At 70.1% G+C, this 57,356-nt stretch carries 49 protein-coding genes and 1 pseudogene (1 of these 50 running past the window's edge); 25 read left to right on the top strand and 25 right to left on the bottom strand.

Annotated features, from left to right (window positions below; all coding sequences use genetic code 11):
- The 5 genes from HNQ61_RS20250 to HNQ61_RS20230 form a co-directional block, all read left to right on the top strand.
- On the top strand, positions 1-11 hold the 3' end of the coding sequence (locus HNQ61_RS20250; protein WP_170038243.1) for a sensor histidine kinase. 1,447 nt of this gene lie to the left of the window's left edge; 11 of the gene's 1,458 nt are visible here — the last part of the coding sequence; the start codon falls outside the window, past its left edge; the stop codon is at positions 9-11.
- Positions 8-1,396, top strand: a complete 1,389-nt coding sequence (locus HNQ61_RS20245; RefSeq protein WP_170038245.1) for a sigma-54-dependent transcriptional regulator — start codon at positions 8-10, stop codon at positions 1,394-1,396. The genes HNQ61_RS20250 and HNQ61_RS20245 overlap by 4 nt, the downstream gene beginning before the upstream one ends.
- Positions 1,397-1,718: 322 nt before the next feature.
- Complete coding sequence (locus HNQ61_RS20240; RefSeq protein WP_170038247.1) at positions 1,719-2,822, top strand: flavin-containing monooxygenase; 1,104 nt, start codon at positions 1,719-1,721, stop codon at positions 2,820-2,822.
- Positions 2,819-3,184, top strand: a complete 366-nt coding sequence (locus HNQ61_RS20235; RefSeq protein WP_170038249.1) for an ArsR/SmtB family transcription factor — start codon at positions 2,819-2,821, stop codon at positions 3,182-3,184. The genes HNQ61_RS20240 and HNQ61_RS20235 overlap by 4 nt, the downstream gene beginning before the upstream one ends.
- Positions 3,181-5,343: a TonB-dependent receptor domain-containing protein gene (locus HNQ61_RS20230; RefSeq protein ID WP_170038251.1), complete on the top strand. Its 2,163-nt coding sequence runs from the start codon at positions 3,181-3,183 to the stop codon at positions 5,341-5,343. Before HNQ61_RS20235 ends, HNQ61_RS20230 begins: the two co-directional genes overlap by 4 nt.
- 431 nt (positions 5,344-5,774) lie before the next feature.
- On the opposite strand, the gene HNQ61_RS20225 is transcribed toward HNQ61_RS20230, so the two are convergent.
- Positions 5,775-7,550, bottom strand: a complete 1,776-nt coding sequence (locus HNQ61_RS20225; RefSeq protein ID WP_170038253.1) for a thiamine pyrophosphate-requiring protein — start codon at positions 7,548-7,550, stop codon at positions 5,775-5,777.
- 188 nt (positions 7,551-7,738) lie between these two features.
- Here HNQ61_RS20225 and msrB point away from each other — a divergent pair, with 188 nt between their 5' ends.
- From msrB to HNQ61_RS20210, 3 genes are all read left to right on the top strand, one after another.
- A complete protein-coding gene (gene msrB, locus HNQ61_RS20220) occupies positions 7,739-8,161 on the top strand; it encodes a peptide-methionine (R)-S-oxide reductase MsrB (RefSeq protein WP_170038255.1) in 423 nt (140 codons plus the stop codon).
- Positions 8,162-8,644: 483 nt separating this feature from the next.
- A complete protein-coding gene (locus HNQ61_RS20215; RefSeq protein WP_170038257.1) occupies positions 8,645-9,883 on the top strand; it encodes a Gfo/Idh/MocA family protein in 1,239 nt (412 codons plus the stop codon).
- Between the two features lie 147 nt (positions 9,884-10,030).
- Positions 10,031-10,549 (top strand): hypothetical protein, encoded by a 519-nt coding sequence (locus HNQ61_RS20210; RefSeq protein ID WP_170038259.1) that lies wholly within the window; start codon positions 10,031-10,033, stop codon positions 10,547-10,549.
- A 378-nt stretch (positions 10,550-10,927) separates the two neighbouring features.
- Here HNQ61_RS20210 and HNQ61_RS20205 read toward each other — a convergent pair whose 3' ends face one another.
- Positions 10,928-11,347: an Rrf2 family transcriptional regulator gene (locus HNQ61_RS20205; RefSeq protein WP_170038261.1), complete on the bottom strand. Its 420-nt coding sequence runs from the start codon at positions 11,345-11,347 to the stop codon at positions 10,928-10,930.
- A gap of 131 nt (positions 11,348-11,478) precedes the next feature.
- Here HNQ61_RS20205 and HNQ61_RS20200 point away from each other — a divergent pair, with 131 nt between their 5' ends.
- On the top strand, positions 11,479-12,459 hold the full coding sequence (locus HNQ61_RS20200; RefSeq protein ID WP_170038263.1) for an alpha/beta fold hydrolase: 981 nt from the start codon (positions 11,479-11,481) through the stop codon (positions 12,457-12,459).
- A gap of 231 nt (positions 12,460-12,690) precedes the next feature.
- Complete coding sequence (locus tag HNQ61_RS20195; protein WP_170038265.1) at positions 12,691-12,927, top strand: DUF2171 domain-containing protein; 237 nt, start codon at positions 12,691-12,693, stop codon at positions 12,925-12,927.
- 176 nt (positions 12,928-13,103) lie between these two features.
- Here HNQ61_RS20195 and HNQ61_RS20190 read toward each other — a convergent pair whose 3' ends face one another.
- The 3 genes from HNQ61_RS20190 to HNQ61_RS20180 all read right to left on the bottom strand — a co-directional run bounded on the left by HNQ61_RS20190 (position 13,104) and on the right by HNQ61_RS20180 (position 16,850).
- The gene (locus tag HNQ61_RS20190; protein WP_170038267.1) at positions 13,104-13,940 is read right to left on the bottom strand and encodes a hypothetical protein; all 837 of its coding nucleotides are present in this window, start codon (positions 13,938-13,940) and stop codon (positions 13,104-13,106) included.
- Positions 13,941-14,087: 147 nt separating this feature from the next.
- Positions 14,088-15,053: a PAS domain S-box protein gene (locus HNQ61_RS29675; protein WP_170038269.1), complete on the bottom strand. Its 966-nt coding sequence runs from the start codon at positions 15,051-15,053 to the stop codon at positions 14,088-14,090.
- 192 nt (positions 15,054-15,245) lie between these two features.
- Positions 15,246-16,850, bottom strand: a complete 1,605-nt coding sequence (locus HNQ61_RS20180) for a sulfatase-like hydrolase/transferase (RefSeq protein ID WP_170038271.1) — start codon at positions 16,848-16,850, stop codon at positions 15,246-15,248.
- Positions 16,851-17,089: 239 nt separating this feature from the next.
- On the opposite strand from HNQ61_RS20180, the gene HNQ61_RS20175 reads away from it, so the two are divergent.
- Positions 17,090-17,782, top strand: a complete 693-nt coding sequence (locus HNQ61_RS20175) for a DUF6998 domain-containing protein (protein ID WP_170038273.1) — start codon at positions 17,090-17,092, stop codon at positions 17,780-17,782.
- Positions 17,783-17,931: 149 nt separating this feature from the next.
- Here HNQ61_RS20175 and HNQ61_RS20170 read toward each other — a convergent pair whose 3' ends face one another.
- Positions 17,932-18,399, bottom strand: a complete 468-nt coding sequence (locus HNQ61_RS20170) for an SET domain-containing protein (RefSeq protein WP_205761994.1) — start codon at positions 18,397-18,399, stop codon at positions 17,932-17,934.
- 257 nt (positions 18,400-18,656) lie between these two features.
- Between HNQ61_RS20170 and HNQ61_RS20165 the strand changes: the two genes are divergently transcribed.
- The 6 genes from HNQ61_RS20165 to HNQ61_RS20140 all read left to right on the top strand — a co-directional run bounded on the left by HNQ61_RS20165 (position 18,657) and on the right by HNQ61_RS20140 (position 23,299).
- A complete protein-coding gene (locus tag HNQ61_RS20165) occupies positions 18,657-19,334 on the top strand; it encodes an NADPH-dependent F420 reductase (RefSeq protein WP_276510393.1) in 678 nt (225 codons plus the stop codon).
- A gap of 382 nt (positions 19,335-19,716) precedes the next feature.
- Positions 19,717-19,863: a hypothetical protein gene (locus tag HNQ61_RS20160; RefSeq protein WP_170038277.1), complete on the top strand. Its 147-nt coding sequence runs from the start codon at positions 19,717-19,719 to the stop codon at positions 19,861-19,863.
- Between the two features lie 5 nt (positions 19,864-19,868).
- Positions 19,869-20,774: an ABC transporter ATP-binding protein gene (locus HNQ61_RS20155; protein ID WP_170038279.1), complete on the top strand. Its 906-nt coding sequence runs from the start codon at positions 19,869-19,871 to the stop codon at positions 20,772-20,774.
- Positions 20,775-20,778: 4 nt separating this feature from the next.
- The gene (locus tag HNQ61_RS20150; protein WP_170038281.1) at positions 20,779-21,567 is read left to right on the top strand and encodes an ABC transporter permease; all 789 of its coding nucleotides are present in this window, start codon (positions 20,779-20,781) and stop codon (positions 21,565-21,567) included.
- Positions 21,564-22,604, top strand: a complete 1,041-nt coding sequence (locus HNQ61_RS29670) for a histidine kinase (protein WP_170038283.1) — start codon at positions 21,564-21,566, stop codon at positions 22,602-22,604. The genes HNQ61_RS20150 and HNQ61_RS29670 overlap by 4 nt, the downstream gene beginning before the upstream one ends.
- Positions 22,601-23,299: a LytR/AlgR family response regulator transcription factor gene (locus tag HNQ61_RS20140; RefSeq protein ID WP_170038285.1), complete on the top strand. Its 699-nt coding sequence runs from the start codon at positions 22,601-22,603 to the stop codon at positions 23,297-23,299. The genes HNQ61_RS29670 and HNQ61_RS20140 overlap by 4 nt, the downstream gene beginning before the upstream one ends.
- Positions 23,300-23,518: 219 nt before the next feature.
- On the opposite strand, the gene HNQ61_RS20135 is transcribed toward HNQ61_RS20140, so the two are convergent.
- The 6 genes and pseudogenes from HNQ61_RS20135 to HNQ61_RS20105 form a co-directional block, all read right to left on the bottom strand.
- Positions 23,519-24,619 (bottom strand): LLM class flavin-dependent oxidoreductase, encoded by a 1,101-nt coding sequence (locus tag HNQ61_RS20135; protein ID WP_170038287.1) that lies wholly within the window; start codon positions 24,617-24,619, stop codon positions 23,519-23,521.
- A 76-nt stretch (positions 24,620-24,695) separates the two neighbouring features.
- The gene (locus HNQ61_RS20130) at positions 24,696-25,103 is read right to left on the bottom strand and encodes a DoxX family protein (RefSeq protein WP_170038289.1); all 408 of its coding nucleotides are present in this window, start codon (positions 25,101-25,103) and stop codon (positions 24,696-24,698) included.
- A 114-nt stretch (positions 25,104-25,217) separates the two neighbouring features.
- Positions 25,218-25,694, bottom strand: a complete 477-nt coding sequence (locus tag HNQ61_RS20125) for a MarR family winged helix-turn-helix transcriptional regulator (protein WP_170038291.1) — start codon at positions 25,692-25,694, stop codon at positions 25,218-25,220.
- 187 nt (positions 25,695-25,881) lie between these two features.
- Positions 25,882-26,567, bottom strand: a pseudogene (locus tag HNQ61_RS28865) (dienelactone hydrolase family protein).
- Between the two features lie 927 nt (positions 26,568-27,494).
- On the bottom strand, positions 27,495-28,808 hold the full coding sequence (locus HNQ61_RS20110; RefSeq protein WP_170038294.1) for an acetate and sugar kinases/Hsc70/actin family protein: 1,314 nt from the start codon (positions 28,806-28,808) through the stop codon (positions 27,495-27,497).
- Positions 28,809-28,945: 137 nt separating this feature from the next.
- Positions 28,946-29,365, bottom strand: coding sequence for a hypothetical protein (locus HNQ61_RS20105; protein WP_170038295.1), 420 nt, complete (start codon positions 29,363-29,365; stop codon positions 28,946-28,948).
- Positions 29,366-29,683: 318 nt separating this feature from the next.
- Between HNQ61_RS20105 and HNQ61_RS20100 the strand changes: the two genes are divergently transcribed.
- The 3 genes from HNQ61_RS20100 (at position 29,684) to HNQ61_RS20090 (ending at position 33,445) form a co-directional block, all read left to right on the top strand.
- Positions 29,684-30,586: an AraC family transcriptional regulator gene (locus HNQ61_RS20100; protein ID WP_170038296.1), complete on the top strand. Its 903-nt coding sequence runs from the start codon at positions 29,684-29,686 to the stop codon at positions 30,584-30,586.
- A gap of 730 nt (positions 30,587-31,316) precedes the next feature.
- Positions 31,317-32,060: an SDR family oxidoreductase gene (locus HNQ61_RS20095; RefSeq protein ID WP_170040409.1), complete on the top strand. Its 744-nt coding sequence runs from the start codon at positions 31,317-31,319 to the stop codon at positions 32,058-32,060.
- On the top strand, positions 32,057-33,445 hold the full coding sequence (locus HNQ61_RS20090) for an ATP-binding protein (protein WP_170038297.1): 1,389 nt from the start codon (positions 32,057-32,059) through the stop codon (positions 33,443-33,445). The genes HNQ61_RS20095 and HNQ61_RS20090 overlap by 4 nt, the downstream gene beginning before the upstream one ends.
- Before the next feature lie 63 nt (positions 33,446-33,508).
- Here the strand turns inward: HNQ61_RS20090 and HNQ61_RS20085 are convergent, their stop codons facing one another.
- The gene (locus HNQ61_RS20085; protein ID WP_170038298.1) at positions 33,509-33,697 is read right to left on the bottom strand and encodes a hypothetical protein; all 189 of its coding nucleotides are present in this window, start codon (positions 33,695-33,697) and stop codon (positions 33,509-33,511) included.
- Between the two features lie 168 nt (positions 33,698-33,865).
- Between HNQ61_RS20085 and HNQ61_RS20080 the strand changes: the two genes are divergently transcribed.
- Entirely contained in the window at positions 33,866-34,291 is a 426-nt protein-coding gene (locus HNQ61_RS20080) for an organic hydroperoxide resistance protein (protein ID WP_170038300.1), read from the top strand.
- A gap of 230 nt (positions 34,292-34,521) precedes the next feature.
- Here HNQ61_RS20080 and HNQ61_RS20075 read toward each other — a convergent pair whose 3' ends face one another.
- From HNQ61_RS20075 to HNQ61_RS20065, 3 genes are all read right to left on the bottom strand, one after another.
- Positions 34,522-35,502, bottom strand: coding sequence for a cation diffusion facilitator family transporter (locus HNQ61_RS20075; protein WP_205761999.1), 981 nt, complete (start codon positions 35,500-35,502; stop codon positions 34,522-34,524).
- Positions 35,499-36,191, bottom strand: coding sequence for a transporter substrate-binding domain-containing protein (locus HNQ61_RS20070; RefSeq protein ID WP_170038302.1), 693 nt, complete (start codon positions 36,189-36,191; stop codon positions 35,499-35,501). Before HNQ61_RS20070 ends, HNQ61_RS20075 begins: the two co-directional genes overlap by 4 nt.
- A gap of 208 nt (positions 36,192-36,399) precedes the next feature.
- Positions 36,400-37,620, bottom strand: a complete 1,221-nt coding sequence (locus tag HNQ61_RS20065; RefSeq protein WP_170038304.1) for a zinc-dependent alcohol dehydrogenase — start codon at positions 37,618-37,620, stop codon at positions 36,400-36,402.
- Positions 37,621-37,868: 248 nt separating this feature from the next.
- Here HNQ61_RS20065 and HNQ61_RS20060 point away from each other — a divergent pair, with 248 nt between their 5' ends.
- Together HNQ61_RS20060 and HNQ61_RS20055 are read left to right on the top strand one after the other, a co-directional pair.
- Positions 37,869-38,900 (top strand): L-dopachrome tautomerase-related protein, encoded by a 1,032-nt coding sequence (locus HNQ61_RS20060; RefSeq protein WP_170038306.1) that lies wholly within the window; start codon positions 37,869-37,871, stop codon positions 38,898-38,900.
- 37 nt (positions 38,901-38,937) lie between these two features.
- Positions 38,938-40,056 (top strand): NAD(P)-dependent alcohol dehydrogenase, encoded by a 1,119-nt coding sequence (locus HNQ61_RS20055; protein WP_170038308.1) that lies wholly within the window; start codon positions 38,938-38,940, stop codon positions 40,054-40,056.
- A 174-nt stretch (positions 40,057-40,230) separates the two neighbouring features.
- Here HNQ61_RS20055 and HNQ61_RS20050 read toward each other — a convergent pair whose 3' ends face one another.
- The 3 genes from HNQ61_RS20050 to HNQ61_RS20040 form a co-directional block, all read right to left on the bottom strand.
- On the bottom strand, positions 40,231-40,887 hold the full coding sequence (locus HNQ61_RS20050) for an isochorismatase family protein (protein ID WP_205762001.1): 657 nt from the start codon (positions 40,885-40,887) through the stop codon (positions 40,231-40,233).
- A 694-nt stretch (positions 40,888-41,581) separates the two neighbouring features.
- The gene (locus HNQ61_RS20045; RefSeq protein ID WP_170038310.1) at positions 41,582-41,971 is read right to left on the bottom strand and encodes a hypothetical protein; all 390 of its coding nucleotides are present in this window, start codon (positions 41,969-41,971) and stop codon (positions 41,582-41,584) included.
- Between the two features lie 385 nt (positions 41,972-42,356).
- The gene (locus HNQ61_RS20040; protein ID WP_170038312.1) at positions 42,357-43,691 is read right to left on the bottom strand and encodes an RCC1 domain-containing protein; all 1,335 of its coding nucleotides are present in this window, start codon (positions 43,689-43,691) and stop codon (positions 42,357-42,359) included.
- Positions 43,692-44,120: 429 nt separating this feature from the next.
- On the opposite strand from HNQ61_RS20040, the gene HNQ61_RS20035 reads away from it, so the two are divergent.
- Positions 44,121-44,723 (top strand): RNA polymerase sigma-70 factor, encoded by a 603-nt coding sequence (locus tag HNQ61_RS20035; protein ID WP_170038314.1) that lies wholly within the window; start codon positions 44,121-44,123, stop codon positions 44,721-44,723.
- A 591-nt stretch (positions 44,724-45,314) separates the two neighbouring features.
- Here the strand turns inward: HNQ61_RS20035 and HNQ61_RS20030 are convergent.
- From HNQ61_RS20030 to HNQ61_RS20005, 6 genes are all read right to left on the bottom strand, one after another.
- On the bottom strand, positions 45,315-47,234 hold the full coding sequence (locus HNQ61_RS20030; protein WP_170038316.1) for an RCC1 domain-containing protein: 1,920 nt from the start codon (positions 47,232-47,234) through the stop codon (positions 45,315-45,317).
- A 289-nt stretch (positions 47,235-47,523) separates the two neighbouring features.
- Complete coding sequence (locus tag HNQ61_RS20025; RefSeq protein ID WP_170038318.1) at positions 47,524-48,840, bottom strand: hypothetical protein; 1,317 nt, start codon at positions 48,838-48,840, stop codon at positions 47,524-47,526.
- 398 nt (positions 48,841-49,238) lie between these two features.
- On the bottom strand, positions 49,239-49,748 hold the full coding sequence (locus HNQ61_RS20020; protein WP_184430767.1) for a hypothetical protein: 510 nt from the start codon (positions 49,746-49,748) through the stop codon (positions 49,239-49,241).
- A complete protein-coding gene (locus tag HNQ61_RS20015; RefSeq protein ID WP_170038322.1) occupies positions 49,745-52,879 on the bottom strand; it encodes a TonB-dependent receptor in 3,135 nt (1,044 codons plus the stop codon). The genes HNQ61_RS20020 and HNQ61_RS20015 overlap by 4 nt, the downstream gene beginning before the upstream one ends.
- A 39-nt stretch (positions 52,880-52,918) precedes the next feature.
- A complete protein-coding gene (locus tag HNQ61_RS20010) occupies positions 52,919-54,001 on the bottom strand; it encodes a FecR family protein (protein WP_170038324.1) in 1,083 nt (360 codons plus the stop codon).
- Between the two features lie 318 nt (positions 54,002-54,319).
- Positions 54,320-56,266, bottom strand: a complete 1,947-nt coding sequence (locus HNQ61_RS20005) for a Xaa-Pro dipeptidyl-peptidase (RefSeq protein WP_170038326.1) — start codon at positions 56,264-56,266, stop codon at positions 54,320-54,322.
- Positions 56,267-56,755: 489 nt separating this feature from the next.
- Here HNQ61_RS20005 and HNQ61_RS20000 point away from each other — a divergent pair, with 489 nt between their 5' ends.
- Positions 56,756-57,325 carry a hypothetical protein gene (locus HNQ61_RS20000; protein WP_170038328.1) on the top strand — a complete coding sequence of 190 codons (570 nt, stop codon included), beginning with the start codon at positions 56,756-56,758 and terminating at the stop codon, positions 57,323-57,325.
- Positions 57,326-57,356 lie beyond the last annotated feature (31 nt).

The following is a 57,356-nucleotide window of genomic DNA, read 5'->3' as shown; positions in this document are numbered from 1 at the left end:
GGACGGAATGACTGACGAGCGGGGAGCGACGGTTCTGGTGGTGGATGACGATGCGCCCATGCGGCACACCGTCGTCGAGGTGCTGCTGGCCCATGGGTACCGGGCGGTACCCTGCGCCGGCGCGCGCGAGGCGATGGAGCAGATGCAGACGGAGGGCGCGGATCTGGTCGTCACCGATCTGCGCATGCCGGGGATGAAGGGCGATGCGCTTCTGCGGGAGATCCGCGAGGCGTTCCCCGAGGTGCCGGTGATCGCCGTCACCGCGTTCGGCTCGGTGGAAGATGCCATGGCGCTCACCCGGGCCGGCGCGTTCGACTACCTGGAAAAGCCGTTTCGCACGCAGCCGCTGCTGGATTCCATCGAGCGCGGCCTGCGGGAAAGCGCGCCGCGCCGGGAGCAGGCGCGGCTGCAGCGCTCCGGCGGCGATCACCTGGACGAGCTGGTGGGCTCCACGCCGCCCATGCAGTCGCTCTTTTCCCGCATTGCGCGGGTGGCCCTTTCCCCCGCGCCGGTGCTGATCACGGGCGAGAGCGGAACGGGCAAGGAACTGGTGGCGCGGGCGGTTCACAAGGCCAGCCACCGCCGCCCCCTGCTGACCGTAAACTGCGGCGCCATCCCCGACCAGCTGCTGGAATCAGAGCTTTTCGGACACGCGCGGGGCGCGTTCACCGGCGCGGCCACGGACAAGCGCGGGCTGTTTCAGGCGGCGGACGGGGGCACGCTCTTTCTGGACGAGATCGGGGAGATGCCGCTCTCGCTGCAGCCCAAGCTGCTGCGCGTAATCGAGTCCGGCGAGGTGCGGCGCGTGGGCGACGTGAATGCGCGGCAGTACAACGTGCGCATCATTGCCGCCACCAACCGCGACCTTGCGGCGGAGGTGGAAGAAGGGCGTTTTCGCGAGGATCTGTACTGGCGGCTGCGCGTGCTGCACCTGGAGCTGCCGCCCCTGCGCGAGCGCGCCGGCGACATTCCGCTCATCGTCGACCGCTTTCTGCGCGATTCCGCCGCGCGCAGCGGGATGCGCAAGACGCTGACGCCCGCGGCTGTGCACCTGCTGGCGGAATTTCACTGGCCCGGCAACGTGCGGCAGCTGCGCAACACGCTGGAATCGGCGTTGGTCTTCGCCCCCGGCGACGAGGTGGGCGCGGAGGATTTTCCGGACGAGATCCGCCGCGCGCTGGGCAACCGCGAGGTCGTTCGCTCCGCCGCGGAACGGGGTTTGTCGCTCGCGGAGTTGGAGCGCGACTACATCTTTGAGACGCTGCGGCGCCTGGGCGGCAACAAGAGCCGCGCCGCCGAACAGCTGGGCATCCCCCGGCGCACGCTCTATCGCCGACTGGACGAATACGCCGCAGAAGGCGGCAAGGGCCCGTCCGGCGCCTCGTCTGGAGGCTGAGAGCTCCCGCCTACCCGACTACGCCCGACACGTCGCTTCCAGCCATCCCCCGAACACGCGCACCTCTTCCAAAGAGGCGCGCGTGTTCTCGTTTCGGCAGATCTTGATGGCTCGCGAGACCACGATCTGAACCGATTGCTTCCGTCCGTCGAATCATCCTCTCACGATCCACGGAATCCGCCGGTCCGCACCCAAACCAACCCGCCCAGTCCGCGCAGGCGGACTTCGCGCCGTTGTTGCCGCGACTTGAGTCGCCCCAGCCTCCCTCCCGCCTCCGACCTCCACCTTGCCCCGCGACACCGCCACGCCGTATCATCGGATGATGATACGTGATACGAGTGCGCCGCCCGCGGTGCTGGTCATCGGCGGGGGGCAGGCGGGGCTGGCGATGGGCTACCACCTCCGCCAAGCCGCCCTGCCCTTCCGCATTCTAGATTCCGCGAGCCGCACGGGCGCGAGTTGGCGCGAGCGGTGGGATGGACTGCGCCTGTTCACCCCGGCGCGATACAGCAGCCTTCCCGGCTTCCCCTTTCCCGCCGCGCCCGAGCACTATCCCGGCAAGGACGAGGTCGCCGCGTACCTGGAAGCGTACGCCGCGCACTTCGCGCTTCCCGTCATCCCGCACGACCCGGTGGTCAGCCTGGCGCGCGCGGATGGCGGCTACCGTGCGACCACGCGCGCTGGCCGCGTGCACGAGGCGCCGCAGGTGGTGGTCGCCACCGGGCCTTTCCAGACGCCGTGGATCCCGCCCTGCGCGGCCGGGCTGTCGCCGGACATCCAGCAGATGCACAGCGCGGAGTACCGGCGGCCCGAGGACGTGGCGGGCGACGACGTGCTCGTGGTGGGCGGCGGCAACTCCGGCGTGCAGATCGCGGAGGAGCTGGCCGCCACGCGCCGCGTCACTCTTTCCGTCGGCGCGCGCATGCCGCGGCTGCCGGAGCGGATGCTGGGGCGCAGCATCTTCTGGTGGCTGGAACGGATGGGGATGCTGGACGTGCCGGTGGATTCCGCGCTCGGCCGCCGCATGAGCCGCACGGAAACGCTGATCGGCACCAGCCCGCGCACCCTCGCCCGCGACGGCGTTCTGCGTGTGATCGGACGCGTGCAAGAGGCGCGCGGCGGCGAGATCCGTACGGCGGACGGCGTCGTCATCCACCCGGATGCCGTCATCTGGGCGACGGGCTACCGCCCCGATCACGGATGGATCGATCCAGACCTTTTCCGCCCCGCCGGGCACGTCGGCCAGCACCGCGGCGTGACCACCGCGCCGGGGCTGTACTTTCTGGGCCTGCCCTGGATGCACACGCGTGGCTCCGCCCTTATCGGCTGGGTGGGGCGCGACGCGGAGTATCTGCTGCGCCACATCGTCCAGCGCGCCACGGGGCGCGCGGCCACCGATCAACCTCCTCTTCCGGAACGCTCATGACCGTCGCCGCACCACCCCTTTCCGCCAAGGCCAAGCTCTTTCGCGGGCTGGCGGATCCGTCGCGGCTGTCGCTGCTGGAGGCGCTGCGGGACGGCGCGCGAAACGTGGCTGACCTCGTCTCCGCGACGGGGCTGTCGCAGCCGGGCGTCTCCAACCACCTGGCCTGCCTGCTGGAATGCGGCCTCGTGCAGCGCCAGCCGCGTGGCCGCTTTGTCTACTATGCGCTTTCCGACGAGCGCGTGGAGGTGTTGCTGCAGAGCGCGGAACTGCTTCTGGAAGGCTCCGCCGCCGGGGTTTCCACCTGCTCCCGATGCGCGTCGCGCGAACTCGACAACTCACTCATCCCGACATCCGCATCGTGATCCGTCCCGTGATCCGCCCGCTCATCTGCGCCGCCGTCCTGCTGCTCTGCACCGCCTTTCCCGCCACGCTCGTGGCGCAGGACAGCGTGCGCGTGACCGTCGTCGTCCGTGCGGAGGGCGAGCCCGTGGCGGATGCGACGGTTCGCGCGGATTCCGTCATCGTCCGCACCACCGATGCGAGCGGGACCGCGGTGCTGGGCCTCGCGCCGGGACGCTGGACGATCCGAGTGGGGAAGATGCCCTTCATGCTGGGAATCGTTACGCTGACCGCCGCGCGCGACACGACGGTGACGGTCGACCTGCAAGGCGAAACATTGGAACTGGAGGAGATCATCGTGACCTCCACCCGCACCGGGCGGCGGCTGGAAGACGAGCCGACGCGCGTGGAAGTGCTTTCGCGCGAGGAGGTTGAGGAAAAGATGATGATGACGCCCGGCGATGTCTCCATGATGCTGAACGAGACGTCCGGGCTGCGCGTGCAGACCACCAGCCCGTCGCTGGGCGGCGCCAACGTGCGCGTGCAGGGGCTGCGCGGCCGCTACACGCAGATCCTCTCGGACGGACTGCCGCTGTACGGCGGCCAGTCCGGCGCGCTGGGGCTGCTGCAGATTCCGCCGATGGACCTGGGCCAAGTGGAGGTGATCAAGGGCGCCGCGTCCGCGCTGTACGGATCATCCGCGCTGGGCGGTGTCGTAAACCTCATTTCCCGCCGCCCGGGCGACGAGGCCGGGCGCGAGCTCCTGCTGAACCAGACCACGCGCAACGGCACGGACGTCGTGGGATTCGCCTCCGCGCCGCTCTCCGAACAGTGGGGCTACACGCTGCTGGCCAGTGCGCACCGGCAATCAGAAGCCGACGTCGATGGTGATCGATGGACGGACATGCCCGGCTACGAACGCGCCGTGGTGCGGCCGCGCCTGTTCTGGGACGACGGCGAGGGACGCTCCCTTTTTCTGACAGCGGGCGCGACGGCGGAGAACCGCGAGGGTGGCGGCCGCGTGCCCGGTGGCGACTTCGCCGAAACGCTGCGGACGCGCCGCGGCGACGTGGGCGCGCTGGGCCGTTTTCTTTTCAGCGGAGACCGCCTGCTGACGGTACGCGCATCCGGCATGGCGCAGCGGCACGCGCACGGCTTCGGTGACGTGACGGAAGATGACCTGCACTCCACCGGCTTCGCGGAAGCCGCGTGGTCCGGCACGGCGCGCCAGCACACGTGGGTGGCCGGCGCGGCGCTGCAGACGGAGAGCTACCGCGCGGACGACGTGGCGGGCTTCGATTACACCTACACCACGCCGTCCCTCTTCGGACAGGAGGAGTACGCGCCGGCGGAGTGGATCACCTTCTCGCTCGCCGGCCGGGCGGACTGGCACAGCGAGTACGGCGCGTTCTTCAACCCTCGCCTTTCGCTTCTCCTTCGCCCCGCGGGATGGACGGTGCGGGGCTCCGTGGGCACCGGCTACTTTGCGCCTACGCCGTTCACGGAAGAAACGGAGGCGATCGGGCTGACGCGCGTCCTTCCCCTTTCCGACGCGCTCGAGCCGGAGCGCGCGCGGACGGCGTCGCTGGACGTGGGCCGCACCGTGGGCGCGCTGGAGATGAACGCTACTCTCTTCGGGTCGCGGACGGAGCACGCTCTGCAACTGGTGCAGAGCGACGCTGAGGCAGGAATGCTGGCGCTGGTGAACGCGGACGGCCCGACGCGCACGTGGGGCACGGAGCTGCTGGCGCGGTGGCACCGGGAGCCGTTTCACGTCACGGCCACGCACACGTGGCTGCGCTCGCGCGAACACGATCCAGAGGGCGCGGGCCGGCGCGAAGTGTCGCTCACGCCGCGGCACGCGCTCGGCCTTGTCGGGATGTGGGAGGCGGAAGAGACGGGACGGCTGGGCGGGGAGTTCTACTACACGGGCCGTCAGACGCTGGAAGACAATCCGTTTCGCGACGCCAGCCGCCCGTACCTGATCGTGGGCCTGCTGGCGGAGCGGCGGATCGGGCCGGCGCGGGCGTTCATCAACCTCGAGAACCTGCTGGATGTGCGGCAGACGCGCTGGGACCCGCTCGTGCTCCCCGCCCGCTCCCGCGAGGGCCGCTGGACCACGGACGCGTGGGGCCCGCTGGAGGGCCGCGTCATCAACGCCGGCGTGCGGCTGGATCTGTAGACCGGCTCGTTCAGCCGGTTTGAGCACTGGCGGCGGTGACTGAACGAGAAAATCCGCGCGCGGCCCAGGCACGGGTCCGGCGGTTGAAACCGCGCCTCGGAAGACACGAAGTCCGCCTCCGCGGACTGTGACTTCGGGTTCAATCCGTCGCGAACCGTTGCGGAGCAAGTCGATTCGCCGCAACACGATGAAAACCTCACGTTGCTGCCGTGAGCCTTCAACCGCCTGGAACCACGCCACCTGAGCCACAGCGTGCCGTCGCGCTGAGGTCTCCCCCTCTCCCGCTTGCGGGAGAGGGGGCCGGGGGGTGAGGGCTGCCTGCCGCCGCGCCACATCATCCGGAGCGCGCTGAGTTTTTGTTCTCCCCTTCTCCGTGCGTCTGTGGTGATGAGCAACGACACGCCCCCCCGCCCCGTCCCGCTTCCGCGATCCTACAGATCGTACCCCTGCGCGCGCATCTGCTCGCGCACGCCTTTGGCCTCCTCATCCCCCGCGTCCAGCGCCTTGCGGATGGTCTTGCGCTGCTCGGGCTCCAGTTCCGGAGGCAGCGTGGGCACGTCCGCATCGACCACGGCGTCGATCACGAACGGGCCGTTTGCCGCCAGCGCCTGCTCCCACGCCGCGTCTACCTGGTCCGGATGGTCGATGCGCACACCCTGCAGTCCCATCGCCTCCGCGATCCGCGCGTACGGCAGGTCCGACAGGTCCTGCGTGGCGGGAAAGCGCGGAAAGCCCTCCATGGCCCGCTGCTCCCACGTCACGAAGTTCAGGTCGCGGTTGTTCAGCACCAGGATGATGAGCCGCGGGTCGCTCCACCGGTCGCGGTAGCGCGCGGCAGTGATCAGCGCGTTGATGCCGATCATCTGCATCGCACCGTCTCCAACCAGGGCGATCACGGGGCGGTCCGGATGCGCGAACTTGGCGGCAATCGCGTAGGGCACGGCGCATCCCATGGTCGCCAGCGTGCCGGAAACGGAGGCCATCATCCCCTCGCGAATGCGGATGTTTCGCGCCATCCATACGGCCGCCGTCCCCGAATCCGCCGTGATGATCGCGCCGTCCGGCAGCCGGTCGGAAAGCGAGCGGACGACGGCCTGCGGGTTGAGCGGATTGGCCGGCGCGTCGGCACGCTCGTCCAGCGTCTGCTCCCAATCCGCCTTCCATCCCTCCACCGTTTTACGCCACGCACGGTCCTCCTTGCGCTCCAGCAGCGGCGCAAGGGCGGCCAGCGTCAGCGCGGCGTCGCCCACGAGCGCGGCTTCCATCGGGTAGCGCATCCCCAGCATGGACGCGTCCGTGTCGATCTGAACGCCGCGCGCCTGCCCCTCTTCCGGCAGGAATTCCGTATACGGAAAGCCGGAGCCCACCATCAGCAGCGTGTCGCATTCGCGCATCATGCGATTGCTGGCGCTGGTGCCCAGCCAGCCGACGGAGCCGGTGACCCAGGGCAGGTCATCCGGCAGAACCGCCTTGCCCAGCAACGCCTTGGCCACGCCCGCGCCCAGCCGCTCGGCCACGTCGCGCACCTGCTCCCCCGCCGCCAGCGCGCCCGCGCCCACGAGGATGGCGACCTTCTGTCCCGCGTTCAGCACGTCGGCGGCGCGGCGCAGATCGTCGTCCGTGGGCACCACGCGCGGCGCGGAATACCCGACGGAAGAGTGATGATGGCCGTGCTCGTGCGGCGGACTTTCCACCGCGGGCTCGTCCTGCACGTCGTGGGGGATGATGACGCAGGTGACGGTGCGCCGCGCGTGCGCCACCCGGAACGCGCGGTCGATGACGTGCCGCACCTGCTCGGGGCTGCTCACCATCTGCACGTACGCGCTCGCCACGTCCTTGAAGAGGGTGACGAGGTCCACCTCCTGCTGCGTGCCGCCGCCCAGCCCCGTGGTGGGCTGCTGGCCCACGATGGCCACCACGGGTTGATGGTCGAGCTTGGCGTCGTACAACCCGTTGAGCAGGTGGATGGCGCCCGGCCCGCTGGTGGCCATGCAGACCGCGACCTCGCCGCTGAACCGCGCGTAGCCGCTGGCCATGAGCGCAGCCAGTTCCTCGTGCGGAGGCTGGATGAACTCGATGGATTCGTCCGCGCGCTGCAGGGCGCCCAGGATGCCGTTGATGCCGTCGCCGGAATAGCCGAACATTCGCCGCACGCCCCACGCGCGCAGCCGCTCGATCAGAAAATCCGAAACTTTCTTTTCGCCCATTGTCCCGTCCTCGCGGTTCACGTCACTCCCGGCGCAGGGCGGCGGCGGCGGCAAGAAGCAATCCGCATCCACCGCGGGTTGCGGGCGGTTCACGACTTGCTGAAACGGCCGGCAGCGAACGCACTGCCGGGTGACCGGGTACAAGGGTCGTACTCCGGCGGGAAAACACACAGAGGATTGAGGTTACGATGGCGGACAAGCTGCGGCTGAGCGACGACGAGTGGAGAAAGCGGCTTACGGCGGAGGAGTTTCAGGTGCTGCGGCAGCACGGTACCGAGCGGCCGTGGGACGGGTGCTTTCTGGGGACCAAGGACCCCGGAACGTACGTGTGCGCGGCGTGTGGAAATCCGCTTTTCAAGTCGGGGGAAAAGTTCGAGTCGGGCACGGGATGGCCGTCGTTCACCAGCCCCGTTTCCGCCGACGCGGTGACGGAATACGAGGATCGCTCGTTCGGCACCATCCGCACGGAAGTGCGCTGCGCGCGCTGCGACGGGCACCTGGGCCACGTGTTTCCCGACGGCCCGCCGCCCACCGGGCTGCGGTACTGCATCAACTCGGTGAGCATGAAGCACGTGCCGGAAGGTTCGCCCATCACGCTGGTTACGGCGTAGCGGCACGGATTACTGACGTCCCGTTTACAAACCGCTCGAGTTCCTGAAAAAAGGATCGGGTGAACTGGCGGTGTGAGGCATCTCCAATCTTGTCTCGCCCGAGGCTGTCCTGAGCGAATGAATCCGCCGCTCGAACAGCGGGAAGCCCCGACACGACGCCCACAGGCGTCGTTCGGGGCTTCAACTACATGGGGGAGAAACGAACGCGCGTACCCTCCATTTGTCATCCTGAGCGAGCGGCGACGCCGCACGCTCAGCCGCACTGTTGATTGCAGCGAGTCGAAGGTGATCTTGCCACATCGCCGGCCACGAGCACCACGGCTCGAGTCTGATCCGTTGCCACCTCCGGTCCGCACCCATCGGCTATCCGTCCCGTGTTCCAGGCAACACCGGCGAGCGCAGGCAATGATCACCCGTGGCCCCCCGCTTGCGAAGCCCCGGCGCGACCGAAACATTCGACAAACCTGCATCGGTGAGCGTGGGATGTTCCTGAACGATGATTCATTTTCACGCCGCAAGTTCGTGCTCGCCAGCGCCGGCGGGCTGATCGGCGCGGCGGTGGGCGCGGGAGCCGGCGAGGCGGGCGCGCAGACGACGTCATCCGCCAGCGCTCCCGTGGCGGCATCCGGACCGGCGCAGGAGCCGCGCGCCATCGGCCGTCCCATGCCGGAGCTGGAAAACCCGCTCCCCATGGCGCCGGACCAGCGCATCGGCTGGGCGATCGTGGGGCTCGGCGACTTCGCCATCAACCAGATCCTCCCCACCATCGGCGACACGCGCATGTGCAAGCTGACCGCGGTGGTCAGCGGCAACGCCGAAAAGGCGCGCACCATCGCGCAGGCGTACGGCGTGCCCTCGCGCAGCGTGTACTCGTACGACGACTTCGACCGCATCCGCGACAATCCGGACGTGCAGGTCGTGTACATCATCCTCCCCAACGCGCTGCACCGGGACTGGACGATCCGCGCCGCGCGCGCCGGAAAGCACGTCTTCTGCGAAAAGCCCATGGCGGTGAGCGTGGATGACTGCAAGGCGATGATCGACGCCTGCCGCACCGCGCGCCGCAAGCTGATGGTGGCCTACCGCGCGCAGTTCGAGCCGCACATCATGCTCGCGAAGCAGATGATCGGCGAAGGGAAAATCGGCACCGTCCGTTCGCTCGCCGGCGAGCACGGGCGCATGCTGGAGCTGGACAAGCCACGCGACCAGTGGCGTGCGCGGCAGGAACTGGCCGGCGGCGGAAGTCTGTACGACATCGGCATCTACAACCTGAACACCGCGCGCTTCCTGGCGGGCGAGGAGCCGGTGGAGGTCACCGCCACGCTGCGCAATTCCGACGATCCCCGCGTCACCGTGGAGACCAATGTCGACTGGACGATGCGCTTCGCCAGCGGCATCCGCAGCACCTTCAACTCGTCGTACGGATACCAGAACAACAAGCGCCTCCAGGTGATGGGCACCGAGGGCACCATCGAGCTGGATCCCGCGACGGAGTATTACGGCAACCGGCTTCTGCTCAAGAAGGAGCAGGCGGTGGAGCAGCGCGAAATCCGCCCGACCAACCAGTTCGCGGCAGAGATGGACCACTTCGCCGAATCCATCCTGCAGGACAGACAGCCCAAGACCCCGGGCGAAGAGGGGATGCGCGACGTGCAGATCATGCAGGCGATCTACCAGGCCGCGCGCACCGGCCGCCCCGTCGAGATCCCGCCCAGGGGCTGACCGGCGGCGGGAAAAGGGCGGGCTTGGGCGATGGGCTCCGAGGGGGCACCGCCCTTGCCTGCCCCGTCCGGCCTCTCGCGGAAGCCGGAACGCACACGGTCGCGGCTGGGCGATCCGCGGACGCTGGACCTCAACGGAGACGACGGAATGGCGGAGCGGATGGGGATGGGCGAGGCGGCGGCCAAGGGCGCCGTTGCGGGGCTGGTGGCCGGGATGGCGATCAACCTGGTGTGGCAGGCGGGCGAGCGCTTTGTGCTGGCGCCCGGGGAGCGGGTGGGCTCGCCGACGTCGCGTATGGTGAAGCAGAAGGCGGAGGCGTCCGGGCGGACGGTCTCGGAGGCGCAGGTGCGGACCGCCGCGGGCGCCATCTACGGCGGGACGATGGCGACGTACGGCGTGCTGTATGGCGTGGTGCAGACCCGCCTGAATCCGCCACCGCTCGCGACAGGCATGCTGCTGACGGGGATCATGTATGCGCTCAACTTTCCCCGCTTCGGCGCGCTGCCCAGGAACGACATCATGCCGCCACCGTCCGAGCAGCGGCCCGCGGCGGCGGCGGTGCCCATCGTGGCGCAGCTGGCGTTCGGTGCGGCGCTGCCGGCGGTGTTCGCCGCGCTGTCCGGAGGCGGGGCGGACGCGGCGGATTACGAGTACGATCCGGCCTGACGCGGTACGGTGGATGGGGGGCGGCGGCTCGGGCCGACTGCTGAAGTTCGCTGCGGCAGAGCTTTGCTCGTCGGCGGGCTGTGGAGGCCCCTCCCGTGCAAACAGACGCACGGAGAGGGGAGAACGGCAGCGACTTCACGCTACGGATGGTGTTGCGCGGCCGGAGAGGCCCCCTCTCCCCGGCCCTCTCCCCCGCTCCGCGGGAGAAAGGGAGACCTCAGCGCGGCGGCGGCTGCGGCTCAGGTCGCGCGCTTGGCGTTGGTGGAAGCCTCACAGCAGCACGCTGAGGCTTTGCCTCGTTGTGTGGCAACTTGGATTGCCCACGCAGTCGGATGATCCCGATGCGCGGCGAACTCGATCGATCGTCTCCAGCGGGAATCACTCCCCAGCCGTCACCCGGCGTGCAAGATCTGCGAGCGTGACTTCGCCCAGGCGGGCCAGAAGCACCTCCCGCGCGGCACGCAGCGCATCCTCCACCGCCCCGTTGACAGCGCCTTCCACCGGGCAGTCGGGATGGTCCGTGGACGGGCCCATCGCAAAGATTCCAGGTTCTCCAAGAGCGCGGTGCACGTCCAGCAGCGTAATTTCATCCAGCGCTCGCGCCAGCATCCACCCGCCCCCGTGCCCCCGCTCGGAACGCACATACCCGTGATCCCGCAGCCCCGCCATGGTGCGCCGCACGACGACGGGATTGGTGTTCAGCATGAGCGCGATGACCTCCGAGGTTTCGCTTCCCCCGCGTAACCCCATGTGGATCAATACGTGGCTCATCCGGGCAAGCCGGCTGTCGGGTCTCACGGCACTCCGTTGCGCTTCGAGGCAGGGCGGGACCAGCTCCCGCAACATCAGAGGTTACATAGGATGATTGACGTTCCCAATCAAGTAACTTATGATGTTGCGAAACCGATTTCCTCAACCGGAAGCGCGCGATGAGCAGCCTTAAGCACCTCACCGTCCAGGCGAACGGGATCCGGATGCACGTGGCCGAGCAGGGCGACGGGCCCGTGGTTCTTCTCTGCCACGGCTTTCCCGAAACGTGGTACGCGTGGCGTCATCAACTGCCGGCGCTGGCGGGAAACGGGTTCCGAGCGGTGGCGCCCGACCTGCGCGGCTACGGCGCCACGGAACGCCCCGCGGACGCCGGACAGTATTCGCTGTTCCACCTGGTGGGCGACATGGTGGGGCTTCTGGATGCGCTCGGCGCGGAGACGGCCGTGATTGTGGGCAACGATTGGGGCGCGACCCTGGCGTGGCAGGCGGCGCTGCTGCGGCCGGATCGGTTTCGCGCCGTAGTGGCGTCATCCGTACCGATGATGACGCGGTCGCCGCTCCCGCCCGGCAAGCTGTTTCCCGCCACGGACGATGCGCTCTTCTACACCCTCTACTTTCAGGAGCCGGGCGTTGCCGAGCGCGAGTTCGAGCGGGACGTGCGGCTGACGCTGCGCAAGCTCATCTTTGGCGCCTCGGGTGATGCCGGTGCACGGGTGGATGGAGACGGAACGCCCAACCCGTTCAGGATGGTGACCCGGCGCGACGGGCTGCTGGCCCCGCTCCCCGCGCCCGAATCGCTCCCCGCGTGGATCACCGAAGCTGACCTGGACGTGTACGCGGAAGCCTTTGCCGCCAGCGGGTTTGGCGGCGCGCTGAACTGGTATCGCAACCTGGACCGCAACTGGGAGCTTCAGGCCGCGCTCGACGGGCTGACGGTGCGCGTGCCCGCCCTGTACGTCGTCGGCGAGCGTGACGTTGGGCTCAGCATTCCGGGGATGCGCCAGATCATGGACGGCATGCCGGCGCTGGTGCCGCACCTCCGCGACACCGTTGTGATCCCCGAGGCTGGGCACTGGATTCAGCAGGAAAAGCCGGAGGAGTACAACGCCGCGCTCCTGGCGTTTCTCCGAACCCTGTAGCCCGCGTTCCAAGGCGCCGCGCGGGTCCGTCCCGTGGCGGGATGGGATTGACCGCGCGTGCGATCGGGACGGTGCGGATCGGGATTTTCGGCTCAATGCCCCGGGATCGCGCCTGCCCAGCGACGGCTCGACACAGCGGCACGCCAATCGCCTAGAGGCGGCTCCCGGTACTTGGCGGTTTCGGCGCCGTCGTGTGGGCGGCGCCGTTCGCATCATCAACAGGAGCACGCAATGGCAGACGCATCGCAGATCCGCGAGCACGCGGAAGTCGTGGGTTCGGACGGCCAGCACGTCGGCACGGTGGACCACGTGGACGGCAACTCCATCAAGCTTGCCAAGCGCGACGCGAGCGCGGGCGGAGAGCACCACTGGATCCCGCTTTCCTGGGTGGAATCGGCGGCGGAAACCGTGCGGCTGAACCGCACCGGCGCGCAGGCCCAGGAGGAGTGGAGCGACTCCGCCTCCTGACGCAAAACGATTCCGCCCGCGTCTCTCTGGGGAGCGCGGGCGGAGCGGCGGAGATCATCCAAGCCGGGGCGGCACCGATCATCCGGGGCTGCCCCGCTTGCGTGGGGCGGCGGACGGATTGCGGGGAGATCACGGTGGTCATCAATGGAAGTCACGTCCCGGGCGCGCCCCGTGGATCAGGAGCAGCCGTCCCCGGCCTGATTGTACGTCTGGTACATTCCGGGGCTCACCGGAATGTAAAGGTGGCCCGGCATGTCGGCGAAGCCGGTTTCCGCATAGATCCTGATGGCGCCGTGCCATCCGACTCCCTCCAGCAGATCCGGTTCGATGGAAGAGCGCGGCAGTCCATATTTGAGGTACCGCCGCCCCTCGAACGAGATGAGCTCATTGTTCAGGAACCAGCCCTCCGTTCCCGCGTAGGCGGGCGAGGCCGGCAGGCGAACCCGCCGCGTGCGGGTCACATCTTCGATTTCGGTGCCCAGCACGCGTAGCCCGCCGAACGTTTCGTGTCCCAGGGCCGCGATCACCCATCGGCCCCGCTCCCTGCGCCATTCCACGAACGCGGACGAGACGAACGAATCACCCAGCTCCATGAATTCCGGACGGCCCGCTGGCGCAAACCGGGAGGGTCCGGTGGCGCGCCACGGCGTGGAATCATCGGCCCACAGGCGCAGCGAGCCGATGGTCACGGCCTCCGGACTGAAGCGGAACGCCTTCCAGAGCGGACCGCAGAGCGCCATGGCCGCGGCCGCCTCCGATCCGCGGAACCGCTGGACGCCAACGTCATCTCCCGACGGCCGGTGGATCACGTGCACCAGCGTCCAGTCGCCCTCCGTGGGAAAGTACGAGACGATGCTGTCATCGTTGAAGCCGCGGACCGTGGTGAGGAACGCGTTCAACTGCCTGCGCGCGGAGGCCGTGCTCCGTGCCTCGCGGCGCGGCTGGGCGCCCAGCGCGGGCGGGCATGCGGAGAGCGCGATCAGGAGCAGGGCGAGGCGGGCGACTGTCTGCACGGGATGGAGACGGGAAACGAGGGGGGGCGATGCGAGCGGCGGAACGGAGGTGCACCGTGCCCCCAGGCCTGCCAGCGAGGGGGATCGCGGATGAGCGGCGGACGGAGGGCGTGCCGGCGGATTGCGCGAGGGGAAATCCGGGCGGTGCTACACCGGCTCCTCCGGTCCGAACATCGGCTCCACCTGCGTCGCCATGCAGCTGGGGCAGATGCCGTGGCTGAACCGCGACCGGGTGTGCCTGGAAATGTACGACTCCACCGACTCCCAGTAGTCGTCGTCATCGCGGATTTTTCTGCAGTAGGAGCAGATCGGCAGAATCTCGCGCAGCGACCGCACCTCCGTCAGCGAGGACTGCAGTTCGCCCACCAGGCGCTCCCGCTCGTCATCCGCCAGCTTGCGCGCGGTAATGTCGCGGGCGACGGCGTAGATGGTACGCTCTTCCACCGCCGGCGCCGAATTCCACAGCAGCCAGCGGTACGTGCCGTCCTTGCAGAGATAGCGGTTGGAGAACCCCCGTGCCTGTCCGCCGCCGCGCACGTCCCGGTTCTGGACCAGCGTGCGCTCCCGGTCGTCGGGATGAACGAACTCGATGAACGGCTTCGCCATCATCTCGGCCGGCGTAAAGCCCAGCGTGCGCTCCCACGCCGGGTTCAGGCGCCGGAAGTAGCCGTTGTAGTCCAGAAAACAGAACATGTCGATGGACACCGAGAAGAACCCGTCCAGCTCGTGAACCGTGCGGGCCACCCGGTTGCGGCAGATCATCAGGTCGATGGTGGTGCGCAGCTCCCTCTGGGTGTACGGCGCGCGCAGCGACGCAGACCGGTCCGGCGCGGGTTCGCCCGGCTCGCTCTCGGCCTCGTTCAGCAGCCGCAGAACCGGGATGTCGTCGTACCCGGCTCCCAGGTCACGCCTCGCGGCGGGCTCAGCCCCGGGCGCGCCGCTGATCACCACCAGTTCCGCGCACCCTTCCACGGACGGCGGCACGCCCTCGCCGGGGCGCGAAACGGCGGCCACGTCGTACCCGCACGCCCGCAGAAACCGGGCGAGTTCCGCCGCGCCGTCCGTTGCGCTCACCAGCAGAATGCGGTCTGGCACGATGTCCTGAAAGCTCACGGCGGTACGACCAACGGTGCACGGCACCGTCGCGGTCCCCGAACATGGCTCCCCGCGGCCCCCGTGAACAGGTGCGCCGCCCGCGGACGCCTTCCGCCGCTCCGCCGCTTTCCCGCAATCCCTCGCTTTTCCGGGCCGTGGACGACCGGGCGGGGCGAATGCGCGGCGGAGGACGACCGCGCGGGACGGACTTCAGGACCCGGAAGCGAGCCGGTCCAGCCGCGGCGTTTCGGCGCTGGTGATGACGGGCGTGTCCGGAAGCGGCGCCAGGCGCGTCTGCTCCACCTCCGCCATCAGCCGCTGAAGCCGCAGGAACGCCAACTCCTCGCGCTCCGTCCGCTGGTAGCCGCGCCACGCCAGGTTGGTCTTTTCCAGCGGATCGGCGTTCAGGTCGTACATCTCCCACTGCTCGGGGACGTTGCCGTTGGCGTCGTAGTAGCGGGCCAGCTTCCACCCGGCCTTGCGGACGCACACGATGTGGTTGGGCGGAGGGAGGTACGGCGGATTGGGCTGCCCCGCCTGCCAGTCGTCCCAAGTGAACACCACGTACGACTGCGGCGGCAGCGCGTGCGACGGGTTCAGCACCACGGCGGAGTAGTCCACGCCCTGCCACGGCGCGCGCGCCTCGGCCGGCGTGTGGAGAAGCGAGGCGATCGTGGGCAGAAAGTCCACGTGCGAAACCAGCGCACCCGACTCCAGCGGGCCGTCGTACAGCGCGGGGGACGAAAAGATCAGCGGGACGCGCAACGATTCCTCGTACGCGTTGAAGTTCTTCTGCCGCAGCCCGCCGTGCGCCAGCCCCATCTCGCCGTGGTCCGCCGTGCGGATGACGACGGTGCTGCCGCGCAGCCCCGTGCGGTCCAGCGTGTCCAGTACGTCCACCAGATACTGGTCCGACGCCTTGATCAGATTCCCGTAGAAATTCAGGTAATCCAGCTTCATCTGATGATTGTCCAGCGAGCCCGTCTGGTTGAACATGGCCAGAAACTCCCGCTGCACCACGGGCTTGGTGGACAGGTCCTCATCCACCGTTTCCGGAAGTCCGATGTCGCCCTTGAGCCACGCATCCTCGTATCCCGCTTCGATGTACGTGTCGGGGTAGAAGAGCACGTCGTGCGGATTGACCAGCGACACCACCAGAAAGAACGGCTGCTGCCCCGCGGCCGCGGATTCCAGGTACTCCAGCGCGCCCTCGTAGCTGCCATCCGCGTCCGCCCGCGACAGCATGAAGCGGCCGTCGTTGTCCGGCTCGCCACCGCCCGCCTCGGGAATGCTCTGGTTGGCGCCCGCGTCCGGCGGATCCCACCGGCCGAATCCGTACTTCTCCACGTCCCGCGGCTCCCACTGGCCGCGCGGCGGATACTTGCTCAGGTGCCACTTGCCCTTGTAGACGGGGGTGTACCCGGCCGCGGCCGCCACCGTGGCCAGGTTGGCGAAATCCACCGGCATCTCCACCTGGTCGTACAGCAGGGGATCGTCCATGCTGGTTTCCAGCGTGTAGCGCACGCCGTGCTGGGCGGGAAAGTAGCCCGTCATGAGCGTGGCGCGCGCCGGCGAGCACATGCACGAGTTGGTGAACGCGTTCTGAAACCTCACTCCGCGGCTCTGCAGACGCGTCAGCCCGGGCAGGTTCTGCTCCGCCCAGCCCGGCGGAAAGTGCTGAATCCGGCGGTCCTGATCGGTGATGAACATCACCACGTTCATCCCGGCCATCCCGCTGCGCCCGCCGTCCGTGCCGGATGATGCGGGATTGGAAGCGTGCTCGCCGGGACCGTCGGCGGCGTCAGACGTCTGCATGGGCGGATGGATGGGCGGGAGAGGAGGAGGACGACAGGAAGGAGCCAGCCCGGCGAATATTGTCCGGAGACATATGGCGGGCAAGTACGACAACTACGGACTCGTCCCCGTCCCCCACGGCACGGCTGCGAATCAGCAGCGCATGCGAGCTCGATACCGCGCGTGAGCGATTCTTGCCAGACGATGGCGCCACTCGGCTGACGATGAATCGTGGCTAACCTGCTCAATCTGGCATCTTCATGGCACTTACACAGATGCAGCTCATTCAGTCACTGGGTGAGGCGATGGCGTGGTTTGAACGGGAAATCAACTGGGACGTTCCCGCAACCGAGTTGCGGCATCTGTGCGGCCGCATCGGCGAGTTGTACGTGGCCATGATCACGAACGGGCAGATGGCCCCGTTGGTGAATCAGAAGGGCTATGCCGTCGTCAGCGCGCTCGGTGAGCGGATCTCGGTCAAGACCACCGCCATTGCGGATTCGGGTGGGCACGTCACGTTCAATGCCAAGTCGCTGGCGTTTGTAGACCGTGTGATCGTGCTGCGGATCAACACCGAAGAGATGCAGGTAGAGACGCTGCTGGACCTTCCCGTCGCCGATGCAGTCGCCCGGATGAGTCCTGAAAGCCGCGGAAAGCGCACAATCTCGCTGAGCCGCCTCGTGAAGAAGCCGGTGCACGCCGCACCGGTCAAAGCGGTCATGGACGTTGAATTTGAAGGACACCGCATCCGCGAACTGGAGACCGGCACCATCGAAGTCTTCAAAGGCGGAACCGCCATCACGCCCGTGAAGCCGGTGCTGCGCGAACTGGCGGTGCGTCTCAACGTCGGCCTGTTGAACGGGAGCGGTAACCCGATGAACACGCGCCAGCTCGGAACGCAGGTGATCAAGAGCATTCTGGAGCTTGGCGAACCCAGGATCGGGCGTCTCTGATGCACGCCGCGTCCGCAGCACCGTCGCGAACCGGTGCCTCGCTGGCCGTTGACGGCATCGGGACATGGTACCAGGCTAGAAGCTGTGCAGAACGACGCCCCGCACGTACTCCGCGTGCGGGGCGTTCTTCATCGTCTTACTTCCGCACGTCAGCGCTTGTTGCCCAGGATGGTGCCGCGGCAGGCCGGGGCGCCGCAGTGGCAGGGAAAGCGGCGCTTCATTTTGGCCGTGTGGCGCTGGGGGAGGATGTAGTTGTAGTCGTACGCCAGTTCCTCACCCGGCTCGATGTCGCGGATACTTTCGATGAACAGGCGCCCGTCCTCCTCCACCACCTCGCAGTTGGGGTCGCAGGAGTGGTTGATCCACCGCGCCAGGTTTCCGCCGAACGCCGCGTCGATCATGGTGTCGTCATCCACCGCGAACAGAAAGGTGTGATGGACGCCGGTGAAGTCGTCGGGGTAGCGGCGCTCGGCCTCGGCGGTGGTGATGCGCTCGCCGCGGTACTCCACGATGCGCGTTTCTTCAGGGATGGGCGCGCGCGCGTACACGCCGCGGCCATGAATGCCGGAGCGGCGCACGGACAGAAAGCGCCGGACGGGGAGAACAGGTCTTCGCATCCCGCGATTCTATCACCCGGCGCGCCGTGGCGGGAGGGGGATGTTCCCCGGTGGATGCGGCAGATTCGTCCGCTTCCGCCGCGGAAGCCCGTACTCGGCACACGCAGCCCCCCATCACGCGGACGTCGTGGCCTCCGGCATGCCTGCTGTGCGGTGGGATCACACCGTCGCCGCCGCCGCCGAGCACGCTCGCGGATACTGCGCGCGACGGTACGGTTGATGACGACGGCATCGAGCCGGAACCGGCTCGGCACGCACTGGACAGTGGAGCAGAGATGAAGATCGGGATCATTGGCGCGGGGCAGATCGGCGGCACGCTGGCGCACCGCCTGAGCGCGATCGGGCACGACGTATCCGTAGCGAACTCGCGCGGGCCGGCCACGCTGGCGGACCTGGCCGCGGCGACCGGCGCCACGGCGGTCACGGTGCACGAGGCGGCGCGCGGGGCGGAGATCGTGGTGGTGACCATTCCGGAGGCGCGCGTCCCGGAGCTGCCGGACGACCTGTTTGCCGGAGTACCGGACGAGGTGGTCGTCATCGACACCGGCAACTACTATCCGCGTGAGCGCGACGGCCGCATCGACGAGATCGAGTCGGGGATGACGGAGAGCCGCTGGGTGGAGCGGCAGCTGGGCCGGCCGGTGGTCAAGGCGTTCAACAACATCGCCGCGGAAAGCCTGATGGAGCGCGGCAGCCCCGCCGGACGCCCCGGACGCATCGCTCTCCCCATCGCGGGCGACCGCCCCGCCGACGTGGACGCGGTGATCCGCCTGGTGGACCAGCTGGGGTTCGACGGCGTGAACGCGGGCGGGCTGGACGAGTCGTGGCGGCAGCAGCCCGGCACGCCCGTGTACGGCACGGACCTGAACGCCGAGGCCCTGCGCCGCGCCCTGGCCGAAGCGAGCCCGGACCGCCCGGCTGGCTTCCGCGCCTGACACCGGCCAGCGCCGCGGCGGGTCCAAGCGCCGGGCCGGCCCCCGCCGACGCGCGAGAGATGCCACGCGCCTCTGGATGAGGCCGATCCGGACATCCGCGGCCCTCACGAACACAGGACGCCACCGCTTTCCCGAGCGGTGGCGTTCCGCATTCGTCTTCAAGGCAACCCGGGATTCGCGCCAGATTCCACGCACCGGCCCGTCTCCGACAGGAGAGAGGCGTCCCATCCGCCCCATAGACCCTCGCCCCCGCCCGATCCACACACCGGGCTCGCGGAACCCCGGAGCCGGTTCATCGGCCGAAACGGGAGTTTGGCAGAGTTCTTTTGACCCGGAGACACGCAAGCCGCCATCGTTGCCGCACTCACTTACGGGAGATGCGATGACGATCACACGATTCGGGTGCGCGGTCCGGCGGGTTCTCACCCCCGCAGCGGACCGGTTCGCGGGCGGGCGGACAAGGATGGAGAACGATGCGGGCGTGCGCTCCAGCCAGCGGGAGCGCGCCCTTCCCCACGGGGAGCGCTGACCCGCATGTACGCCATGGAAACGTGCGGGCTGACACACCGTTTCGGGGGCGGCGATCCCGTCCTGCGCAACGTGGAACTGCGGGTTCCGGAGGGGAGCATCTACGGGTTCCTGGGCCCCAACGGCGCGGGAAAGACCACCACCCTGCGCCTGGTGCTGGGACTGCTGGGCCAGCAGGAGGGCACCATCCACCTCTTCGGCCGGCCGCTCACCGGCAACCGTGGCGAACTGCTGCGGCAGGTGGGCTCATCCATCGAAAGCCCCTCGCTGTACGCCCACCTGACCGCCCGCGAAAACCTGCGCATCTGGCAGCTGGTGTTCCGCTGCCCCGAGCGCCGCATCGGCGAGGTGCTGTCCCTGGTGGGGCTGAGCGGCACCGGGAGCAAGCGGGCGGGACAGTTTTCCCTGGGGATGAAGCAGCGGCTGAGCCTGGCCGTGGCCCTGCTGCACGAGCCGCGGATGCTGGTGCTGGACGAGCCCACCAACGGACTGGATCCGCACGGCATTCTGGAGATGCGCGACCTGCTCCTTTCGCTCAACCGCGCGCACGGCACCACCATCGTCGTGTCCAGCCACCTGCTGGCCGAGGTGGAGCGGCTGGTCACGGACGTGGCCATCATCAGCCGGGGAACGCTGCGGTTCCAGGGACCGCTGGCGGAACTGATGGCGCGCCGCGAGGCCACATCCTTCATCACCTTTGATTCGGGAGACAACACGCGCGCGCTGGAGATCATCGCGGCGGGCGGCTGGACGGCCGTGCCGCACGAGGGAAAGGTGCGCGTTCCGGCGCTGCCGCCCGAAGAGATCGGGCGCATCAACCACCGCCTGGCGCTGGCCGGCGTGTCCGTTCACGAGATCACCGCCGGAGGCACCCGCCTTGAAACCCTCTTCATGGACCTGGTCCAGGACTGACGCCGTGACTGCATCACCGTTGCCCGCGCTGCGGGCGGAATGGCTCAAACAGCGGCGCAGCCTGGCCGGATGGCTCATCCTGGCGGGCGGCCTGTTCACCCCAAGCATCATCTTCGCGCTGCGCCTGTACCAGCGCCGCGCCCTGCCGGCCATGTACGCCGCCCCCACGTTCTGGGAGAAGCACTGGACGCAGTCGTGGGAATCCATCACCATCATGATCCTGCCGATGATGGGCGTGCTGATTACGGCGCTGGTGGCGCAGATCGAATTTCGCAACAATACCTGGAAGCAGGTGCACGCGACGCCGCAGCCGCCGGCCGCCATCTTCTTCGCCAAGCTGGCGGTGGTGCTGGTGCTGATGGCGGAGCTGTTCGTGGTGCTGAACCTGGGGGTGTACGCGTCGGCCATGCTTCCCGCCCTGGTCTTCGGCCACGTGGACGCGCCGTCCACCCCCGTTCCCGCCGGGCTCTTTCTGGCCCGGAGCGCGCGCTTCTTCGTGGACTGCCTTCCCGTGGTGGCGCTGCAGTTCGGCGTGGCGCTGCACTTCAGAAACTTCATGGTGCCCGTGGGCGTGGGCATGGCCGTGTGGATCCTCACCATCGGCATGTTCAACAGCCGCGTGAGCTACCTGATCCCTTTTTCCTACCCGGGGCTGGACTACATGGTGGATGCGGGATACCGGACGGGATACGGCCTCCCCGTGAGCATTTCCGCCATCGCCCTGGGCGCCGCCGCCGCCTTCACCCTGGCCGGGTACGCGATGTACGCGGGAAAGAAGGACCGGGGATCGTGAAGCGCGGCGTGGTCGCGCTGCTGCACGCCGGCTACTGGGCCGCGTACCTGCTGCTGCTGGCGGTGGTGCTGGCCGCGCTGCGCCTGCCGCTGGCGGATTCCCGGCCCTTTGTCACTTCCCTTCTGGCGGCGCGGCTGGGTGTGCTGGCCGTGGCGCCCAGCCTCGTCGCGTTCTATCTGGCGTACCTGATCCTGTTTCCCCGCCTGCTGGCGCGCCGGCGCATCGGGGCGCTGCTGGCTGCCTGGGCGGCCGCCTCCACGGGCGCCGCGGCGCTGGGCACGCTGGGCACCTGCCTGGCGGGCGCGGGCGGAGCGGCGTGCGCCACGAGCGGGGAGGTGGCGGGGCTGATGGCGCTGCTGGCGCCCGTCGCCGCCCTGCACGCGGGGATGGCGCTGGTGATGCGCGGCTTCGTGGGGTGGTACGGAGACCTGCGCGTCAAGGAAGAGCTGGCGCGCCGGACGCGCGAGGTGGAGACGGCGCTGCTGCGCGCGCGGCTGGACCCGCACTTTCTGTTCAACACGCTGAACAACATCGATGTGCTCATCACCCGCGACGCGGCGGCGGCGTCAGCGTACCTGAACAAGCTGTGCGACATCATGCGCTTCGTGCTGTACGAGGCACGCGCGGAAACCATTCCGCTCACGGCGGAGCTGGCGTACATCGAAAAGTACCTGGACCTGGAACGCATCCGCTCCGCCAATCCCCGCCACGTGCACTACGCGGTGGAGGGGGATCCCGCGGGGCTGCGCATCACCCCCATGATCTTCATCCCCTTCATCGAGAACGCCTTCAAGCACGCCGTGGCCGCGCGCACGGGAAACACGATCGACGTGGCGGTGCGGGTGGACGGCGGCCGCGTGCGGTTCTGCTGCGCCAACCGCCACCGGGGCGCCCACGGCCCCGCGCTCCCCTCCGGCGGGGTGGGCAACGCGGTGATGGCGCGGCGCCTGGCCCTGCTGTACCCGGACCGCCACGCGCTGGACGTTTCGGACCGGGACGACACCTACACCGTCCGGCTCACCGTGGACCTGGCATGACCTCACGCTGCATCATCGTCGAAGACGAGCCGCTGGCCCTGGAACGCCTGGAGGGATACGTGCGGCAGCTCCCCGTCCTTGAGCTGCTTGCCACCTTTCACGACGCGCTGGAGGCGCTGGCGTTTCTGCAGACGAACGCGGTGGAGATCGTCTTTCTGGACATCCAGCTGGGCGGCTGGTCGGGGATCGAACTGCTGGAGACGTCGGCGGTGGCGGGAGAGGTGATCCTGACGACGGCGCATCCCGAGTACGCGCCGAAATCGTACGACCTGAAGGTGGCGGATTACCTGCTGAAGCCGTTCACCTTTCCGCGCTTCGTGCAGGCGGTGGAGCGGGCGCGCGGCAACCTAGCGCGGCGCGAGGAGCCCGGTGCGCGCGACATCCTGTTCGTAAAGACGGAGCTGCGGCTGGAACGGGTGCGGCTGGACGAGGTCCTGTACATCGAGGGCGTGCGGGACTACCGGCGCATTCACACGGTGCACAAGCGCATCATGACACTGCAGACGTTTGGAGAGCTGGAGCGGAAGATCGCCGCGGACGTGGTGTGCCGCGTCCACAAGTCGTACATGGTGGCGCTGGGCCGCATTGAATCGGTGGAGCGCGACCGCATCACCATCGGCGACGTGCTGATCCCCGTCTCCGACACGTATCGCGAGCGCTTCTACGCCCTGATCGGCCACCGGACCCAGGGGTGACGGGGCGAGGATGCGGCGGACCGCAGGATCCTGCGCGCCGGCCAGGAGTCCCGGCGGGCGGCGTCGCGCCTCCAGGGACACGACGTGGCGGCGGAGACCCGGTTCGCCGCGGACAGGTCTGCCTCGATGTCGTTCTCTCCGATGCTGAACGCGGAACGCAGAACGCCGCCACCCCGAGGGAGTAGCGGCGTTCTGTTTTCCTGCGCTCCGGCGTGCGGATCAGCCGGCGTAAGCCCCGACGGCGCCAGCGGTCGCGGGTTCGGCCGCGGTGGCCTTGGTGGCACCCATCATCTCGCGGACGCGGGGGATGACCTCGCGCCCGTAGAGCTCCACGCCGCGCATCAGCACATCATGCCCGAGCGGGCCGGAACTGTACTTCATGTCGAAGCGCGCGACGCCCAGCGCGCCCGCCGTCGCGGCGATCTTGCGCGCCACCGTCTCCGGGGAGCCCACGTACAGCGACCCCGACTCGATCTCGCGGTCGAACTCCGCGCGCGTGGTCGCCGGCCAACCGCGTTCCGCGCCAATGCGGTTGCGCATTTCGCGATAGCCCGGCCACAGCTCCTCGCGCGCCTGCGCGTCCGTCTCCGCCACGTGCCCGGGCGAGTGCACGCCAATCGGCAGGCGCGGCGTGCCCATCTCCTTGAGCGCGCGGTGATACAGATCCACGTACGGCGCAAAACGTCGCGGGTCGCCCCCGATGATGGCCAGCATCAGCGGCAGTCCGTAGCGCGCCGCGCGCACGACCGACTCCGGGCTCCCGCCCACGCCGATCCACGTCTTGAGCCCGCCGTCCGTGGCGGGAAACACGCGCTGGCCCTCCAGTGGTGGACGCGTGGTGCCGCGCCACGTCAGCGGCTCGCCGGTGCGGTCCGCCTCCAGGATGGCGGCGAATAGATCCAGCTTTTCCTCGAACAGCGTGTTGTACTGGTTCAGCTCGTACCCGAACAGCGGAAACGATTCGGTGAACGACCCGCGCCCCAGAATCACCTCCGCGCGGCCGCCGGACGCGGCGTTCAGCGTGGAAAAGCGCTGAAACACGCGCACCGGATCGTCCGAGCTTAGCACGGTGACGGCCGAGCCCAGGTGAATGCGCTCCGTCTGCCCGGCGATGGCGGCCAGCAGCACTTCCGGCGCGGAAACGGCGAAATCCTCACGGTGGTGCTCCCCCACCCCGATGAAGTCCACGCCCACCCGGTCGGCGAGCACGGCCTCGGCGATCACGTCGCGAATCACCTGCGCGTGCGGGACCAAGGCACCGTCCGCGGTGCGGGTGACGTCGCCAAAAGTGTCCAGTCCGAGTTCCAGATGCGTAGTCATGGCCTGCTCATCATCCCAAAGAAAACGTGCGCCCGGCGAACCCCCGTGATCCGCCCGGCATCATTGTCCCGCGTGCTCAGCGCCCCAGCAGGCGCAGCGTGCGCTCGCGCCGCGCCCAGGCGATCGTGGCGACCACCGCCAGCAGCACCAGCGCCATGCCCGGATTTCCGCCGATGACGAACAGGTGCGTGGCCACGGCGCCCAGCATCACCCCCAACAGCAGCAGCGCGCCCGCGCCGGCCAGCGCCGGAACCAGCAGCAGCACCGCGCCCAGCACCTCCAGCGAGCCCGTCAGATAGCGGAACCACTGCCCCGCCCCGAGCGCATCAAACAGACCCACCATGTCCGGCGAGCCGGAGAGCTTGGCGAATCCGGCCATCCCCAGCATGGCGGCCGCGGCGACCTGCAGCACCCAGAGCGCGATGTTGGCGGCCTTGCCGCTGGAGCGCTCGCGGGGCGCGGGGGTCGCGAGAGTTGTGGACATCGGTGTTTCTCCTCAGAAGAACGACTATCCCGGAATCGCCCCGGACGCGGCGCCGGACCGGCGCGTTAACTCACAACCAAGAATCTTGATTTCAAACCATTTGATCAGCCGAAATCACCCCCGCTCCGCCGCGTGCCGCCCCAGGCGCCGCAGGAGCGACGTGGTGATCCGCTTTTCTTCGGTGGTGAGGCCTTCCATGGCGGCGCGGATCACTTCCGCATGCTCAGGAAAGATGCCATCCACCAGTTTCCGCCCGGCGTCGGTCAACTCCGCGTAGCACACGCGCCGGTCCTCGGAGGACATGCGCCGCGCGATCAGGCCGCGCTGCTCCAGCTTGTCGGCCACGGGCGTGACGCTGCCGCTGGTGACCAGAACGCGCTCGCCCACCTGTCCAAGCGTAAGCGGCCCCTTGTGATACAGCGCCTCCAGCACGCCGAACTCCGTGGGGCGAAGACCCTGGCGTTCGATCTCGCGGCGCGCACGATCACCGATGGCGCGCTGGGCGCGGCTGAGCACGACCCACAGCTTCAGCGCGGCGGCGGTGTCTTCGTCCTGTTGCGGATTCGCGAGCGGATCGGCTTCGTCAATCATCTTGATATCAAGATAAATGGATTGTCGATTCCACACAAGGGAAGCGGGTTGACCGGCCGCTGATCGCGCGCGGGTGCCGGGCGTGGAACACGAAACGCCGCCGCTCCGGGGAGCGGCGGCGTTGCGTGGGGCGGATAAGGTGCGTCCGCCCGGCCGTGACGGCTTCCGGATGGAAGCCGTCTCGCGCTCAGCTGCCCAGGTGACGGCGGAACCACTGGATGGTGAGCGGCCAGGCGGCCTGCGCGGCCTGGAGGTTGGCTCCGTTCTGGCCGTCCTGCTGGCGCAGGAATCCGTGTCCGGCGCCGGCAAAGATCTGGTGCTGAAAGGTGCGGCCCAGCGCGCGCATGGCGGAGTCCGCGGGGGCGATGGTGGCGTTCACCCGCGCGTCGTTCTCCCGTACAGGCCCAGCACGGGCGCGCGCACCGTCGCCAAGCTCGCCGCCGGCGGCGACGAGCCGTAGTAGACCACCGATGCGCCCAGCCCCGGCGCGTGCACCGCGTGCGCGAACGAGGCCGATCCGCCCCAGCAGAATCCCACGATTCCGTACTTCGGCAGCGCGGCGGGGAGCGCCATGGCGTAGCGCGCCGTGGCGTCCAGCCGCGTCTGCACCGCCGCCGGGTTCAGGGTGCGGATCGCCGCCGTCGCCGAGTCCCGCACGGGATCACCGTCCGCGCCGGTGGGAACGCCCGTCCCCGAAAGCAGGTCCGGGGCGATGGCCACGTATCCATCCGCGGCAAGCTGGTCGGTCACGCCGCGGATCCAGTTGGTGAGGCCGAAAATCTCGTGCACCACCACGATCACCGGCGCGCGATCCCTGCGCTCCGGGTACACCACCCAGGCGCGCAGGCTGTCGCCGCTTTCCGTGCGCACCATCACCCACTCGCCGTGGCGCGGCGAGGCGGCCAGACGCGCCGGTGCCTCGGCCGCGCCCGGCGCGACCGTGGCCGGGGCTCCGCCGGATCCGGGTGCGACCGCGGCGCATGCCGCCGTCAGGGTGGCGAGGGCGAGAACGAGCGTGGCTGCGATTCGGTTCATCCGTGGTGCTCCGGTGTGAAAGGTGGTTTCCCGCAAGGTCCCGCACATCCCTTCCCTGCCCTGTCCCCCGGCGCGTCCGGTGGAGCCACGCCCGGACTGCCCTCCCCGCACACACATCCGCGAAGCAGCGACGCTGCGCAGCCGCAAACGGGTTGTGCGTCCGTGCCGCCGTGACGCGGCGTTCTGACGCCATGCGGCTCAACCGCAACGGACTTCTCGCCTTTGAACGCCGCGAGGCGTCATCCTGAGGGAGCGTGCGCGACCGAAGGATCTACTGTCCGCCGAGCCAACGTCGCGACACGCACGTCCGTTCTCGCGGGCCGGCCAGATCCTTCGTCGGCGCCAAAGCACGGTGCCGCTGACCCTTCGGCCGGCGCCTCCTCAGGATGACATGTTGTTGTCGCGCGGCTACTTACAGCCCCGACCCTGTCATCCTGAGCGAGCGGCGATGCCGCGCTCTCCCCCGCACCGAACCCGGCAGCGAGTCGAAGGATCTTGCCACATCGCCGGCCACCATCACCGATGTTCGAGTCTGAATCCATCCCCCACCTGGCGGGCACTCCGCATCCACCGTGGCAAGATCCTTCGACTTCGCGCCAGAGTACGGCGGATCGAAAAACCCGCCGCGGCGCTTCGCTCAGGATGACAAATGCGGGGTGCGGCTCACGGATGGGCTCAACAACCTTTTGATGGACCGTGCGCCGTACAGCTCACGCGTCCACGCCCAGAGCGCAAGATCCCCGCTCACCCTCAACCCACCATCTATCACTCAAAGAACACGCTGCTCCCGCCGATGGCGCTGCCGCCGCGCACCAGTTCCTGGTTGCGCCGGGCCCGCGCCGCCACCGCGTCCTCATCCACGTATCCGCCGCGCTGCACCAGCGTCTGCCGGGGCTCGTTCTCATCCAGCAGATCGTAGACGCGCGCGTGCTCGTCCGTCGCCAGCGCCTGCACCACGGCGCGGTGCAGAGGCGCAATCATGGACCCGCCGCCCGTGAGCGTCTGCGCGTTCACCGGCCCGCGCACGTGGTCGCGCAGAAACGTGTCGCGCACCGCGATCACACGATCCGCGAAGTTCCGCAGCGCCTCCACCGTCCGCTCCGCGCCCTCCCCCGCCCCGATCCGCTGGCCGTTGCCCAGCGTAACCGGCGCCCCGCCATACAGATCCACCTTGAGCGCGTCCCACTGGCTGGGAGAAAGCGCCCGGATCTCCCGCTGCGCACCCTCGTCCAGACTGTCGTAGATGGCCTGGTCCAGTTCGCGGATGCCGAGCTCGTAGGACTGCTGGACGATGGTGGGACGATGCCAGTCGTTGGAGCTGAAGCTGGTGTCGAACTGCACGTACCCGAAGTCCGTGGTGAACCCGCCGATGTCGATCACCAGCACGCCGAAGCTCCCCGACATGCGCCGCAGCGCCTGCAGCAGCCCTTCCGGCTCCAGCATCTTCATCAGGTGCAGCGAGCGGCCGGCGCGCGGCGTAAAGCTGGCCGCGGGCGGATACCACGTCGCGTTCCGGCCGCGGGTGAACATGCCGCACGCGTTGGACTCCGGCTCGTACACGGTCACGCGGCCGTGCGCCGGCCGCCACCCCGCCGCGTCCAGAATGCTCCCCACGCGCGCATCCATGTCCGCCACGTCGATCTTGGGAACGCACACGCGAACCGCGCTGGCCGCGATGTCTTCGCCGTACGGAGAGTGCTCCAGGCTCTGCCTCAGGCCGCGAAAGAACTCGGTGGCGACCTCATCATAATTCTCGCCGCCCTCGGCCTCCGCGGTCTGCCCCATCTGGTCGCGGCTCACCTGCGCGCGCGGGCCGGTGGCGAACAGCCGGGCCTTCCAGTAGCGAAAGATCCGCACGCCGTCCCCCGGCGTCTGCGCCGCCGCCGCCGCGCCGATGGTCCACCGCGTGCGCCCGCCCTCGTCCACGCGCGCCACCACCGACGGCACGCAGAAGTCCACCTCGTCCGAGGCCAGGGGCAGATCGCGGAGCAGATCCGATTCGGCGTTCCAGTTCCGGCGGATGGCGACCTTGGTGTACGCGCTGCCCAGGTCGATGGAAACCAGCCTGCTGTTCTTCACTTCACCTCGGTATTCACGTGCGATAATCCTTGGGGACAAAAGGTCTGGACCGGGATGATGAACCGCGCCGCGCCCGGCCGGAAGGCGCCGCGTGTGCGAAATCTCTGCCGCCCGGGCCGCGGATCAGCCCGGACCGATCAATCATCCTTGAACACGGGAGGGGAGACGAACCCGCGCTTCGCAAAGAACGCATCCACCGCCGGCGACCACAGCAGCACGCAGCCGATGCACAGATAAAGCACCGCCACGACGGCCATGACCAGCCGCCCGCCGAGTTCCGACTGCGTCTCGTACAGGTGCATCCCGGTCTGCACGAGCACCAGGACGCAGAGGATCACGGTGAGCCACCGCGCCCCTTCCCTGGCGCGAAGGAGGGCGTAGGCCAGCCAGAGCGTGAGCGCCAGCCGGATCACCTGGTGAAACAGAATGAACGGCCCGATCTGGATGACGTAGAGCAACGTCGCCCACACGCTTGCCGACACGAGCGCAGCCGCGATGATGCGGACGTACCATCGTCCCCGGCGCGCCAGGTCGAAGGCCGATGCGTGCGTGCTCACTGGATCGATACAGGGCGAAGGACGGAGCGAAGGGAGGGCCGCGGCGCGGCTGCGGGGATAATAGCACGGCGCCGCGCCGGGTGCAGCGGTCTTCCGACCGGGATGCATCCGCCGTCTCCCCGGGCCATGCAGAGCACCGTCCGCCCGCCGCCCGGGCCCCGCGCCGCCGGCCTGGACGATGGCGGCGGCCCCTCCGCGCCCCGTATCATCAGCGCCTGCACCCGACGCGCCGGTCGCGGGACGAGCTCGCGCGGTGCCGCGCGGTCCAGGGCCCGCCCGCGACACGCTCCCCAACCGATTCTCCAGCCTCCCGCGCACATGTCGGATCCGCTTTCAGTCATCATCTCCCTGCTCCGCCCCCGGACGGTGCTCTCCAAGATCGTGAGCGGCGCGGGCGAGTGGAGCATCCACAAGGAGCGGTACGCGGACCCGTCGTTCTGCATCCTCCTGGAAGGCTCGTGCTTTCTGCAGCCGGACAGCGCCGGGCCGCTTGAACTGAACCGGGGCGACTTCATCTTCTTTCCCCAGACGCCCGGCTTTACGCTGGCGAGCGACCTGAGCATCACGCCGCGCCCCGAGCCGATCGACCATTCCCCACAGACGCACCACGGGAGCGGTTCCGGCCCCACCATGCGAATGCTGGGGGGATACTTTCGCGTGGATCCCGCGAACGCGGGGCTGCTGGCCCGGCTGCTGCCCCCGGTGGTGCACATCCGGCGCGAAGAGGCGGGCGCGGCGCGGCTCGGGCGGATCGTGGAACTGATCGGCGAGGAGGCGGAGGCGGACCATCCCGGCCGCGAGCTGGTTCTGGAGCGGCTGGTGCAGGTGCTGCTGGTGGAGGCGCTCCGCTTTCGGCCCGCGACCACGGCGCGGGAGGAGCGCGGCCTGCTGGCCGGCCTTTCCGATCCCGCGCTCGCCCGTTCGCTGCGCGAGATTCACGTGGATGTCGCGCGAAAGTGGACGGTCGCGGAACTCGCGCGCACCGGTCACATGTCGCGCGCGGTCTTTGCCGAGCGGTTCGCCCGCAAGGTGGGCATGCCGCCCATGCAGTACCTGCTGGAGTGGAGGATGGCGATCGCCAAGGACATGCTGCGCCGCGAGCGCACGCCGCTGGCCAGGGTGGCGGAGCACATCGGCTACCAGTCCGCGAGCGCGTTCAGCACCGCGTTCACCCGCCTGATCGGCTGCTCTCCCAGCGACTTCGCCCGTTCCGCCGGCTGACCCGCCGCCGCGGTGCGCCGCCGGATGCGGTTCCGCCGGCCCGCGCCCATCCGCTCTCCTCGTTCCCTGCCTCGGCCTGCGCGGGCAAGCGCCGCGAAGCCCGGCGGACGCTCGGAATCAGTTCATCCTCCGAGACTCCCATCAACCGAACACGCCGCGGGGCCCACGGAATCGTGGGCTCCGCGATCGTCGTGTCTGCGGACGCCTTCTACGCTTCAAGGAAAGTTCGTGCATCGCGGGTGCGTCCTCCTGGAGTGCAGGCACGATGGCGGAGGGACCGAACAGAAAGCCTGAGCAGGCGCTGAGTTCATCCGCATTTTTTCAGGAGGACCCATTCTCGATCCGCGAGGCCGACAACGGGGCTCGCGGCGCGAAATGATGATAGATCGGGCGTTTCGTATCCGGTCTGGCGATGAGCGCTGTGTGGCGTTACGCGTGAGAGCGGCCGCCCACGCTGCCTGATCGCGTCTGTTCAGCGGAGCGGCGGCGGCGCGAGACCTGGCTCTTCGACCAGGTGGCAGGTGGTGCGGACTTCTCAGGAACCGTATTCCATGCGCGCGCGTGTCGCCGACGCGATCAAGACGATCGCGAATGGATTACAGACGCCGCGCGATTCGGGGTCCGGCACGACGGCTCTACATTCCAGCCGAGTCGAATGACGGCATCGCCGCCGATCCGCATGCCCGCTCGCGGCGCGCGGCACCACACCCCGGAACGCAAAGGTCACATGATGAAAACCGTGCTCATCACCGGATGCTCGTCTGGCTACGGCCTCGAGACCGCGCACTACTTTCACGCGCAGGGCTGGAACGTGATCGCCACCATGCGCACCCCGCGCCCGGACCTTTTCCCCGCGTCGGACCGGCTTCGCGTGCTGGCGCTGGACGTGACGGACCCGGCGAGCATCGCGGCCGCCGTCCAGGCGAGCGGGCCCATCGACGTGCTCGTCAACAACGCGGGGATCGGGCTTCTGGGCGCGTTCGAGGCCACGCCGCTCAGCACCATCCGCGAGGTCTTTGAGACCAACACCTTCGGCGTGATGGCGATGACGCAGGCGGTGCTGCCGCAGTTCCGCGAGCGGCGGGCGGGCGTGGTGGTGAACGTGACCTCCACCGTGGCGCTGGCGCCCATGCCGCTGGTGGCCGTCTACACCGCGAGCAAGACGGCCACCGAGGGCTTTACGGCGTCGCTGGCGCACGAACTGGAGGACTTCAACATCCGCGTGAAGCTGGTTCAGCCGGGGTACGGCCCCGGCACCGGGTTCGCCAGCAACGGCGCCGCCCGCATGGCCGGGCTCATCCCGCCGCCGTACGAGCCTTTCGCGCAGCGCGTCATGGCCGCGTTCGCCCAGCCCGGCGCGGTCACGACGCCGCGCGACGTGGCCGAAGTGGTGTTCCGCGCCGCGACCGATTCGTCCGGCCAGCTCCGCTTTCCCGCCGGCCCCGACGCGGTGGCGCTGGCGCAGGCCTCGTGAACCGCGTCCCCGGGGCCGCGCCCATGCTTCCGCCCGGGCCGCGTCGGGCGGAGGACGTGCCGGACGGCATCGTGACCCGCGCCGCGACGGAAGCGCCGGATGCGCGGCGCCATCCACGCTCGCCGATCCGCACGCGCGAGGCGCTGCGCTTTCTGATCGAGGCCAGCCAGACGCTCGCCGGCACGCTGGACTACGAACGCGCGATGCAGACGCTGGCCGACCTGGCCGTTCCCCGCTTCGCCTGCATGTGCGGGGTCGACATCCTGCAGCCGGACGGCCGGGTGCGCACGCTGGGGCTGGCGCACGTGGATGCGGACCGCCGCCCGCTGCTGGAGCGGCTCGTGGCCGACACCCGCGGCCCCGCCGACCCGCCGCCGCTCGCGCTGGGGCTGGCGGGAGAGGAGCCGGTGCTGATTTCCCCCATCACCGACGACTGGCTGCGCGAAAACGCGGTGGACGACGAGGATCTGCAGAGCGTGCGGGAACTCGCGCCCACGTCGCTCATCTTTGTTCCCCTCGTGGCGCGGGGCGCGCGGCTGGGCGTGCTGGTGCTGGGCTCCACCCGCACCGACCGGCACTACCAGGCCGCCGACCTGGAACTTGCGCGGGAGCTTGGCCGCATCGCCTCCATCGCCATCGACAACGCGCGGCTGTACCGTGCCGCGCGCGAGGCGGTGCAGGCGCGCGACGAGGTGCTGCGCGTGGTGTCGCACGATCTGCGCAACCCGCTCAGCACCATCGGGATGGGCGCGTCGTACCTGCTGGACGAAGCACCGCGGGAGCTTCGCGACGGCGTGTTCGGGCGCACGCTGGGCACCATCGTGAACTCCACGCGCCGCGCCAACCGCATGATCGACGATCTGCTGGACGTGTCGCGGATCGAGGCGGGGCGGCTGTCCATCGAACGCGCCCCGGAGCCGGTGGAGCCCATCGTACGCGAGGTGATCGAGACGTACCGGTACGCGGCGGACGAGCGGGCCATCGAGCTCGCCTTTCACGTGGAAGACGGGCTGCCCCTGATCCTGGCCGACCGTGACCGCCTGCTTCAGGTGCTGGGAAACCTGCTCACCAACGCCGTCAAGTTTACCCCCGCGGGCGGCAGGGTGGAGGTTGGCGCATCGGCGGAGGGCGGCGAGGTGCGGTGGTGGGTGCGGGACAGCGGGCCCGGGCTGGCGCCGGAGCATCTGCCCCACCTGTTCGACCGGTTCTGGCAGGCGAACCGCTCCGACCGGCGCGGGCTGGGCCTGGGCCTCGCCATCGTCAAGGGACTGGTGGAGGCGCACGGCGGGCGGGTGTGGGTGGAGAGCGTTCCCGGCGGCGGGAGCCGCTTTCAGTTCACGGTCCCGGCCCATCCCCCTCGCACGGTGGATGAGCCGGCGCGGTGAGGAACCCTGCTTCCGGGGATGGGGCGCGTTGGACGCGGCTTGGTCAGGCGCGGGCCTGCGCGGTCAGCGGCGGTTCACGCGGTCTCCGCCGATGCCGATCTTGCGGGCTCCGCGCTTCACCAGTCCCCAGATGATGAACACCACCGCGGCCAGCAGCAGCAGGTGAAAGGCGAAGCCCACCACCTTGAACACGACGACCACGAGCAGCCAGAGCGCGACCAGCGCGATGCCGAGCCAGAGAAACGGGTGCATGTGCTTCCTTTTCGATGAGGGTTGCGCGGCGTCTCTGCAACCTCCCGGCCGCCCCGGAAGCGCACGCGGCCGGCCGGTGGTGTCGTTGATGCAGTGTCCGGCGAGCGGAACGGGGCGGCGACGGATGGCCGTCCCGCGAATCACGATCCACATCGAAAAGGAACGCAGATGCCGGTCAGCAAAGTTCTCTACACGGCCTCAGCCACCGCCACGGGCGGGCGCGACGGCCGCGCGACCTCGTCCGACAACGCGCTGGACGTGAAGCTCGCGACGCCTCGCGAGTTGGGCGGCGCGGGCGGCGAAGGCACCAATCCCGAGCAGCTCTTCGCGGCCGGATACGCGTCGTGCTTCCTGAGCGCGCTTACAATTGTGGCCGCGCACGCCAAAACGCCGCTCCCCGCCGGCACCAGCCTGGAAGCGCGCGTGGGCATCGGCCCCGAGGGCAGCGCATTCGGCCTGCAGGTTGAACTGCGGATCACCGCGCCGGGGATGGAGCGCGCGCAGACGGAGGAACTGGTGCAGAAGGCGCACGCGGTCTGCCCCTACTCCAACGCCACCCGCGGCAACATCGACGTCACGCTCACCGTCGTCTGACGGCACGCGGGAGTCGCGCCGGGGCTCAGGCCAGCGAGCACGGCGCGTCCACGTCGGCATCAGCACGATCGTTGTCTGGTCGATGTACGAACGGGGGACCGGCATGATGCCGGTCCCCCGTTCCTCATCCCGCGCGGCGCGACGGACGACCGGCGCCATGATGCATGCGCGATCACGGACCGTCGCGCCGCCTCATCGAACGTCAAAAAAACGGATCGAATGCGCCGGAATCAACGGCTGGATGCGGCCTTGTCGGGCGCGGGGTCCTGGGCGAGCGAGGTGACGGGGACCAGCGACACGTCGTACAGGCGCCAGTCCATCGCCTGGATCTCCCGCCCGGCCGCCTCCAGCCTGCGCGTCAGCCCCGCCTCTTCGCGCGGAACGATGAACGCCTCGCCGCTGAGCAGGTGCCCCTCCTCCCGCAGGCGCACATCGGCGTCGGCCACCCAGTCCAGCGCCAGCAGCGACTCGCGGATGCGGTCCGGCAGCGGGTCCGGCTCGCTTCCGCCCACCTCGGTCGGGCGCTCGTCCATCAGGTCGCGCACGCTCTGCGTCAGGTTCTTCCATCCATCGCGCAGCACGTCCAGTGAAATGAGCGCCGCGGCCAGCGCATCCGCCCACCACCATCCCAGCCCGATCCCCAGCACGCCGGCGATGGCCGCCAGCCCCGTCATCCAGTCGGCCTTGTTCATGGCCGCGTCCGCGTGCAGCGCCTTGTCGTGCAGCCGCTCCGCCAGGGGAAGCTTCATCCGTCCCAGGATGACGGGCGGAACCACGCTGTACAGCAGCGCGCCCATCATCAGCCACCCCAGCCACACCTGCCGGCCGAACACCACCGTGGTGCCGATGGTGGGGTGCTCGCGCGAGATCAGGCTGGTGCCCGCCTCAAACAGCAGCAGAACGCCAAAGAAGGCCAGCGCCACGGACGCGCACAGAAACGCGATCGCGATGGTGCGGTGAAATCCGTAGGGAAAGCGTTCCGTGGGCCTGCGTCCCTGGTAGCGCGAGGCCACCAGGAACGCGATGGGCGGCACCAGGCTGAGGATGTCCTCAATCCAGGCGGTGCGCATGGCCTGCGACGCGCCCATGGTCAGGTACATCACGAAGATGATGGAAGCCATCCACGCGAGCGTCGCCCACTCCAGCCGGCGGGCGCGGTTCATGTCGCGCTCGCGGGACTCCGGCGGATCGAACCCGTCGCGCGCCCTCACGGCCGCTCCCGCCGCAGCATGGCCGGCACCTCGTCCTCGTGCGCGCGCAGAAACCGCTCGACGGTGACCAGCCAGGCGTTCTCTCCCGGCGGCGCGGCGATGACGCGCGCTTCGGTGGAAAGCACGATGTCCGTACGCTGGCGGCCGGCCTGCTCCAGCCGCCACACCGGCGCGGCCACCAGCCCGGGAAAGCGCTCCAGCGCGTCCGCCGGGATGGGGATCGCGCCCTTGGACGCCAGATCGGCGGCTCCCGTCCGCGAGCGCTCCACACCCACGCGCACGCCGCGCAGATCCGCCCGCGCGGCGCCGTCCGGTGCCGCGCCCACGGCGACGGTGTCGGTGTAGTACGGGCGCGAGAAGCCCAGCTTCACGCCGCGCGGGTCCGTGGCCGCAAGCCCGCCCACCACCAGATCCAGCCGGTGCTCCTCCAGCGAGGCCAGCAGTTCGGTTTCGCTGCCGGCCACCCACTCCACCCGGGCGCCCAGTTCCGCGGCCAGCTTTCGCACCAGCGCCGGCTCCACCCCGCCCGGTTCGCCGGGCGCGGGGAGCGCCGCCCACGGAGGATTGTGCGCCACGCCCACCCGCAGCGTTCCGTCGCGCACGCGGTCGCGCGTCCCCTGGGGATCGCGAGGCAGGTCACACCCGGCGGCCAGGATCAGCAGGGCCGCGATACAGGTTCTCGGTCGCATGCCGATCGAAGCAGGCAAACGCCGAACCAGTACGCATTCCGCCGCCCTCGGCCGGCAGACGGCGCGGGCGGACGCGGCGAACTACCCGCTCCGGACCGGCTTCCAGCGAGACCCTCGCGCGGCATCCATTTCCGCAGCGTGTGAACCGGCGGAGAGCCCTCCCCCGGACCGGGGAAGGGCTCTCCTCTCGATGCGCCGCGGGCGGACGCTACGCGGCGGAACCGGGCTTCAGCTCCACCTTGACCCATCCCGGGCGGCGCAGGTCGAACTGCCGGTACGCGTCGATGACGTCCGTCAGCGGCTCGCGCTTGGTCAGCACCTGCAGCGGATCGAACGCGCCGGAGGAAACCAGCTCCACCAGGTGCGGGATGTACTTGCGGTGATTGCAGTTGCCCATCTGCAGCGTGAGGTTGCGGTTCATCGCCTGTCCAATGGGAAACTGCTTCATCGTCTCGGGATACACGCCGATGATGGACAGCGTCCCCGCCTTGGCCAGCGAGTCCGTGGCCCACGTCAGCACCTGCGACGGCGCGTTCCCCGGCTTCCAGTTGTCGCCGTCCGGGTTCTGCTTGGGGGCGATCTCCTGCACCTGCTGCTCAAACTCCTCCGCCTGCTTCTTCGCCTCCTTTGCCGCCGGCCCGGACTGCGCCGTTTCGGCATCCACCCCCACCGCGTCGATCGCCCGGTCCGCGCCGATGCCGCGGGTGAGCTCCAGGATGGTTTCCACCGGGTGCTCGGCGTTGTAGTCGATCACCTCCGCGCCCTGCGCGCGTGCCATCTCCAGCCGGTCCGGGTGCGTGTCCACGGCCAGAATGCGCCCGGCGCCGAGCAGCTTGGCGCTGGCGATGGCGAACTGCCCCACCGGACCGCAGCCGTACACGACGACGGTGTCGCCCGGCTCGATCTCCGCGATGTCGGCGCCGAAGTAGCCGGTGGGAAAGATGTCGGAAATCATGATCGCCCGGTCGTCATCCACCCCGTCCGGCAGCTTGACGAGGCCGATGTTGGCGTACGGAATGCGCGCGTACTCCGCCTGCAGCCCGTGAAACGAGCCGCTCGCCTCCGGCCCGCCGAAGAACGCGGTGCCTGCGCGGCTGCCGCCCGGGTTGCTCTCGTCGCACTGGCTGTAGTAGCCGCCGCGGCAGTACGAGCACGCGCCGCAGGCGATGGTGGACGGCACCACCACCCGGTCGCCGCGCCGCAGGTTGCGCACGTTCTTTCCCACCTCTTCCACGATCCCCACCGCCTCGTGGCCCAGGATGGTGCCCGGCTTCATGGGCCCCACCGTGCCGCGCACGAAGTGCAGGTCCGTGCCGCAGATGGCGCTGGACGTGATGCGGATGATGGCGTCCGTGGGATCCTTGATCGCGGGATCCTTTACCTCGTCCAGCCGCACGTCGCCGATGCCGTGAAACACCACTGCCTTCATCGTATCCCCCTTCTCTCGCCAAGGAATCTGCGGACCGCGCGTCCGCCCTCCATCCATCCGGCTCCGGCCCGCGCCCGCCTCTGCCGGGCCGGGGACGCTGGCAACCTCCGGGCCGGTGCGCCCGCGGAGCGCGGCACCGGCGTTCAAAGGCCTGTACAACCCGCCCGGCACCCCGCTTGCCAGCACCCCCCGCCGTGATCGCCCGCGGCTTGCCCGGGCACGGACCGCCGCCCGCACGCCATCCGCCCATGAGCAGCCACTCGCTGGAACGCGTCGCCACCTTCGAGCACCAGGTCACCGGCGTCACCGTCTCCGAGACGGGGCGCATCTTCGTATGCTTTCCGCGCTGGTCGGAGGACGCGCCCGTTTCCGTCGCGGAACTCGTGGACGGCGAGCCGCGGCCGTACCCGGACGAGGAGTGGAACCGCTGGCGCAACGCGAACAAGAACGAGGTCTCGCCGGAGGACCACTGGGTGTGCGTGCAGAGCGTGGTGGCGGACGGGCGCGGCGGGCTGTGGGTGCTGGACCCCGCGGCGCCGGCGCAGTCGCAGGTGGTGCCCGGCGGGCCCAAGCTCGTCCGCATCGATCTCGGCTCCGACCGCGTGGCGCGCACGATCACACTTGATGAGGACGTGGCGCCGCAGGGCAGCTACCTGAACGACGTGCGCTTCAGCCCGGACGGGCGGCACGCGTACATCACCGAATCCGGCGCGCGCGGTGCCCTCATCGTGGTGGACCTGCGCAACGGCTCCGCGCGGCGCGTGCTGGACGGGCATCCCAGCACCCAGCTGGAAAAAAACGTCGTGGTGAAGGTGGATGGCGTGCCGCTGCGCCGCACGGACGGCCGCGGCGTGGAGTTCACGGCGGACGGCATAGCCCTGTCGCGCGACGGGCGGCATCTGTACTGGCAGGCGCTCACCGGCCGCACCCTCTACCGCATCGAGACCGCCGCGCTCGTCGACGAATCGCTGTCCGATGACGAACTCGGCGGCAGGGTCGAGCGCGTGGGCGAGAACGGCGTGAGCGACGGGCTGTGGATCGACGAGGAAGGGCGGATGTACATCAGCGCCCTCGAGGAGAACGCGATCAAGATCCGCGAAGGCGATGTCGTGCGCACGCTCCTCTCCGACGAGCGGCTGCGGTGGCCGGACACGTTTTCCGAAGGCCCGGATGGCGTCATCTACGTCACCGCCTCGCACATCATGGACATGCCCTGGTTCAAGGAGGGCAACCCGCTCGCCGTGCGCACCGAGCTGTTCCGCATCACGGGCCAGGGCTGACGCGCGCGGGACGCCATCCATCGACAGGAGAGAGAGGATGCAGATCACCGCGGCCGTGATGGAAAAGGCGGACGGTGCCCTCACCCGGCGCACCATCAAGCTGGAAGAGGTGGAGCTGGAAGGCCCGCGCGAGGACGAGGTGCTGGTGCGCATTCACAGCTGCGGCGTGTGCGGCACCGACCGCGGCTGCATCCACGGACTGGAGCCGTTTCCGACACCCGGCGTGCTGGGCCACGAGGGCGCGGGGATCGTGGAGGAGGTGGGATCGCGCGTCACCGGCGTGCGGCCCGGTGACCGGGTGATGATCGGCTTTCCGTACTGCGGCCGCTGCCGGTGGTGCCGCGGCGGCAACCCGCGCTACTGCGAGCAGGGCAAGGAGCTGATGTTCGGCGGATTCCGCCTGGACGGCTCCACGCCCATGAAGCGGGCAGGTGGCGAACCGCTGGCCGGCCGCTTCTTTCAGCAGTCCTCGTGGGCCACGCACGCCATCGCGCTGGAGCGGCAGCTGGCGAAAGTCCCTGATGGGTTGGACCTGGACCAGGCCGGCCCGTACGGCTGCTCCATCAGCACCGGCGCGGGGGCGGTACTCAACGAACTGCGGCCGCGGCCCGGCTCGTCCATCGCCATCTTCGGCGCGGGCAACGTGGGATTGGCCGCGGTGATGGCCGCACGTCTCACGGGAGCGACCACCATCATCGCCATCGACCGGGTGCCGGAGCGGCTGGCGCTGGCGCGGGAACTGGGCGCCACGCACACGCTGGAGCATGGCGCCGCCACCGTCGCCGAACTCAAGGAGCTCACGAAGGGCGCGCTGGACTACAGCATCGAGGCCACGGACGGCTCAAACCTGGTCGCCGAGGCGGTGGCGGCGCTCGGCATCCTGGGCGTCTGCGCGATGGTGGGCGGGGCGAAGATGACGGCGAGCGTCAAGGTGAATCACCCCGACGTGCTGCTGAACGGCAAGCGGATCATCGGCGTGCTGGGCGGCGGCGGGCACACGCCGGACTTTCTGGTGAGCCTGATGGAGCTGCAGCGCGACGGCCGTTTTCCGCTGGACAAGCTCATCCGCTTCTACGACTTCGCCGATGTCAACCAGGCCATCGACGACAGCGACAGCGGCCGGACGGTAAAGCCGGTGCTGCGGATGGCGGTGTAGCGCCTCCGCCTCGCCGGCGAAAATCCACCGCGATCAGACGGGCTCCCGGATCACCCCCATCCATCGCTCCCCGCGAGGACCCGGCACGATGGCGTGCGGCCCCGGTCCTCGCCGCCGCACCCGCCGCCGGGTTGCATCCTCCCGGGATGGAGGACCGCCATCACCACGACGGCTCTACGACTCTCCGCGCTCGAACGGCTGCGCGGCCGCGAACTTCGCGGTGTCGGTGACGAAGCCCCAGCACTGCCTGGCGTTGAAGATCACGGCGTCCTTGCAGTACGACGGGCTGGACGTGGCGCAGGCGTCGGAAAGCAGGACCGCGTTGTAGTCCCGGAAGTAGGCGTCCTCCATGGTGGTGCTGACGCACTGGTCGATGTTCACGCCGGCCAGGAACAGGGTGCTGATGCCCTGGGTGCGCAGTACCTGGTCCAGGTGGGTGCCGTAGAACCCGCTCATCCGCACCTTTTCCACCAGCACGTCGTCCTCGTGCATCATCTCCGCGAGTTCATCCACCATCCGCGCGCCCCATGAGCGCTCCGTGAGCACGGGCCCGTGCTCCAGTTCCTCACCGATCCCCTTCTGCCCGGGGTCGTGCTTGAACGAGTACAGGGTGGGTGCGCCCAGGTTGCGCAGGTCCGGGCGGTTGTGCCAGAACACCCAGATCACCCACATCCCGTAGCCGCGCGCCGCCTCCACCGCCCGGCGCACCCCGGGAATCGCCTCGCGGCACGCCTTGTAGTCCAGCCCCGATGCGTCCGTCCACCCGCCGGGCGCGCAGAAGTCGTTCTGCATGTCGATGACGACGAGGGCGCCGCGAGCGGGATCATCCACGACCGGCTTCAGTTCCGCGTCCCACCGCAGCAGCCCCCCGCCCGCGTGGTGCGGGGCGAGATGAACGTAGTCATCGTGAAGGTGCCAGCGGTCGTACTGGCGGCGAGCTGAATGCCGCCGTCCGCGGCGCGGCTGTAGATCTCCGTCCTGTCTGGGGACGCCATCGCAAAGCTCCTTGCCGCCTTCAATCGAGGGACGCGCACGTGGGGATGGGGCCGGCCGCGCACGGGAGATTTCCGGGTGCACCGGCACCATCTCCGCGGGCCGGAGCACACTGCTTTCATGCGGCGCGCTGGCGGACGGCCCGCCAGGTACGGGCCGGAACCATCCGGAATCGGGCCGGCGCGCCGTCGCAAGCCGGGGGCCGCGTGAGGCACAGCGTTCCGACGGTCCGGACCTCGTCCTCCTTGGGACGCGCAACGGACAAACCGCGAGAGGCCCGGCCCGGAATGGTTCCGGGCCGGGCCTCTCGCATGTCATCGTCCGTGGTGGTGCAGAACGAAACGGAAGCTGGGCCTCACGCCACCGCTGAAGGTCGGATACCGATCCGAGAAAGTTCGTGCCGGCCGATGGTGCGGGAGCAAATGAATTTCCGCAACAACGGCGGAAAATTCCCCGAACAGACTTCACCTGCAACAGCAGAAAGCCGGTACGAATTCCTGAGATTCCCCGCCTGACTGGCATGCGGAAACGCTCAATCCGCGGCGGAAAATACCCCGAGAGCGGTGTTGCATGCCGCTCCCGCGCAGCGAACCATCACAAGGCGTACGCGGTAGACGCCCGGAATCCCGGCGCGGACCTCGATGAGGGGATCGGGGCCGGCCTCCACATCGCGAACCAGTTCACGTCCGCCCGGATCGAAGAGCCGCAGATCGATGTCCGAGCAGCGCTCCCCGCACACGCCGTGGATCGCGTACCGGCGCCCGGGCACGAGCCTGACGCGGTACTCGGCGGCGCCATCCTCGCCAAGCGTTGCGGTCCGGGGCGCACCCGCGGCCCACATGCCGCCCCGGCCGTGATACGTGAGCGATTCCGCCAGCCGGTATCGTGCCTCGGCGGACCAGCCGGCCTGCGCCGCGGCCATCCGGTGGCGCGCCACGCCGGCCCCCCGCGGCTGCACGGCCGTCCGCGCAATGAACAGGACACTGCAGGTGAAGAGGGCCGCCCGCACCCGGCGGATCATCGAGGAACTCATCGCACGGCGTCACTTGAGGAGGGGCCGGACAAGGCGGCGCGTCCCGGGCGGCGGAGCGGCGAGCGACTTTCCCGCGGAGCGGAAGGGGGCTTGGGACGCGTGTGCGGATGGCGGATACGGGACCTCCCCCGCGGAGCGCCCGCACCGCGCAAGGCCGCGATCCGCCCCGCCACGCCCGGTGTTCCATCCTCCGCGGACGTCTTCGGGGCGATCACAGACCGGTGACGGTGGGACAGACCGGCCCGGCCGGCGGTACCGGCCGGGCCGTCCGTGATCAGGCGCAGATGACCGCGGCGCCGCGGGCCGCCCGGGCCCGGCACCATTCGGCCACACCGTCGCGCGCCTGCGCCCGGCCCGCACCCGCCGCGCGCGAAGCCGCCGGAGTGGACCCGGGGTTCGCGACCCGCACCGGCACGGCCGAGTTGGTGGACTGGCCGTCCCCGAGCTGGCCGGAGAAGCCCTGGCCCCAGCAGTACGCCGCGCCATCCACGCGCCGCGCGCAGCTGTGGTCGGCGCCCGGGTCCATCTGCCCGAAGCCCTGGCTGGCCGTCACGGCCACCGGAGCCGCGGTGAAGCCGCTCGCGGTGCCGTTGCCCAGCTTGCCGCCGTTGGCGTCGCCCCAGCAGTACGCGCCGGACAGGAAGGTGGAGCCGCAGCTGTGGAACCAGCCCGTTTCCACGCTGGCGTAGCGGCGCGTGCTCAGCACGGCGGTGGGCAGCGGCCGGGGAACGGTGGTGCCATCGCCCAGCTGGCCGTTGGAGTTGTCGCCCCAGCAGTACGCCTGCGCCGCCGTGGACACGGCGCACGTGTGGCCCAGCCCGGAGCCAGCCACCGCCGTGAAGCGCACGCCACCCGCGACGCGCACCGGCACCGTGGACGGGGCGCCCGCCGCACCCGTGCCCAGCTGGCCGTAGCTGTTGTCGCCCCAGCACCAGGCCGCTCCGGCCGCGCCGACGGCACAGGTGTGCGCGGCGCCGTCGCCGCTGCGCACGGACCGGAACACGGCGCCGGCCGGCGCCTGCACGCGAACGGGGACGGAGCTGCCGTTCAGCGTGCCGTCACCCAGCTGGCCGGCGGAGTTGTCGCCCCAGCAGTAAGTGGCCCGGTCGGTGGCGAGCCCGCAGCCGTGGACGGCGCCCGTGGTCACCGAAACGAACCGCACACCCGCCGGCCGCCGCACGCGCACCGGCGAGGCCGAACCGGACGTCGTGCCGTCGCCCAGCTGGCCGGCGGAGTTGTCGCCCCAGCAGTACACCTCGCCCGCCGCCGTCAGCGCGCACGCATGCGCGGCGCCCGTGCTGGCCGCCAGCGCCGCCGGCACGCCGGCCACCCGGGCGGGCACCGCGCGGGCGTCGAAGTCCCCGGTGCCCAGCTGCCCGGAGCCGTTCTCGCCCCAGCAGTACGCGGCGCCGTCCAGGGTGGTGCCGCAGGTAAAGCCCAGCCCCGCGCTCACGCTGAGGAACGCGCGCGCAAGGCCGGAGCCCGCGCCGTTCGCATCCACGCCGGCGGCCGCGTCCCGCGGCTCGGGCGCGAGCGCCGAGTCCGAGCACGCGCCCAGCGCCGCCGCCAGCGCGAGCGCAGGAATCACGCGTACAGTCCACTGCTTCATCATGGTGCTCTCCGGTACCAGGGGGGGTGGAACAGGGAAACAATCTCCCCGAAGGAGGATGCCGGGGCCCGGGGCCGTCCCGCTCCATCACGCGGCATCCGGCACAAGAACAACCCGCCAGCCGGCCCTCCCTGACAGCTCTGCTCCGGATTCCGGTACCAATCCCGTCCCGATCTTCACCGGCCCTGGGGAGCTTCCGCGCCGCAACCTCGCGCCGGGCGGCGGCCCCGTCCTGGTCATCCCGCACCGCATCGTCGCGGAAAGACCCCGCCTGCCGGACACCTGTGCCGGACCGCTACAAGATCGTTGCACGCCTTGCCCTTCCTCCGTGCACTTCACGCCTACAATCAGAGAAGCTCACGATTACCGGCCCGGTGGCGAGGAAGACCGCCACGGAGCCGCGCGGACGCCCCGACACGAGAGGAACGGATGTCCGATCTTTGCGCCGGAAGCGGAGTGCCCGAAGCAGGCTGGCCGGCCCCGTCCGCCGAAGCGGACCAGCGGTGGTTTCAGACGGTCTTTCAGGAGCACTACGCCGGTCTGTGCACATACGTGGACCGGCTGGTGGGGTCGCCCGCGGCGTCGGAGGACGTGGTGCAGGACCTGTTCGTCGCCGTGTGGGAGCGGCGCGCGGAGTGGCGCGCCCGCGGAAAGACGCTCGCTCCCGTGCTGTACATCTCCGCACGCAACCGGGCGTTCAACGCGCTCAAGCGGAGGCGGGTGGAGGACCGGTCGCAGCTCCTGCTGGGCGTAGACGACCGCGCTCCCGGCGATACGGACGACGTGCTGCGCTCGGGTGAACTCAAGCTGGCCATCGACCGCGCCGTGGACGCGCTGCCCGAGCAGTGCCGGCGCATCTTCATGCTCAGCCGGCGCGACGGGCTTACATACACGCAGATCGCCAGCACGCTGGGGCTCTCCGTAAAGACGGTGGAAACGCAGATGGGGCGTGCCCTCAAGGCCATGCGTGCGCGCCTGAGCGTGCACATGACGACGCTGGCCGCCCTGTTCATCCTCCGCGTCCTGGGCTGATCCATCCGGCGGTCGCCGGGCCACCATCCATCCGCGCGACGCGTTCGGTCACGTGCCGGGTGCGCCGCCGGCCCATGGAGCGGGTGATCCAAAGGGAAACGCGTCGCGGCGGTTCCTCCCGCCTGCAGCGCACCCCGCCGTCCGCCTCCGCCTGTCCACCAGAGACACCGCCGCGGCGGATACCGGGTCCCGCGACGGCCAGGCCGGTTGCTGCCCCGGATCTCCGTCCCGCCACGCGATGCGCCCGCAGTGACCGCTGCGCAGGCGCTCCCCGCGACGGCCGCTCCCCGCGGGACTGACTCCGCACCGCGCGTCCAGCCACCCTGGGAGCCGGCGGCCTTCCCCCGATCCGGACCCGGACGGCGATGCCACACGCCTCGTCCGCCAATGCGCATTCCCGCACGCGGAGCCCCGGTCCCGAACAGCGTCGCCCCTCCCACAGCCCCCGACAGATCTGCGGAACCGCTCTCGCCTGATTGCGATCCTTCGCGTGCCACACTCACCCACCCTGCTGGCCAAACCGGATCCGCACGAGAAAACCGGCGCCCCGAATACACGGAGCGCCGGTTCTTCCGTTCAGGCAGGGACGGTTCAGCGGCAGCTGGGCAGGCGCCCGCGCGTCCGCCCGGCGATCCGGCCGCACACGGCCGGCCGCGGATGCGCACGGGCCGCCGAACGCGCGCGCGTCGGGGCGGCATGCGCGGCGGCGGCGCGCCGGAGCGCGGGGGCCACCGGAGATGACACGCGCACGGGCTGCAGCGAGGCGCCGCTGGTGAACCCCGTGCCGAGCTCGCCCGCGCTGTTGCGGCCCCAGCAGTACCCCTCGTTGTCCGTGCCCAGCGCGCAGCTGTGCTCGTACCCCGCGTCCACCGACTGAAAGCGGATCTCGCCGGAGCGCACCTCCACCGGCACCGGCGAGTCGGCCTCGTCGCCGCTGCCCAGGCGTCCCGAACCGTTGGCGCCCCAGCAGAAGGCGCGGCCGTCCTCCGCCGTCACGGCGCAGGTGTGGTAGAGCCCGCCAGACACCTGCCGGAAGCGCCCCGGGCCGGAGACCGCGACCGGCGACGCGCTCATCTCCGTGCTGCCGTTGCCCAGCTGGCCGTAGCTGTTGTCGCCCCAGCACGCCGTCGTGCCCGAAGCCCGCACCGCGCAGGTGTGCAGAAAGCCCGCGCCCAGCTGGGTGAACGGCGCCCCCGCCGACTCCACCGCCACCGCGCCCGCCACCGCGTCCACCGTGCCGGTGCCCAGCTGGCCCGTGCTGTTGTCGCCCCAGCACCACGCCGCGCCCTCGGCGGTCAGCGCGCAGGCGTGGACCGCTCCCACGGACAGGCTGGAGAAAACCGCTCCCGGCGCCGCCACCCGTACCGGCTGGGGCGAGGGATCGCCCGGCCCGGCCTCGGCCCCAAGCTGGCCGGCGGAGTTGTCGCCCCAGCACCACACGCCGCCGTCCTCCGCAAGCGCGCAGGTGTGCACGATCCCGACGCCGACCGAGGTGAAGCGGACGCCCGCGGGAGCCGCTACCCGCACCGGCTCCGGCCGGGGATCCTGCGTGCCGTCGCCCAGCTGCCCGACGGAGTTGTCGCCCCAGCACCACACGCCGCCCGCCGCCACCGCGCAGGTGTGGATCTCGCCCAGCGCCAGGTCCTCCACCGCCACGCCGGCCAGCGCGCGGAGCGCCGCGGGGATGGAAAGCGACGGTTCCGCGCCGCCGGTGCCCAGCTGCCCCGCCGCGTTGTCGCCCCAGCAGTGCGCCGCGCCGGGCAGGGTGGTTCCGCAGCTGTAGTACGCGCCCGCGCGCACCACGCGGAACGATCCCGGGGCGATGAACCGGCGGACGGTGATGGCCACCGTGTCGGCCCGCGAGCCCACCCGGGCAATCACCCGTCCCACCCCCGCCGCGCGCGCCGTCACCACGGCGGCAAGCCCGCTCGGGCTCACGTCCAGCACCGCGGTGTCGGGCGTGCTGAACGACACAGCCGGAAGTCCCCCGCCCGTCAGGTTGTATGCATTCCCGAACCGGTCGGCCACCCGCTCCAGCGACACCCGCTGCGTTTCCCCCGCGACCATCGTGTCCGCGTCGGCGCGCAGGTCCACGGATCCCACCACCGTGTCCGGGGCCACGTCCACCTCCAGGGTGTCGGCCATCCCCGTCCCCATCACCTCCACGTAGATGCGCTGGCGCCCCGCGACATTTCCGGGGGTCCAGGTGGCCTCCAGAAAGCCGTTGCCGTTGGTGCGCTCCCGGTCCGGCTGCACGGTGCCGCTTGCCTCGCCCGCCGCCCACCGCACCTCCACCGACCCCACGCCGAGCCCGCCCTGGTCGGAGGCGAACAGCTCCAGGCGCAGCGGCTGGGCCACGTGAAACGTTCTGCCGAACTCGGCCTCGTTGAGCTGAACCAGCACCCGCCGCGCGCCCGGAGCCTCGTCCGTGAGCAGGTCGCCGCAGGCGGAAAGCGCCGCGAGCGGCACCCCCGCCAGCACGAGGGCAGAGAGCCGGCGTATGGACTTCATGGTCATTGCGTGGATGGAAAGTCGGAGTGAGGAGCGGGACCGGCGCCGCCCCGGCCGCGGGCGCGTGGCCGCGAACAACGCAGAGTGAACAACCCTCATCGCCCTTCACCCCTACAGCTCCGCCCCCGTACCCTCGCCGGGCGGACGAACTGTTACGCGGTCTCGCGGTTCCGTGATGACGCGGGTCCGGCGCCCGGGGGGGATGACAGAAGCCGCCGCGGACATGCGTCCGCGACGGCCGGGGTCCCGCTGGCCGGGCGCGGCGGGGAGCCGCGCCCGGCGGATGGGGTCAGTAGGCCCAGGTGGTCCAGCCCGTGTACCAGGTCGGCGACACGCCGCTGCTGGTGGTCTGCGGCACGGCGCCGCGGAAGGTGGTGGTCACCAGGCCCGTCTTGGAGCCCGTGTAGCCGCCCGAGCGCGAGCGCGAGGTGGCCGTGGGGCGGAAGTCGCGCGAGGTGCTGCGGGCCCAGGGGTTCACCAGCTGCGGGTCCGCCTGCTCGATGTTGTTCACCGCGCTGTTGCCCACGGTGTAGCCGGCCTTGGCGTAGAAGATGGAATTGGTGACCGAATCCGTGGTGATGGTGGCGTTGGACCCGGTGCCGTCGAAGGCCGCGTCAAAGCCCAGCACGATGGCGTTGCGCACCCGGCTCGCCACGTTGCGGCGCAGCTGGATGCCGATGTTGCCGGCATCCACCGAGGTGCTGTCGGCCACGCTCGCGTCGCGCCCCACCAGGGTGATGTTCCAGATGTCGGCGTCCGTCACCGGCGAGCCCGTGCTGCCGGCGTCGTCGTTGTCCGCCTCGATGCCCTTGTCGCCCACGGCGGCGCCCTGCTGCACGATCACGAACTGGGCGTTGCCCACCCAGCCGAACGAGTAGTCGAACGAGTCGTCCTCAGCGCCGGTCACCACCGCGTAGCGGATGCTGGCCGTGCCGCCGAAGAACTCGATGCCGTCGTCCGAGCCGCGGTGCACCTGGATGTACTCGAGCGTGGTGCCGCTGCCCACGCCGTACAGCGACAGGCCGTTCAGCTCGTTGTTGGTCACCAGCTGGTAGCCGGCGTACTCGATGCGGACGTAGCGGAGCGTGCCGCTGTTGTCGTTGGCCACGCTGCCGCCGTACGCCACGCTGCCGGGAATGCCTTCCACGGTCGCGGTGGCGTCGTTGGTCGGCGCGTTGCCGATCAGCACGATGCCGCCCCAGGCGCCCGGGGTGGTGGAGCCGCCCGTGGGAGTGAAGACGATGGGCACCGTGGCGCTGCCCTCGGCGTAGATCCGCGCGCCCTGGTGAACGACCAGCGCGGAGGGAGCGACGCTGGCGTCGCCGTAGATGGTGACGCGGCCATCGCCGTTGTTGTCCGCCGGGCGCACGCGGAGCGTGCAGCCGTTCGGGATGTTCACCTGGCCGCTGATGGTGTCGTTGTCCGCCAGGAAGATCGTGTCGGCGGCCGACGCGCAGCTCTGCGAACCGGACAGCTTCACCGCCTGCAGGGTGATGCCGCTCGCCTTGATCAGGTCGCGGCTGGCGACCGGGGCGCTCGGGGTGTCGCAGGCGGCCGTGGCGCCGGCGGCCACGGCAAGCGCCGCCAGAATGCGGATGTGCTTCATGGGAGTTCGTCCTCTCGGGAAAGGGATGGGTCGTGGGGCTCGGGTGCCGGCCGGGCACCCCCGCCCCCGCCGTGGCCTCCGTCCGGACGGAGACCCCGGCTGCGTGCGCCGCCATGGGGCGGCGCGCCGCGTCAGACGATCGTCATGCCTTGACCACAACCCGGGCGTCCCTTCCCCCCTACACTCTATCACGCACTTTTCACGTCGAAACTGAACCTTTACAAATGCACGGGATGATTATCCCATCCTGTTCAGCGTCAAGGATGTCCATCATCCCTGGATGCAGCCGGAAGATCCCTACGCGACTTCGCGTGAACACATGATGACCACGAGAAAGACGGCTCCCGGCGCATCGCCGGAAGCCGTCTTTCGCACGCGAACCGCACCGCGGCATCACGTCAGTCGTCGTAGCGGAAGATCTTGTACCGTCCCCCTACTTCCACCACGCTGCTGAAGAGTTCCAACTGTCCCGCCGCCCCGGTGGAGTCCCGCACCGCAACGCGGCACCCCTGCATCACGGTGACGCCGTCAAAGCGCCGGGGCGCACCGGTGCAGTGCGTGGAATCGGCCCGCAGCGCCATCCCCTTCATGCGGTCCAGGTACCGGCGGTAGGCGCGCCGGCCGCGCACCTGGTTGTCGCCCCACGACCACCCGAAGGTGACGCCTGAGGTGGTGTCGATGCCCAGCCGCGGCCACACCACGTCGCGGTACTCCTCCAGCGACAGCGTGTAGCCCCGCAGCCGCGCCGTGTCGCCCGCCACGAACCCGTCAACCACGCCCCGGCCCAGGTCGCTGACCGTGGGCGCGCTTCCGGGCAGCGCGGGAAGCGGGGCCGGCTCGTCCCGGCCGCCGCACGCGGCCGAGGCCAGGATCACCAACGCCGCCGCCAGCGTCCGGCCGGCGCTCACGGGTCCCACGAGAGCGACAGGTTCACGGTGCGCCCCGCGTCCCACCCGCGCGACACCACGCGCTGCCCGTCATCGAACTCCTGGACGAAGCGCACCCGGTTGCCCAGCAGGCGCGACCCCGTGAGCTTGAACGAAAGCCCGCGCCCCAGCCCCTGCTCCAGCACCAGGTCCAGTTCGCTCCGCGGCAGTTCGTACACGGACGGATACTCGGCCTCGGCGCTGGCCAGTTCCAGCCGCTTGCCGCTGCGGTTGAAGAGCGCCGTCACGCGGGTTCCCGCCCGCGGGTGGGCGTAGCCGAGCCCCACGTTCAGCAGGTACGGCGTCTGGCCGAAGATGCTGCGCGTTTCCGGGGTGAGGCGCCGGATGAAGGTGCCGTCCAGGGGAAAGCGGATGGCCACCGAGTCCACCTCGGTGTGCAGCAGCGCGTAGTTGGCCGAGAGCGTCACCGCCCGCAGCGGCGCCGCCACGAACCCCAGCGCGCTGCGGAACTCCGCCTCGAAGCCCCAGGTGTCGGCCTCGCGGGTGTTGATCCACGTCTGGCTCAGCGACTTGAAGCCGAGCGCCACCACCAGCGGCTCGATCGGGCCGTGAAAGCGCTTGAAGAAGACACCCGTCGAAAGCACCGCGTCCCCCGCGGGGAACGCTTCCCAGCGCAGGTCGGCGTTGTCGATCAGCGTGCGGCGCAGCCCGGGGTTGCCCTGCACCGCGATGCCGCCGAAGTAGTCCTGGTAGAAGAACGTGGCGATCTCCCGGAACTGCGGGCGTGCCAGCGTGCGCGAGAAGCCGCCGCGCAGGTTCATTCGCGGGGTCAGGCGCCAGGTGAGGTTGAGCGCGGGAAGCACGTCGGTGCTCTCGTTGAAGCCCCGGGTGCCCTCCAGGTCCGCCGCGGGGTCCCCGAACTGGTTCACCGCGTTCACCTCCTGCCGCGCGGCCTCCACCCGGGCGCCCAGCACCACCCGCAGCCGGGGCAGCGGCTCCATGTCCAGCATGCCGTACACCGCGCGGACGCTGGATTCGCCCACCGAGCTGTCGTCGCTGCGCGTGAACTCGCGCGTGCTCACCACCGTGCCGATGTTGCCGTCGCTGAAGAGTGAATCCAGCGGCGTGCCCCGTGCCGCGTCGTCCACCCGGAAGAGCAGTGTGCGCTGCAGAGCGTCCCGCTCCCGCAGATCCAGCGCACCGCCGAGCTTGATGCGCGCGTCCGCCCCGCGCAGGCGGAACGGAACGGTGAGGTCCACCCCGCCGGACCACGCCGTCTCGTCCATGTCCCCGTGCAGCACGCGGCCGCCGGGAGGCTCGTTGAGCCAGTCGTACTCCGATTCCAGCGTTCCCCCGATGCCGTCGTAGCCGCCGGCCTCGGTGCCGCCCCCGGCGCCGCGCAGAAGCGAGGCGCGGCTTCCCGGCTCGTACCGTTCCGACCGGGAGCGGGTGGCGCGCCATTCCAGAACGGGGCGCCCCAGGCGGTGCTCCCCGTCCAGCTGCAGGTTCCACAGGGTGCTCTGCACGCGGGCCAGCTGCGGCGTGGCGAAGTGGCCGTCGGAAGTGAGCGAAGCGTACCCCTCCAGGATCTCCACCCGGTCCTCCTGCAGCCGGTTCATGATCCCCGAAAGCGACACCCGGTGCGCGCTGCCGAACGGAACGCTGACCTTGGCGAGCCCGCCCAGCGACACGTCGCGCCCGCCGTACCCGGACGCCGAGTAGTCGGTGATGTACTGCAGCACGCCCGGGGTGATGTTGCCCTGCACCGTCCGCGACACGTACCCGTCACGCGCGGCGTACGAATCGGACCAGTCCAGCGACGAGATCACGCCCACGGGGGTCCCCAGGATCCGCAGCTCGTCGCCGTAGGTGAGCTCCACGCCGCGGTTGAGCGGGATCTCGCGCCGGGTGGGCGTCCACGGCAGCACGCCGGAATACGCGCGGGCGATGCGCGCCCGCTCCTCCGCCGTCTGGCCGCCCGTCCCGAAGGCCACGGTGTCGCCCGGAAGCGACTCGGGAAGGTCGGTGCAGGTGGCGAAGGCGGTCCAGTCCGCGTCGCACCCGTCAAACAGCCATCCCTGGCGCAGCGAGCCCGCGCTGTTGTACCCCATCGCCGTGGTCAGCCGCAGGATGCGCTGCGGGGGCACGTCGCGGGTGCGCAGCTGCACCAGACCGCCGGCGTAGTCGCCGGGCAGGTCGGGCGTGTACCCCTTGCTGGTGACCACCGACTCCAGGAGGTTGGAGGGAATCATGTCCAGCGGAACGGACTTGCGGTCCGGGGTGAGCGACGGGAGCGACGCGCCGTTCAGCGTCACGTTTCCGTAGCGGTCGCCCAGGCCGCGGATGTACACGTACTTGCCCTCCCGCACCTCCGCCGCGGGGACGCGCCGCAGCACCGCGCCCGCGTCGGCGTCGGGAGACGCCTCGATCTGCCGGCGCCCCACCACGTCCGTCACCGTGGCGGCCTGCCGGCGCTCGCGCAGCAGGGCCCCCGTGGAGCCCCGCTCCTGCTCCGCGGTCACCGTCACTCCCTCCAGCATCAGGCTGCGCGCATCCAGCGCCACCTCCAGCTCCGTGGACCGGCCCGCGTTCACCTGCACGCCGGTCACCGACTTCGCGGCGTATCCCAGCCGCTCCACCCGCACGTCGCGGCGCCCTGCGGGAACCCGCGGCAGGGTGAAGCGCCCGTCCGGCCCCGTCTGCACCGACAGCGCGGTTCCGGCCACACTCACCGCCGCACCCGGCACCGGCTCGCCCGAAGCGGCACTCACCACGCGGCCGTCGATGCGGCCGGCTTCCTGCCTCGCCGCCCTCTCCGCCGGGGCGGGCACCAGGGCGATCTGTCCCCCCGCCTCACGCCAGGTGAATCCCGTGCCCGCCAGCGCGCGGCGGAGCGCGTCGTCCGCGGGAACGCCGCGCAGCACGAGCGTCAGGGGGCGCTGGGCGGGGAGAGCGCCGCTGTTGTACGACAGCCGGAACCCCGCCTGCTCGGCGATGGCCCGCAGAACGTCGATCAGCGGCGCGTCCCGGAAACTGGCCGTTACGGGGCGCCGGAGTGCCGGCGCCGCTCGCTGCTCGGCGCTCGCGGGCGGCGCCATCAGGATCGCCACCGCGAGAACGGGGGCGATCCAGGTCGCGACTCGAAACTTCATCGTCTTGTCGGGTTGAGGAGGGGAAGAATCTCCCGGGAATTACGCTCCGGGGCGGATGACCACCCCGGAGTCTTCGGCGCGAACGTCGAGGGAAAGCGACACGCCGACAATCTCAAGCGCCTCGGCGAGCGAGGCGCCGCTCAGGTCCGCCGTCAGCCGCATGGTGTCCGCGCCGGGGACGGCGAGGCGCACCCGCGTTCCGTACCACCGCTCCAGCGCGGACGCCACCTCCGTCAGGGGCGCGTCCTCAAAGCCCAGGCGGCCTTCGGTCCAGCCCAGGGCGCGCGCGGCGTTCACCCGCTCGGGCGCGCCCACCGCGCCGCCCGCCATGCGGGCCGACCACCCCGCCGTAAGCTCCACCCCGCCCGCCGCGGCGGGCTCGTTCCCCCGCCCGAAGGCGACGCGGCCCTCTTCCACCACCACGCGCACCCCGGCGGACGAGGTGGAGACTCCGAACCGCGTGCCCAGCACCCGCGTCACCGAACCCGCGGCATGGACGCGAAAGGGACGGCGTTCGTCGCGGGCCACGTGGAAGTACCCTTCTCCCTCCAGCATTACCCGCCGCTCGCCGCCACCGAACTCCGCGGGATAGCGCAGCCGGCTTCCCGGGCCCAGCTGCACCTCCGTGCCGTCGGCGAGCACGATGCGCGCGCGCGTTCCGGCGGGCGTGGCCACTTCCCGGACGAGGGGCGCCGGGGCATGGGAGGAGACGAGGTCGAGTTCCCGGACCGCTCCGGCACCCGCCAGCAGGAGCACGGCAGCCGCGGCCGCGCGCAGCCACGGCGACGCGCTCCGGCGCGCCGGTCGCCGGAGCGGAATCACGCGTACGGGCGCGGGTTCCGGCTCCGCGGCCGCGATGCGGGCGCGGACACGCGTGAACGCCGCTTCCGTGTCCCAGCGGGGTTCGCCGCGGGCGGCCGACCACGTTTCGCGCATCTCGTCCAGGAGCTCGCGGTTCGCGGCGCTGGCCGCGGCCCAGGCTTCCACCGCCGCCGCCTCGGCCCCGCCGGACTCACCGGCCAGGTACCGCGCCAGAGACGCCCACCAGCCCTCGTCGCCGTCCGGTCCGTCGTCGAACTCCATGCGCATCGTCGGCCCGCGGCGCCGGTGAATGGGGTACATGCGTGGGGACTCCGGTCTCACAACAACCGAAGGGCGCGGCTACCCCTACAACGCTTCCTTCTGCGGTGTGCGGGCGGATTACAGGGCAGCGCGTGGCACCGGGTTCCTGCGCGGCTCCGCGTGCGCGTTCCCGCCTTCGGAGCGGGCGCATCCCGCGGGCGGGCACGGGCCGGCGGCTCCGGTCGTGCCTTCCCGCGTCGCCAATCCCCTCTGGATGGGGAACGCAGAACGGGGGACCGCCGCCATGGCCGGTCCCCCGTTCTCATCCACCACTCCAGTCCAGCCGGGGCGGCGCCCACCGTCACCGGCGGGACATCGTCAGCGGTTCTGCCGCACGCCGCCCGCCCGCGTCAGCGCCGCGCCGCCGCCCACGACGGGTACCCAGAACGACGTCCCCGCCAGGTCCACCATCAACCGCGTTCCCGCCTGCGGCGCCAGCGTGAACTCCGGGTCGCTCGACATGATCATGATCCCCAGCTGCTTTCCGGCGGGGATGACCTGGTCGTCCGGCTCCAGATCAAAGGTCAGGTCGTAGTACCGGCCCGGAACCAGCGCCTCGCCACGGCTCATGGAGGCGTAGATGCCGCCGCGCGTGAGCGACGCATGGTTCTGGATGTCGGCCCAGCCGCGCGTCACCACACCGGCGCGGCTCGCGGAGCCCGTCTGCGCCGAGTCGTACGGCAGCGTCACCAGCCACACGGTGAGGTTGGCCGCGGGCCGGTCTGCCGCCACGCGCACCGTGACGCGCGCCGTTCCGGAGATGCGCAGCGAATCGGTGAGCGGCGCGGTGGCAAAAAGCAGCCGGTTGGCCGAGCGGGGCGCGCTGGCGCTGATGCTGCCGCTGACCGAAGCGTCGTCGACGAGCGTGTCCCGCCCGCTCGCCGCGCGAAGGGCGAGCCGGGCGACTCCGTTGCCGCCGCGGGTGGGATACAACCGGACCATCTCCGAACCCGCCGCCGGGAACGAGGCGGACGGAACCGGCGCCGGCATCATCGGGCGCGTACGCGCCGCGCGAGCGCTCGCCATGGCGGAATCGGCGGACGTGCTGGACACGATCCACACCGGCGCATCGCGCTCCACGCCGTTGTTGACGCCGTACAGGTAGTGCGAGAACCAGCGGTTCACCATCTCCACGGGCGGATCGCCGCCGTGGCCGCCCTGGTGCAGGTACATGGACACGGGCAGTCCGCGCGCCTTGAGGGCCTCGTAGATGTTCACGCTGTGCGAGGGCATCACGTTGTAGTCGTTGAGCCCGTGCGCCAGCAGAACCGCCGCCCGGATGTTCCCCAGGTACGGCATCAGCTCGTGCGACGCCCAGAAGTTGTTGTAGTCGCCGGTGGCGCGGTCCTGCCCGGCGACCAGCACGCCCTCCTTCCAGATGCGGTCACACACGGCGCGCGTGGCCGGATCGCCGCTGGCGACGAAGTCGTAGAGCACGTCCACGTCCTCGCCCAGGTACCCGCCCGGCGACCGCACCAGCCCATTGGCGCGGTAGTAGTTGTAGTACGAGGTGTTGGCGGAGACGGGGATGACGACTTCCAGTCCCTCCACGCCCGTGGTCGCGGTGGCCAGGGGCAGCGTGCCCTCGTACGACGTGCCGATCATCCCCACCTTGCCGGTGGACCACGACGTCGCGGACACCGCCTCAGACCCGGTCGCCGTTGTGTAGCCCCGGGCGCGCCCGTTCAGCCAGTCCACCACGAACCGCATGGCGGTGCGCTCCGGCGTGTCGCCGATGGTGGCGCACCCCTGGGAGCGGCCGGTGCCCGGCGCTTCCGAGTGCACCACGGCGAAGCCGCGCGGCACCCACGTACGCACGAGCTGGTTGGAGATGCGGGTGCGCGTGGAATCGTATACGGCGCGGCGCGACGGGCCGCGCTCGGGCGACGCGGCGCCGAGTTCCTGGTGGACGTTCCAGAAGGACGCGTCAGGCGCCACGCCGGCGTAGTACGGGCTGGACCCGTACACCACGGGCACTTTGAGGCCGGTCGCCGTCTGCGCGGGACGCGTGACGTCCACGTGCAGGCGGTCGCGGCGGCCGTCTCCGTCGGAGTCGAAGTCCGTTTCCACCCACAGGTTCTGCCGGATCCACTGCGCGGAATCGGCGAACGCCGGAACGACCTGCGCCATGCCGTTCACAAAGACGGGTCCGGCGCCGGACGCCGCCTGGGAGCTGCCCGCCGGCACCTGCGCGCCGAGCGACGCGGCGCAGGCCAGCGTGAGCGCGGCCGCGATGCCGGCGCGGCGCGAACGTGATTGAGTCATGTGCGTTTTCAGCGGTGGTCGCTCAGCCGAGCGAGGGCGGCTTTCGTCGATGGATCGCCGCCGCGGACAACGGGGGCGGTGAGAAGAGTACCGCTTCCGCGGCGATGCGAAAAGGGAGCCGGTGAAACCCGGGCCCGCCGGCGCGCGTACCTGTTGCCGGAGATGGATGCGTTCGCATCCGGAGAAGCGCTCCCGGGTCATTAAGAGCCGCGGCGCGGGACCAGCCGGGCCGCGGAGCCGTGCGAACCGCCCCGCGGCGCCCCTTCCGCGACGACTCTTGCTTTAAAACGGATGTGCAGGTAATCTCCGTCCGGTTCTGCGCGTGCCTTCCCGCACGCGCCGCGTCCTGCAACCGGGGACCGCGCCCACCATGGAGCAGATGGCGAACAACCATCCGCCTCATACCGGAGTCAGACCTGGTGGCGCCGCGACAGGCGCCGCCACTCCAGATGGATCCGATACTTCCTACCGTTCCTCCGCGCTACCCAAATGAAAATCCGCCTCCTGATTGCCAGCCTGCTGCTCGCGGTCGCCGCGACCCCCACGGCTATCCGCGCACAGCTTACGATCCCCGAAGTGCCGGTGATCTTTACGGAATCCGATCCCAGCATCCGGATCGCCCAGGCCGAATTCGCGGCCCCGGCCGACGAGGTCTGGGCCGTCATGCCCGCCGTGCTGGCGGACCTGGGGATCGACGCGCAGGTGGATACGACGGTGAGCGGCCTGATCGGCAATCTCCGCATCACCACGCCCACCGTCGCCGGTGAACGGGTACGCCAGTTCGTATCCTGCGGCACCAACGCGGGCCCGGGAGCGGCCAACATGTTCCGCATCCGCCTGAACCTGATGATCTTCGTGAAGCCGGAGGGGACGGGGACGCGCACGTACACCCGCGTTGTGGGCACGGGATCGACGGTGGGAGGAAGCGGAGGCGACGGGGTTCTGTGCATCACCACGGGACGGCTGGAGCAGCGGATCACCGAGCGGATCAACGACTTCCTGGCCGCCTTTGCAGCCGCGGCGGGCCCGTCCACCACCGCGAGCGCTGCCGTCCAGTAGACGACCGGCGCTCCGGGGCGCGGCACGGGCG

Source organism: Longimicrobium terrae (assembly GCF_014202995.1).
Lineage (GTDB): Bacteria > Gemmatimonadota > Gemmatimonadetes > Longimicrobiales > Longimicrobiaceae > Longimicrobium > Longimicrobium terrae.
The sequence above is the reverse complement of the archived record's forward strand: the minus strand, read 5'-3'. Positions and strand labels throughout refer to the sequence as shown.

Bases quoted from the DNA above. Each gene is read 5' to 3' on its own strand.
- HNQ61_RS20245 (WP_170038245.1), top strand. From the start codon at position 8: ATGACTGACGAGCGGGGAGCGACGGTTCTGGTGGTGGATGACGATGCG.
- HNQ61_RS20240 (WP_170038247.1), top strand. From the start codon at position 1,719: ATGATACGTGATACGAGTGCGCCGCCCGCGGTGCTGGTCATCGGCGGG.
- HNQ61_RS20235 (WP_170038249.1), top strand. From the start codon at position 2,819: ATGACCGTCGCCGCACCACCCCTTTCCGCCAAGGCCAAGCTCTTTCGC.
- HNQ61_RS20225 (WP_170038253.1), bottom strand. From the start codon at position 7,550: ATGGGCGAAAAGAAAGTTTCGGATTTTCTGATCGAGCGGCTGCGCGCG.
- msrB (WP_170038255.1), top strand. From the start codon at position 7,739: ATGGCGGACAAGCTGCGGCTGAGCGACGACGAGTGGAGAAAGCGGCTT.
- HNQ61_RS20215 (WP_170038257.1), top strand. From the start codon at position 8,645: ATGTTCCTGAACGATGATTCATTTTCACGCCGCAAGTTCGTGCTCGCC.
- HNQ61_RS20210 (WP_170038259.1), top strand. From the start codon at position 10,031: ATGGCGGAGCGGATGGGGATGGGCGAGGCGGCGGCCAAGGGCGCCGTT.
- HNQ61_RS20200 (WP_170038263.1), top strand. From the start codon at position 11,479: ATGAGCAGCCTTAAGCACCTCACCGTCCAGGCGAACGGGATCCGGATG.
- HNQ61_RS20195 (WP_170038265.1), top strand. From the start codon at position 12,691: ATGGCAGACGCATCGCAGATCCGCGAGCACGCGGAAGTCGTGGGTTCG.
- HNQ61_RS20180 (WP_170038271.1), bottom strand. From the start codon at position 16,850: ATGCAGACGTCTGACGCCGCCGACGGTCCCGGCGAGCACGCTTCCAAT.
- HNQ61_RS20175 (WP_170038273.1), top strand. From the start codon at position 17,090: ATGGCACTTACACAGATGCAGCTCATTCAGTCACTGGGTGAGGCGATG.
- HNQ61_RS20170 (WP_205761994.1), bottom strand. From the start codon at position 18,399: ATGCGAAGACCTGTTCTCCCCGTCCGGCGCTTTCTGTCCGTGCGCCGC.
- HNQ61_RS20160 (WP_170038277.1), top strand. From the start codon at position 19,717: ATGACGATCACACGATTCGGGTGCGCGGTCCGGCGGGTTCTCACCCCC.
- HNQ61_RS20155 (WP_170038279.1), top strand. From the start codon at position 19,869: ATGTACGCCATGGAAACGTGCGGGCTGACACACCGTTTCGGGGGCGGC.
- HNQ61_RS20140 (WP_170038285.1), top strand. From the start codon at position 22,601: ATGACCTCACGCTGCATCATCGTCGAAGACGAGCCGCTGGCCCTGGAA.
- HNQ61_RS20135 (WP_170038287.1), bottom strand. From the start codon at position 24,619: ATGACTACGCATCTGGAACTCGGACTGGACACTTTTGGCGACGTCACC.
- HNQ61_RS20130 (WP_170038289.1), bottom strand. From the start codon at position 25,103: ATGTCCACAACTCTCGCGACCCCCGCGCCCCGCGAGCGCTCCAGCGGC.
- HNQ61_RS20125 (WP_170038291.1), bottom strand. From the start codon at position 25,694: ATGATTGACGAAGCCGATCCGCTCGCGAATCCGCAACAGGACGAAGAC.
- HNQ61_RS20100 (WP_170038296.1), top strand. From the start codon at position 29,684: ATGTCGGATCCGCTTTCAGTCATCATCTCCCTGCTCCGCCCCCGGACG.
- HNQ61_RS20095 (WP_170040409.1), top strand. From the start codon at position 31,317: ATGAAAACCGTGCTCATCACCGGATGCTCGTCTGGCTACGGCCTCGAG.
- HNQ61_RS20085 (WP_170038298.1), bottom strand. From the start codon at position 33,697: ATGCACCCGTTTCTCTGGCTCGGCATCGCGCTGGTCGCGCTCTGGCTG.
- HNQ61_RS20080 (WP_170038300.1), top strand. From the start codon at position 33,866: ATGCCGGTCAGCAAAGTTCTCTACACGGCCTCAGCCACCGCCACGGGC.
- HNQ61_RS20070 (WP_170038302.1), bottom strand. From the start codon at position 36,191: ATGCGACCGAGAACCTGTATCGCGGCCCTGCTGATCCTGGCCGCCGGG.
- HNQ61_RS20065 (WP_170038304.1), bottom strand. From the start codon at position 37,620: ATGAAGGCAGTGGTGTTTCACGGCATCGGCGACGTGCGGCTGGACGAG.
- HNQ61_RS20060 (WP_170038306.1), top strand. From the start codon at position 37,869: ATGAGCAGCCACTCGCTGGAACGCGTCGCCACCTTCGAGCACCAGGTC.
- HNQ61_RS20055 (WP_170038308.1), top strand. From the start codon at position 38,938: ATGCAGATCACCGCGGCCGTGATGGAAAAGGCGGACGGTGCCCTCACC.
- HNQ61_RS20045 (WP_170038310.1), bottom strand. From the start codon at position 41,971: ATGGCCGCGGCGCAGGCCGGCTGGTCCGCCGAGGCACGATACCGGCTG.
- HNQ61_RS20040 (WP_170038312.1), bottom strand. From the start codon at position 43,691: ATGAAGCAGTGGACTGTACGCGTGATTCCTGCGCTCGCGCTGGCGGCG.
- HNQ61_RS20035 (WP_170038314.1), top strand. From the start codon at position 44,121: ATGTCCGATCTTTGCGCCGGAAGCGGAGTGCCCGAAGCAGGCTGGCCG.
- HNQ61_RS20030 (WP_170038316.1), bottom strand. From the start codon at position 47,234: ATGAAGTCCATACGCCGGCTCTCTGCCCTCGTGCTGGCGGGGGTGCCG.
- HNQ61_RS20025 (WP_170038318.1), bottom strand. From the start codon at position 48,840: ATGAAGCACATCCGCATTCTGGCGGCGCTTGCCGTGGCCGCCGGCGCC.
- HNQ61_RS20015 (WP_170038322.1), bottom strand. From the start codon at position 52,879: ATGAAGTTTCGAGTCGCGACCTGGATCGCCCCCGTTCTCGCGGTGGCG.
- HNQ61_RS20010 (WP_170038324.1), bottom strand. From the start codon at position 54,001: ATGTACCCCATTCACCGGCGCCGCGGGCCGACGATGCGCATGGAGTTC.
- HNQ61_RS20005 (WP_170038326.1), bottom strand. From the start codon at position 56,266: ATGACTCAATCACGTTCGCGCCGCGCCGGCATCGCGGCCGCGCTCACG.
- HNQ61_RS20000 (WP_170038328.1), top strand. From the start codon at position 56,756: ATGAAAATCCGCCTCCTGATTGCCAGCCTGCTGCTCGCGGTCGCCGCG.